This window comes from Streptomyces sp. NPDC005496 (assembly GCF_042872045.1).
Taxonomy (GTDB): domain Bacteria; phylum Actinomycetota; class Actinomycetes; order Streptomycetales; family Streptomycetaceae; genus Streptomyces.
On the sequence record NZ_JBIAJQ010000001.1, the window covers coordinates 767,796 to 825,466 of the forward strand.

The 57,671-nt window shown below is 71.3% G+C and carries 41 protein-coding genes and 1 riboswitch (2 of these 42 cut by a window edge); of the genes, 12 read left to right on the forward strand and 29 right to left on the reverse strand.

The window, feature by feature from the left end:
• From ACFYQQ_RS03535 to ngcE, 10 genes are all read right to left on the reverse strand, one after another.
• On the reverse strand, positions 1-877 hold the 5' portion of the coding sequence (locus ACFYQQ_RS03535) for a glycosyltransferase family 39 protein (protein WP_355783908.1). Its footprint begins 590 nt before the window's first position; 877 of the gene's 1,467 nt are visible here — the first part of the coding sequence; its start codon is at positions 875-877; the stop codon falls past the left edge of the window.
• 72 nt (positions 878-949) lie between these two features.
• Entirely contained in the window at positions 950-2,473 is a 1,524-nt protein-coding gene (locus ACFYQQ_RS03540; RefSeq protein WP_355783905.1) for an amino acid permease, read from the reverse strand.
• A gap of 145 nt (positions 2,474-2,618) precedes the next feature.
• Positions 2,619-4,541 carry a 1-deoxy-D-xylulose-5-phosphate synthase gene (gene dxs / locus ACFYQQ_RS03545; RefSeq protein ID WP_356241969.1) on the reverse strand — a complete coding sequence of 641 codons (1,923 nt, stop codon included), beginning with the start codon at positions 4,539-4,541 and terminating at the stop codon, positions 2,619-2,621.
• A 228-nt stretch (positions 4,542-4,769) separates the two neighbouring features.
• Entirely contained in the window at positions 4,770-6,062 is a 1,293-nt protein-coding gene (locus tag ACFYQQ_RS03550; RefSeq protein ID WP_355781765.1) for a sugar ABC transporter permease, read from the reverse strand.
• The gene (locus ACFYQQ_RS03555; protein ID WP_355781767.1) at positions 6,059-6,847 is read right to left on the reverse strand and encodes an ATP-binding cassette domain-containing protein; all 789 of its coding nucleotides are present in this window, start codon (positions 6,845-6,847) and stop codon (positions 6,059-6,061) included. Before ACFYQQ_RS03555 ends, ACFYQQ_RS03550 begins: the two co-directional genes overlap by 4 nt.
• 180 nt (positions 6,848-7,027) lie before the next feature.
• Positions 7,028-8,125 carry a sugar ABC transporter substrate-binding protein gene (locus ACFYQQ_RS03560; RefSeq protein WP_355781785.1) on the reverse strand — a complete coding sequence of 366 codons (1,098 nt, stop codon included), beginning with the start codon at positions 8,123-8,125 and terminating at the stop codon, positions 7,028-7,030.
• Between the two features lie 133 nt (positions 8,126-8,258).
• Positions 8,259-9,458: an ROK family transcriptional regulator gene (locus tag ACFYQQ_RS03565; RefSeq protein ID WP_355781770.1), complete on the reverse strand. Its 1,200-nt coding sequence runs from the start codon at positions 9,456-9,458 to the stop codon at positions 8,259-8,261.
• Between the two features lie 260 nt (positions 9,459-9,718).
• Positions 9,719-10,654, reverse strand: a complete 936-nt coding sequence (locus ACFYQQ_RS03570; protein WP_355781773.1) for a carbohydrate ABC transporter permease — start codon at positions 10,652-10,654, stop codon at positions 9,719-9,721.
• 14 nt (positions 10,655-10,668) lie between these two features.
• Positions 10,669-11,601 carry a sugar ABC transporter permease gene (locus tag ACFYQQ_RS03575; protein WP_355781775.1) on the reverse strand — a complete coding sequence of 311 codons (933 nt, stop codon included), beginning with the start codon at positions 11,599-11,601 and terminating at the stop codon, positions 10,669-10,671.
• Positions 11,602-11,635: 34 nt separating this feature from the next.
• Positions 11,636-13,081 (reverse strand): N-acetylglucosamine/diacetylchitobiose ABC transporter substrate-binding protein, encoded by a 1,446-nt coding sequence (gene ngcE, locus ACFYQQ_RS03580; RefSeq protein ID WP_355781779.1) that lies wholly within the window; start codon positions 13,079-13,081, stop codon positions 11,636-11,638.
• A gap of 442 nt (positions 13,082-13,523) precedes the next feature.
• Here ngcE and ACFYQQ_RS03585 point away from each other — a divergent pair, with 442 nt between their 5' ends.
• Positions 13,524-17,324 (forward strand): GH92 family glycosyl hydrolase, encoded by a 3,801-nt coding sequence (locus tag ACFYQQ_RS03585; protein WP_356174457.1) that lies wholly within the window; start codon positions 13,524-13,526, stop codon positions 17,322-17,324.
• Between the two features lie 137 nt (positions 17,325-17,461).
• Here ACFYQQ_RS03585 and ACFYQQ_RS03590 read toward each other — a convergent pair whose 3' ends face one another.
• Positions 17,462-20,740 (reverse strand): GH92 family glycosyl hydrolase, encoded by a 3,279-nt coding sequence (locus ACFYQQ_RS03590; RefSeq protein WP_355791564.1) that lies wholly within the window; start codon positions 20,738-20,740, stop codon positions 17,462-17,464.
• 738 nt (positions 20,741-21,478) lie between these two features.
• A complete protein-coding gene (locus tag ACFYQQ_RS03595) occupies positions 21,479-24,328 on the reverse strand; it encodes an aconitate hydratase (protein ID WP_388903206.1) in 2,850 nt (949 codons plus the stop codon).
• 623 nt (positions 24,329-24,951) lie between these two features.
• Here ACFYQQ_RS03595 and ACFYQQ_RS03600 point away from each other — a divergent pair.
• Together ACFYQQ_RS03600 and ACFYQQ_RS03605 are read left to right on the forward strand one after the other, a co-directional pair.
• Positions 24,952-25,149, forward strand: coding sequence for a DUF4236 domain-containing protein (locus ACFYQQ_RS03600; RefSeq protein ID WP_355784868.1), 198 nt, complete (start codon positions 24,952-24,954; stop codon positions 25,147-25,149).
• A gap of 110 nt (positions 25,150-25,259) precedes the next feature.
• Positions 25,260-26,789 carry a UDP-N-acetylglucosamine 1-carboxyvinyltransferase gene (locus ACFYQQ_RS03605; RefSeq protein WP_355784870.1) on the forward strand — a complete coding sequence of 510 codons (1,530 nt, stop codon included), beginning with the start codon at positions 25,260-25,262 and terminating at the stop codon, positions 26,787-26,789.
• Positions 26,790-26,837: 48 nt separating this feature from the next.
• Here ACFYQQ_RS03605 and ACFYQQ_RS03610 read toward each other — a convergent pair whose 3' ends face one another.
• Complete coding sequence (locus tag ACFYQQ_RS03610; RefSeq protein WP_356241982.1) at positions 26,838-29,222, reverse strand: excinuclease ABC subunit UvrA; 2,385 nt, start codon at positions 29,220-29,222, stop codon at positions 26,838-26,840.
• Between the two features lie 80 nt (positions 29,223-29,302).
• Here ACFYQQ_RS03610 and ACFYQQ_RS03615 point away from each other — a divergent pair, with 80 nt between their 5' ends.
• Complete coding sequence (locus ACFYQQ_RS03615; RefSeq protein ID WP_356172997.1) at positions 29,303-30,061, forward strand: TioE family transcriptional regulator; 759 nt, start codon at positions 29,303-29,305, stop codon at positions 30,059-30,061.
• A gap of 332 nt (positions 30,062-30,393) precedes the next feature.
• Here the strand turns inward: ACFYQQ_RS03615 and ACFYQQ_RS03620 are convergent, their stop codons facing one another.
• A complete protein-coding gene (locus ACFYQQ_RS03620; RefSeq protein WP_355795610.1) occupies positions 30,394-30,873 on the reverse strand; it encodes a DUF6299 family protein in 480 nt (159 codons plus the stop codon).
• Positions 30,874-31,189: 316 nt separating this feature from the next.
• Here ACFYQQ_RS03620 and ACFYQQ_RS03625 point away from each other — a divergent pair, with 316 nt between their 5' ends.
• Complete coding sequence (locus tag ACFYQQ_RS03625) at positions 31,190-31,381, forward strand: DUF5999 family protein (protein ID WP_355794812.1); 192 nt, start codon at positions 31,190-31,192, stop codon at positions 31,379-31,381.
• Positions 31,382-31,427: 46 nt separating this feature from the next.
• Here the strand turns inward: ACFYQQ_RS03625 and ACFYQQ_RS03630 are convergent, their stop codons facing one another.
• Positions 31,428-31,826 carry a RidA family protein gene (locus ACFYQQ_RS03630; protein ID WP_355794814.1) on the reverse strand — a complete coding sequence of 133 codons (399 nt, stop codon included), beginning with the start codon at positions 31,824-31,826 and terminating at the stop codon, positions 31,428-31,430.
• On the reverse strand, positions 31,823-32,986 hold the full coding sequence (locus ACFYQQ_RS03635) for an acyl-CoA dehydrogenase family protein (RefSeq protein ID WP_388903213.1): 1,164 nt from the start codon (positions 32,984-32,986) through the stop codon (positions 31,823-31,825). Before ACFYQQ_RS03635 ends, ACFYQQ_RS03630 begins: the two co-directional genes overlap by 4 nt.
• A gap of 218 nt (positions 32,987-33,204) precedes the next feature.
• On the opposite strand from ACFYQQ_RS03635, the gene ACFYQQ_RS03640 reads away from it, so the two are divergent.
• Together ACFYQQ_RS03640 and ACFYQQ_RS03645 are read left to right on the forward strand one after the other, a co-directional pair.
• Entirely contained in the window at positions 33,205-34,929 is a 1,725-nt protein-coding gene (locus tag ACFYQQ_RS03640; protein WP_388903216.1) for an AMP-binding protein, read from the forward strand.
• Between the two features lie 13 nt (positions 34,930-34,942).
• On the forward strand, positions 34,943-35,776 hold the full coding sequence (locus ACFYQQ_RS03645; RefSeq protein ID WP_355790424.1) for a PaaX family transcriptional regulator C-terminal domain-containing protein: 834 nt from the start codon (positions 34,943-34,945) through the stop codon (positions 35,774-35,776).
• Between the two features lie 208 nt (positions 35,777-35,984).
• On the opposite strand, the gene ACFYQQ_RS03650 is transcribed toward ACFYQQ_RS03645, so the two are convergent.
• Both ACFYQQ_RS03650 and ACFYQQ_RS03655 read right to left on the reverse strand, forming a co-directional pair.
• A complete protein-coding gene (locus ACFYQQ_RS03650) occupies positions 35,985-38,315 on the reverse strand; it encodes a bifunctional salicylyl-CoA 5-hydroxylase/oxidoreductase (protein ID WP_355790426.1) in 2,331 nt (776 codons plus the stop codon).
• A 2-nt stretch (positions 38,316-38,317) separates the two neighbouring features.
• Positions 38,318-39,145 carry an enoyl-CoA hydratase family protein gene (locus ACFYQQ_RS03655; RefSeq protein WP_355790421.1) on the reverse strand — a complete coding sequence of 276 codons (828 nt, stop codon included), beginning with the start codon at positions 39,143-39,145 and terminating at the stop codon, positions 38,318-38,320.
• Between the two features lie 535 nt (positions 39,146-39,680).
• Between ACFYQQ_RS03655 and ACFYQQ_RS03660 the strand changes: the two genes are divergently transcribed.
• The gene (locus ACFYQQ_RS03660; protein ID WP_355795755.1) at positions 39,681-40,139 is read left to right on the forward strand and encodes an ATP-binding protein; all 459 of its coding nucleotides are present in this window, start codon (positions 39,681-39,683) and stop codon (positions 40,137-40,139) included.
• On the opposite strand, the gene ACFYQQ_RS03665 is transcribed toward ACFYQQ_RS03660, so the two are convergent.
• The 3 genes from ACFYQQ_RS03665 to ACFYQQ_RS03675 form a co-directional block, all read right to left on the reverse strand.
• On the reverse strand, positions 40,096-41,595 hold the full coding sequence (locus ACFYQQ_RS03665; RefSeq protein WP_388903221.1) for an amino acid permease: 1,500 nt from the start codon (positions 41,593-41,595) through the stop codon (positions 40,096-40,098). The two genes, ACFYQQ_RS03660 and ACFYQQ_RS03665, sit on opposite strands and share 44 nt — an antisense overlap.
• Positions 41,596-41,986: 391 nt before the next feature.
• Positions 41,987-42,994: an ornithine carbamoyltransferase gene (argF, locus tag ACFYQQ_RS03670; protein ID WP_355792041.1), complete on the reverse strand. Its 1,008-nt coding sequence runs from the start codon at positions 42,992-42,994 to the stop codon at positions 41,987-41,989.
• Between the two features lie 122 nt (positions 42,995-43,116).
• On the reverse strand, positions 43,117-44,340 hold the full coding sequence (locus ACFYQQ_RS03675; RefSeq protein ID WP_356172980.1) for an arginine deiminase: 1,224 nt from the start codon (positions 44,338-44,340) through the stop codon (positions 43,117-43,119).
• A gap of 161 nt (positions 44,341-44,501) precedes the next feature.
• On the opposite strand from ACFYQQ_RS03675, the gene ACFYQQ_RS03680 reads away from it, so the two are divergent.
• Together ACFYQQ_RS03680 and ACFYQQ_RS03685 are read left to right on the forward strand one after the other, a co-directional pair.
• Positions 44,502-45,545 (forward strand): SPFH domain-containing protein, encoded by a 1,044-nt coding sequence (locus tag ACFYQQ_RS03680; RefSeq protein WP_356172977.1) that lies wholly within the window; start codon positions 44,502-44,504, stop codon positions 45,543-45,545.
• Complete coding sequence (locus tag ACFYQQ_RS03685; RefSeq protein ID WP_388903226.1) at positions 45,542-46,441, forward strand: hypothetical protein; 900 nt, start codon at positions 45,542-45,544, stop codon at positions 46,439-46,441. The genes ACFYQQ_RS03680 and ACFYQQ_RS03685 overlap by 4 nt, the downstream gene beginning before the upstream one ends.
• Positions 46,442-46,752: 311 nt before the next feature.
• On the opposite strand, the gene ACFYQQ_RS03690 is transcribed toward ACFYQQ_RS03685, so the two are convergent.
• The 3 genes from ACFYQQ_RS03690 to ACFYQQ_RS03700 form a co-directional block, all read right to left on the reverse strand.
• Positions 46,753-49,323 (reverse strand): polynucleotide kinase-phosphatase, encoded by a 2,571-nt coding sequence (locus ACFYQQ_RS03690; RefSeq protein WP_388903229.1) that lies wholly within the window; start codon positions 49,321-49,323, stop codon positions 46,753-46,755.
• The gene (locus ACFYQQ_RS03695) at positions 49,320-50,927 is read right to left on the reverse strand and encodes a 3' terminal RNA ribose 2'-O-methyltransferase Hen1 (RefSeq protein WP_355784416.1); all 1,608 of its coding nucleotides are present in this window, start codon (positions 50,925-50,927) and stop codon (positions 49,320-49,322) included. Before ACFYQQ_RS03695 ends, ACFYQQ_RS03690 begins: the two co-directional genes overlap by 4 nt.
• 303 nt (positions 50,928-51,230) lie before the next feature.
• Positions 51,231-52,154 (reverse strand): LLM class F420-dependent oxidoreductase, encoded by a 924-nt coding sequence (locus ACFYQQ_RS03700; RefSeq protein WP_355784419.1) that lies wholly within the window; start codon positions 52,152-52,154, stop codon positions 51,231-51,233.
• 239 nt (positions 52,155-52,393) lie between these two features.
• Here ACFYQQ_RS03700 and ACFYQQ_RS03705 point away from each other — a divergent pair, with 239 nt between their 5' ends.
• Positions 52,394-52,561 (forward strand): hypothetical protein, encoded by a 168-nt coding sequence (locus ACFYQQ_RS03705; protein WP_355784422.1) that lies wholly within the window; start codon positions 52,394-52,396, stop codon positions 52,559-52,561.
• A 36-nt stretch (positions 52,562-52,597) separates the two neighbouring features.
• Here the strand turns inward: ACFYQQ_RS03705 and ACFYQQ_RS03710 are convergent, their stop codons facing one another.
• The 5 genes from ACFYQQ_RS03710 to ACFYQQ_RS03730 form a co-directional block, all read right to left on the reverse strand.
• On the reverse strand, positions 52,598-53,074 hold the full coding sequence (locus tag ACFYQQ_RS03710; RefSeq protein WP_355784424.1) for a DUF6099 family protein: 477 nt from the start codon (positions 53,072-53,074) through the stop codon (positions 52,598-52,600).
• A 191-nt stretch (positions 53,075-53,265) separates the two neighbouring features.
• Entirely contained in the window at positions 53,266-53,598 is a 333-nt protein-coding gene (locus ACFYQQ_RS03715) for a nucleotide pyrophosphohydrolase (RefSeq protein WP_355784427.1), read from the reverse strand.
• Complete coding sequence (locus tag ACFYQQ_RS03720) at positions 53,595-54,830, reverse strand: ATP-binding protein (RefSeq protein ID WP_355784429.1); 1,236 nt, start codon at positions 54,828-54,830, stop codon at positions 53,595-53,597. The genes ACFYQQ_RS03715 and ACFYQQ_RS03720 overlap by 4 nt, the downstream gene beginning before the upstream one ends.
• A 573-nt stretch (positions 54,831-55,403) precedes the next feature.
• Positions 55,404-55,793 carry a cell division protein SepF gene (locus ACFYQQ_RS03725; RefSeq protein ID WP_355784432.1) on the reverse strand — a complete coding sequence of 130 codons (390 nt, stop codon included), beginning with the start codon at positions 55,791-55,793 and terminating at the stop codon, positions 55,404-55,406.
• A 354-nt stretch (positions 55,794-56,147) separates the two neighbouring features.
• Positions 56,148-56,507, reverse strand: a complete 360-nt coding sequence (locus tag ACFYQQ_RS03730) for a metalloregulator ArsR/SmtB family transcription factor (RefSeq protein ID WP_355784434.1) — start codon at positions 56,505-56,507, stop codon at positions 56,148-56,150.
• Positions 56,508-56,588: 81 nt separating this feature from the next.
• Positions 56,589-56,828: riboswitch (cobalamin riboswitch) on the forward strand.
• Positions 56,829-56,855: 27 nt separating this feature from the next.
• Here ACFYQQ_RS03730 and ACFYQQ_RS03735 point away from each other — a divergent pair.
• A protein-coding gene (locus ACFYQQ_RS03735) for a HoxN/HupN/NixA family nickel/cobalt transporter (RefSeq protein ID WP_355795341.1) crosses the window boundary here: on the forward strand, positions 56,856-57,671 show its 5' portion. It continues 285 nt past the right edge of the window; only the first 816 of its 1,101 coding nucleotides appear in the window; its start codon is at positions 56,856-56,858; the stop codon falls past the right edge of the window.

Below are 57,671 nucleotides of genomic sequence, written 5' to 3' on the forward strand. Positions count from 1 at the left end.
GCCACAGCCACAGGTCCGCGGGTCCCGTACGGGTGAGGCGCAGCGCGCGGACGACGGGCGGGATCAGCCCCGCGCAGGCCACGGCGAGGATCGCGGTGTTGACCGCCGCCCGGGTCAGCACGTGCGGTCCCGACCCGGTGAAGCTCGCGTAGGAGCCCGAGCCGGTGACCGTCCAGAACAGGAAGCCGGCAGGGCCGGTGAGCAGCGCGGCGCCCAGCACCGGCAGGGTGGCGCCGGCCGCCGTGCGCAGTGCGGCGGCCCGTCCCGCGCCGTCCCGGTACAGCAGCCACAGCACCGGCACGAGTACCGCGCCGCCCGTCTGCTTCACCAGGAACGCGCAGGCGACGGCGGCTCCCGCCGCGCCCCAGCGGCGCCGGTCGGCGCACCACATCGCGGCCGCCGTGCACGGCAGTATGAACACCTCGAAGGTCGCGGCCTGCGCGTCCTCGGGGTTGAGCCCGACGGAGGCCAGCAGGTACAGCGTCCCCGCCGTGCGGCCGGCTCCGGCGCCCCATCTGCGCCGTGCCAGGGAGGCCAGGAGCAGCGCGGTCAGCAGCTGGGCGACGACGGCGAGGACCCGTACGGGGGTCAGCGATCCGGAGCCGAAGACGGCGAAGGCGCCCTGGTAGAGCCAGGGCAGCAGCGGCGGCTTGCGGTCCACGACGGTCTCGTAGAGGTCTCCGCCGTCCGCGAGGAGCCGCGCCTGGACGGCGAGGAATCCCTCGTCCGGGTTCCACAGCGGCCGCAGGAAGGAGGGCACGCGGGTCGCGCAGGCCAGCAGCGCCAGCGCGGGCACCAGCCGCCCCCAGTAGGCGCGGCGCCCGAGCCGCCGGGAGCCGGGCAGGGAGCGTGCGGGGGCGAGGGGGCCGGCGAGCATACGGTGCACGCTATCCGGCCCCGCAGTCCCGCCTGAGCGGGACATACGGGGCCGGATCGGAAATCGGTCGGGTCACTCGGTGGTGCGGCCGGGCGGGGGCACGGAGCCGGCCGCCGCGGCCTGCTGGCTCCTGCCGAGGCGGCTGTGGGAGCGCCCGTACAGGAAGTACACGAGGAACCCGATCGCCATCCAGATGCCGAACCGCAGCCAGGTCTCGGCGGGCAGGTTCAGCATCAGCCACAGGGAGGCGAGCACCGACACGATCGGCAGCACCGGCACCAGCGGGGTGCGGAAGGAGCGGGGCAGTTCGGGACGCGTACGGCGCAGGATGATCACGCCGATCGCGACGACGACGAAGGCGAACAGCGTGCCGATGTTCACCAACTCCGCCAGCTCGCTCAGGCTGGTGAAGCCGGCCAGGATCGCGATGACCACGCCGAGCAGGATGGTCGGCCGGTGCGGGGTCTTGAAGCGCGGGTGGACCCGCGAGAAGAAGCGGGGCAGCAGCCCGTCGCGGCTCATCGCGAAGAAGACCCGGGTCTGGCCGAGCAGCAGGATCATGCAGACGGTGGTGAGGCCGACGGCGGCGCCGAAGCTGATGAAGCCGGCGAACCAGGGGTGCCCGGTGGCCTTGAAGGCGTCGGCGAGCGGGGCGTCCACGGACAGCTGCTTGTAGTTCTGCATGCCGGTGACGACGATCGACACCGCGACGTACAGGGCGGTGCAGATGATGAGGGAGCCGATGATGCCGCGGGGCATGTCGCGCTGCGGGTTGCGGGTCTCCTCGGCGGCGGTGGCCACGACGTCGAAGCCGATGAAGGCGAAGAAGACGACGGAGGCGGCGGTGAAGATGCCCATCACACCGAAGTTGGAGGGCGCCCAGCCGAACATCAGCTGGATCAGCGGGGAGTCGAGCCCGCTGCCCGCGTCCACGGGCTTCGCCTTCGGGATGAAGGGGTCGTAGTTCTTCCCCTCGATGAAGAACGCGCCCGCGATGATCACGACCATGACGACCGTCACCTTGATGGCGACGACGACGGCGGTGACCCGCGCGGAGAGCTTCGTGCCGATCACGAGGATGGCGGTGAGCACCAGGACGAGGGCGGCGGCCAGGATGTCGAAGCCGAAGCCGTCGGCCCCCTCACGGCCGCTGAGCGCGTCGGGCAGATGCCATCCGGCGTTGTCGAGCAGCGAGGCGATGTAGCCGGACCAGCCGACCGCGACCACCGCCGTGCCGAGCGCGAACTCCAGGACCAGGTCCCAGCCGATGATCCAGGCGGGCAGTTCGCCCAGGGAGGCGTACGAGAAGGTGTACGCCGATCCGGCCACCGGGACGGTGGACGCGAACTCGGCGTAGCAGAGCGCGGCCAGCGCGCAGACGACACCGGCGACGACGAAGGCCAGGGCCACGGCCGGACCCGCGTTGTTCTTGGCGACCGTGCCGGTGAGGACGAAGATGCCGGTGCCGATGATGACACCGACGCCGAACACGGTGAGATCCAGAGCGGACAGCGACTTCTTGAGTGCGTGCTCCGGCTCCTCAGTGTCCAAGATCGACTGTTCGACCTTCTTCGTTCTGAAGAGGGTGCTGCTCACGGGTGTACCTCCCACGCTCGTCGTCCTCGACATGATCCGAGGGGGTTTGAGCTCCGCATGCCCCGGCACGGGCCGGTTCACGCGAACGGGCCGGTCCCACCACCCGTACAGGGAGGCGGAACCGGCCCAATGGCGCAGCGGAGGGTCAGTCGCGCGCGGACTCCACGGCGTGCGCGGAGGCGCGCTCGAAGCGGCCGTCCAGCTTGGCGACGAGCCCGGTGACCTGGCGGGCGATGTCCGGGGCGGTCAGGCCGATCTCCGCCATGACCTCCTTGCGGGAGGCGTGGTCGAGGAAGCGCGGCGGGATGCCGAAGTCGCGCAGCGGCACGTCGACACCGGCGTCCCGCAGGGCCTGCGCGATCGTCGAGCCGACGCCGCCGACGCGGGAGTTGTCCTCGACGGTGACGACCACGCGGTGCTGCTCGGCGAGCGGGGCCATGGCCTCGTCGACGGGCTTGACCCAGCGCGGGTCGACGACGGTCGTGGAGATGCCCTGCTTGTCGAGGAGGGCGGCGATCTCCAGGCACATCGGGGCGAGGGCGCCGACGGAGACGAGCAGCACGTCGGGGGCGTCGGTGCCGGGGGCGCGGAGCACGTCCATGCCGCCGACGCGGCCCACGGCGGGCACCGCGGGACCGACGGCTCCCTTGGAGAAGCGGACGACGGTCGGGGCGTCGTCGACGTCCACGGCCTCGCGGAGCTGGGCGCGGACCTGGTCGGCGTCACGCGGGGCGGCCAGCCGCAGGCCCGGGACGACCTGGAGGATCGACATGTCCCACATGCCGTTGTGGGAGGCGCCGTCGGTGCCGGTGACGCCGGCGCGGTCGAGCACGAAGGTGACGCCGCAGCGGTGCAGGGCCACGTCCATCAGCACCTGGTCGAAGGCGCGGTTGAGGAAGGTGGCGTAGACGGCGAAGACGGGGTGCAGTCCGCCGGTGGCGAGGCCGGCCGCGGAGACGGCGCCGTGCTGCTCGGCGATGCCGACGTCGTACACCCGCTTCGGGAAGGCCTTGGCGAACTTGTCGAGGCCGACCGGCTGGAGCATCGCGGCGGTGATGGCGACGACGTCCTCGCGCTCCTGGCCGAGCCTGACCATCTCCTCGCCGAAGACCGAGGTCCAGTCCGCGCCGGAGGAGGCCACCGGCAGGCCCGTGTCCGGGTGGATCTTGCCGACGGCGTGGAAGCGGTCGGCCTCGTCCTGGAGGGCGGGCTGGTAGCCGCGGCCCTTCTCGGTGAGGCAGTGCACGATGACCGGGCCGCCGAAGCGCTTGGCGCGGGCGAGCGCCGACTCCAGGGCCTCGATGTCGTGTCCGTCGATCGGGCCGACGTACTTCAGGCCCAGGTCCTCGAACATGCCCTGCGGGGCGATGAAGTCCTTGAGCCCCTTCTTGGCGCCGTGCAGGGTCTCGTACAGGGGGCGGCCGACGACCGGGGTGCGCTCCAGGAGGTCCTTGCCGCGGGCCAGGAAGCGCTCGTAGCCGTCCGTGGTGCGCAGGGTCGCGAGGTGGTTGGCGAGGCCGCCGATGGTGGGCGCGTAGGAGCGCTCGTTGTCGTTGACGACGATGACCAGCGGGCGGTCCTTGGCGGCGGCGATGTTGTTCAGCGCCTCCCAGGCCATGCCGCCGGTGAGGGCTCCGTCGCCGATGACGGCCACGACGTGGTCGTCCCGCTCCAGCACCTCGTTGGCCTTGGCGAGGCCGTCGGCCCAGCCGAGGACCGTGGAGGCGTGCGAGTTCTCGATGACGTCGTGCTCGGACTCGGCCTGCGAGGGGTAGCCGGAGAGGCCGCCCTTCATCTTCAGGCGGGAGAAGTCCTGACGGCCGGTGAGCAGCTTGTGGACGTAGGACTGGTGGCCCGTGTCCCACAGGACCCTGTCCTTCGGCGACTCGAAGACGCGGTGCAGGGCGATGGTCAGCTCGACGACACCGAGGTTCGGGCCGAGGTGGCCGCCGGTCTTGGAGACCTCCTCGACCAGGAAGGTCCTGATCTCCTCGGCCAGCTGCGTCAGCTCTTCCAGGCTGAGCCGGTCCAGATCGCGCGGTCCCCTGATGCGGGTCAGCAGCGGCACCCGTGCCTCCTTGCAATAGAGCTGTTCGAGCTTTGCCGGGTCTGTCGAGTCTAATGTTCCGCCTTTGCCGACGGTGCCCGGGCCATGCGTTGTACGTCACGCGAACGGACGTAAATCTTCTCGTACGAGCATTCCACCGCGGGACGCAGGGGTACGGGGACAGGGAAGTGCCCGGCACCGCCATTGGTGCCGGGCACTTCGATCCGGGGCCGGAAGGGCCGGGAGCCGCTAGGCGCGGCCCGCCGTCTTCTGGGTCTTGCGGGTGACGGCGTCGATGACGACGGTCGCCAGCAGCACGCCACCGGTGATCATGTACTGCACCGGAGAGGCGATGCCCTCCAGGGCGAGGCCGTACTGGATCGAGACGATCACGAGGACACCGAGCAGCGCGTTCCAGGTGCGGCCGCGGCCGCCGAAGAGGCTGGTGCCACCGATGACGGCCGCCGCGATGGCGTTCATCAGCAGGTCACCGGCGCCGGCGCCCTGGTTGGCGGAGGCGATCTTCGAGGCGATGAACAGACCGCCGATCGCGGCGAAGGTGCCGGAGATCGCGAAGACCGAGATCCGGACCATCTCCACGTTGATACCGGCACGCCGGGAGGCCTCGACGCTGCCGCCGAGCGCGAAGATCTTCCGGCCGTAGGAGGTACGGCGCAGGACGAAGTCCGTGAACAGCAGCACCGCGATGAAGATCACCACGGCCAGGGGCAGGCCCTTGTACTGGTTGTAGAGGATCGCCACGGCGAACGCGAGGATCCCGAGCAGCGCGGTGCGCACGATGATCTCGCTGAGCGGCTGGGACGGCACGCCCGCGGCCTCGCGACGGCGGTTGCCGAAGAACGAGGTGAGGAAGTACACCGCGGTCACGACGATGGCGAGGACGTAGGCGGCGGCCACATCGGTGAAGTAGTAGCTGGTCAGCTTGGCGACGACGCCCTCGCTGTCCAGGTTGATGGTGCCGTTGCTGCCGAGGATCTGGAGCATGAAGCCGTTCCAGAACAGCAGACCCGCCAGGGTGACGGCGAAGGCCGGCACACCGATCCGTGCGAAGACGAAGCCGTGGATGGTGCCCGCGACGGTGCCGGTGAGGATGGCCAGCACGAAGGCCAGCCACTCGTTCATGCCGTGGGTGACGTTGAGCACCGCGAAGGCGGCGCCCGCGACACCGGAGACCGAGCCGACCGACAGGTCGATCTCGCCGAGCAGCAGCACGAAGACGATGCCGACCGCGATCATGCCCGTGCCGACCATGGCGACGGAGATGTCGGACAGGTTGCCCGCGGTGAGGAAGTTCGAGTTCAGGCTCGCGAAGATCGCCCAGATGATGATCAGGCCGATGACGACCGGGATGGAACCCAGGTCGCCGGACTTCATCTTGCGCTTGAACTCGGACACGTAGCCCGCGAGGCCCTGCTCGCGGACGAGGAGCCGGGGGTCGACCACGGTGACGGCCTTGGCGGCCGCCTCGGGGTTCGCCACCAGGTGCTCTTCAGGGGTCTCAGAGGTCTTGTCGATGCTCACTTCTGAGCCTCCCCATTGCGCGCCGCACGACGGGTCACGGCGTTGTCCGTGGCGCCCGTGATGGCGGAGATGATCTCTTCCTGGGAGGTCGACTTGACCTCGAAGACGCCGTTGTTGCGCCCGAGGCGCAGGACGGCGACCTTGTCGGCCACGGCCTTCACGTCCGCCATGTTGTGGCTGATGAGGAGGACGGCGTGGCCACGCTCGCGCAGGCGCTCGACCAGGTCGAGGACCTGCGCGGTCTGCTCGACGCCGAGAGCCGCGGTGGGCTCGTCGAGGATGACGAGCTTGGGCTCGCCGAGCATCGAACGGGCGATCGCCACGGTCTGGCGCTGACCGCCGGAGAGCGAGGCGATCGGGATGCGGACGCTGGGGATGCGGATGGACAGCGTGTCCAGCAGCTCGCGGGAGCGGCGCTCCATCTCGACCTCGTCCAGGACGCCGCGCTTCTTCAGCTCACGGCCCAGGTAGAGGTTGCCGACCACGTCGATGTTGTCGCACAGCGCGAGGTCCTGGTAGACGGTCGCCACGCCCAGGTTCTGGGCGTCGTGCGGCTTGTTGATCGAGACGGACTTGCCGTCCCACTCGATGACGCCCTCATCGATGGGATGCACGCCGGCGATCGTCTTCACCAGCGTGGACTTTCCGGCGCCGTTGTCGCCCACCAGGGCGACCACTTCACCGGCGTGGACCTCAAGCTCTACATCGGTGAGCGCCTGGACGGCACCGAATCGCTTGGAGACCCCGCGCAACGCCAGAACAGGCGTAGCGGACACGTGAACCATCTCCTTCGCCGCCTGACCCGGCGGGAGGTTGTGCAGAAGTTTGGAGGGGGGTGTTCCGTCCGGCGCCCCGCCCTAGCTTGCGGGGCTGTTGGATGCGGGGCGCCGGAGGAGCTTCAGTACGCGGGTCCCGTACGGGAACCGGAACAGGGTTCCCGTACCCGAACGGCGACTACCGGCTGACTACTCGAGGCCGACCTTCTTGCAGGCCGCCGCGTAGGCGGGGGTGCAGATGTCCTGGACCGTGTAGACGCCGTCCTTGACGACGGTGTCCTTGATGTTGTCCTGGGTCAGCGAGGTGACCGGGACGAGCACCGACGGGACCTGCTTGGTGGTGGGGCTGTCGACCTTGTCCTTGGCGACCGAGTCGAGCGACTTGCCCTGGGCGAGCGCGACGGCCATCTCCGCGGCGGCGTCGGCCTCCGGGGCGTACGGCTTGTAGACGCTCATGTACTGCGTACCGGCGACGATGCGCTGCACACCCGCGAGCTCGGCGTCCTGGCCGGTGACCGGGACCTTGATGCCGGCGGCCTTGAGGGCGGTGATGATACCGCCGGCCATGCCGTCGTTGGCGGAGTAGACGCCGATGATGTTCTTCTTGCCGAGAGCCGAGATGGCGCCCTCCATGTTGGAGTTGGCGTTCTCCGGCTTCCACTCCTTGGTGTCGTACTCCTTGCCGACGTTCACCTTGCCGTCGAGGACGGAGTGGGCGCCCTTCTTGAAGAGCGCGGCGTTCGGGTCGGTGACCGAACCGTTCATCATGACGATCTTGCCGTCCTTGGCCTTGTCGCCAAGGGCCTTGAGGAGGGCCTCGCCCTGCGTCTTGCCGACCTCTTCGTTGTCGAAGGAGGTGTAGGCCTTGATCGGGCCCTCGGCGAGGCGGTCGTAGGCGACGACCGGGATGCCGGCCTCGTCGGCCTTCTTCACCGAGCTCGCGATGGCCTTGGAGTCGACCGCGTCCACGATGAGGACGTCCACCTTGTTGGTGATCATCGTGTCGACCTGCTGGTTCTGCGTGCTGGCGTCCTGCTTGGCGTTGGCGTAGATGACCTCGCCCTTGTTGTTCGTGAGCTCCTTGACCTTCTTCTCGATCAAGGGCTTGTCGAACTTCTCGTACCGCGCGGTCTGGTTCTCCGGGAGGAGCAGACCGACCTTGATCGCGTCGCCCTTCTTGGCGGAGCTAGAGCTGTCACTTCCACCGTCGGCCTTGTCCGCACTGCCACAAGCGGCCAGCGAAACGGCCATCGCACCAGCGGCGACGGCAACGGCGGCACGACGCATACGCGTGTTCACTTCAGAAACCTCCCTGACGAGGCCGCGACGTTGCGGCCGAGGTGGCTGGAAGTCAACTCGGCCGCACGTGCGACGTCAAGAAGTAAATCCTTAACGAGATGGCAACGGTGCCATCCGTTCTCTAAGTGAAGGCAGGAGTGACGGCCGTCAGAGACCCGTCCAAAAGGGTCGAATCACCCATCTCGCTGAGTGCGAGAGCGAGTGCCCCGAGGACCTCCGCACGGCCTCCAAGAGCCCCTGGCAACACCGAGAGTTGACGCGCGGCGCTGGGGATCGCGTACCGGCCGACAGACTCCCTTATGGGCCCGAGAACCAGCTCCCCGGCCTCGGCGAGATCGCCGCCGAGGACCACCCGGCTCGGGTTCAGCAAATTGCAGAGGTTCGCGACTCCACTCCCGATGTGGCGGCCTACGTCGGCGATCACCCGACGGCAGCCCGGATCACCGTCCCGCGCCAGCCTGACGACGCCCTCCATGGTCAGATTCGTGCCGTGGCTGGACTGGAGGAGCGGCAGCACGTAGCGCGCCGCCGCGAAGGTCTCCAGGCAGCCGCGGTTCCCGCAACGGCAGACCGGGCCGGACTCATCAAGAGTAATATGCCCGATTTCTCCCGCTGTGCCACCCGGGCCACGATAGATCTTGCCGCTGATCACCAATCCGGCGCCCACACCGCTCGCGACCTTGATGTAGGCCAGGTCCCGCACACCGCGGCCGCTGCCCCACACGAGCTCGCCCAGAGCTCCCAGGTTGGCGTCGTTGTCCACGTGCACCGGCACGCCGAGCCGCCCCCGCAGCTCCTCGGCGGGCCTGGTGCCGGACCAGCCGGGCAGGATCGAGGTGGACCCCAGCGTGCCGGACTCGACGTCGATCGGGCCGGGCACGCCGAGCCCCACGCCGGCGATCTTCGACCGGTCGACTCCTGTCGCCGCGATCAGGCGGCTGACCAGCTCCTCGGCCCGGTCGAAACCCTGCGCGGCGGAGGCGTCGACGTCGAGCGGTTCGGACTCCTCGGCCAGTACCTGATGGGCGAGATTCCCGACCGCGACGCGCAAATGCGTATGCCCGAAGTCCACGCCGATGACGATGCCGGCGTCGCCGCTGAGCGAGACGCTGCGGGCCCTGCGACCCCCCGCCGACGTGGGCGTGACCTCGACCGTCCCGCCGTCCTTGAGCTCACGCACGATGTTGGAGACCGTCGCTGCGGACAGGCCCGTCGTCCTCGCGATCTCCGCCTGCGTGAGCGACCCGGCAAGGCGCACCGCACGGACGACGCGCTCCAGATTTGCTCGGTGCAGCGACGACTGCGACCCCGGAGTCTCCATCGACTCATCCACTCCTGCCCTCAGCCGGGCGGCGCCGATGCCGCCCGTGTGACCCGGGCCACATCAATGGGACCCGGGTCACTTACAAGTTGTGAACTCCAAGCTCCGCTGAACGGGTTACCGCAGTCAAGTCCTTGACGGAAATCGGGACGGGGCGATCACCGTTCCGTCTCCGTCACCGGCCGGACACACGTACGCCACCCCCGCGTCGGGAGGTGGCGTAGGCGCGTGCGCGGTCCGGACCGGTCGGATGCCCGGGGCTACTTGAGCGTGGCCGAGGTGAGGCCGGCCTGGACCTGGCGCTGGAAGGACAGGTAGACGACCAGCATCGGGATCATCGCGATCGTCACGCCGGCGAAGAGGACCGGCAGGTCGGTCGCGTACCCCTGCTGCTGCTGGAGCTGGATGAGCCCCTGGGTGAGGACGTACCGTTCCGGATCCCCGCCGCTCTGCGGCTGCATGAGGACCGACGGCAGGATGTACTGGTTCCACTGGCCGAGCACGTTGAAGATGCCCACGCTCAGCAGTCCCGGCTTGGCCATCGGCAGCATCACCTGGAAGAACGCCCGGGTGTGCGAGGCGCCGTCCAGCACCGCCGCCTCGAAGACCGCGTGCGGCAGCGTGCGGAAGAAGGCGTGCATGAAGAAGACGGTGAACGGCATCGAGTAGGCGATGTAGACCAGGATCAGACCCTGGTACGTGTTCAGCATCTCCAGCCGCTTCACCATGAAGAAGAGCGGCACGAGCGCGAGGAACACGGGGAACATCGCCCCGCCGACGAAGAAGTAGTAGATGAGCCGGTTGCCCGGGAACTCGTAGCGGGCCAGCACGTAGGCCGCCATCGAGCCCAGCAGCATGGTCAGCGGGACCGAGAAGACGAGCACGACGACCGTGTTCGTGAAGTAGTCGCCGATGCCCTTGTCCCAGGCCCTGCCGAAGACGTCGAGCTGCCAGTTGGTCGGCCAGCTGAGCGCCGAACCGCCGATCTGCGCGTCGGTCTTGAAGGACCCGAGCACCAGCCAGATCAGGGGCAGGATGATCAGCACGGCCCACAGGGCGAGGAATCCGTGCGAGAAGACGTTGAGGGTGAGTCCCTCGCTGCGCCGGTCTCCGGGGCGCGGCGGGGCCTTCTTGACCGACCGCTGGCCGGGGACGCCGGAGCCGACCGCGGTCGGCTCCTTGATGGGTGCGCTCATGTTCTCTCTCCCGCTCAGAACTCGATGCGCTCGCGGCGGGTGGCGCGCAGCGTGACCACGGACAGGATCAGGGTGAGGAGGAGCATGATGACGCCCATCGCGCAGGCGTAGCCGCTCTTCCCGTAGTACAGGAAGTTGCGCATCATCACGTTGGACATCACTTCGCTGTGGTGGTCGGGACCGCCGCCGTAACCCGTTCCCTGGGTCATGGTGGAGACCAGGACGAACATGTCCATCGCGATGATGCCGAGGTAGACCCAGGCCGTCTGCACGGTGTCCCACAGCAGCGGCAGGGTGACCCGGAAGAAGGTCTGGGCGCGCTTGGCGCCGTCGAGCAGCGCCGCCTCGTAGATGTCCCTCGGGATGGACTGCATCGCGGCCGAGAACAGCACCAGATAGAAGCCGACGCCGTGCCAGACGACCACCGCGACCAGGCACCAGAGCACCATGTTGGGCTCGTTCATCCACTCGACGGGACTGTCCGCGTCGACCAGTCCGAGTTTGATGAGGACGCCGTTGAGCAGACCGCCGCCGTCACTGCGGTAGACCGCTCCGAAGAGCACCGCGAGGATCGCCAGCGAAAGCACCTGCGGGAAGAAATAAACGATCTTGTAGAAACCCGAGCCCGTCACGCCCTGCACTCCGCCGGCACCGCCCCGCCCACCCGCGTTCACCATGAAGGCGAAGAACAGGGCGAGCAGGATGGTGACGACCGGGATGAACAGCAGGAACAGGATGTTGTGCCAGATCGCTCCGAGGAAGACGTCGTCCTGGAACAAGGTCTTGTAATTGTCCAGACCGACGAAACTGAACGTCTGCGACTGGCCCTTCCAGTCGGTGAAGGAGTAGCCGATGGTCTGTACGTACGGCCAGATCACGAAGATCAGATACAGAGCCAATGGTGCGAGGAGAAACCCCGCGACGAACCGGTACTGCCCTTTTCGCATGGCATCCTGCCCCTGGTGTTCCGGGTGAGCGTGATCAGTCGCGGTGGTTCTTCTTGGACTCCGGGTCCTTGGCCGCCTTGTCGACCGCCTGCTGGGCCCGCTTCAGCCATTCCTTGGGCTGAATTCGCTTGGACATCAGCTCGTTGGACGCGTTCTCGATGGCGGTGCCCATCTCGCTGTACCAGTTGATGTACAGGTAATTGAAGGTGTTGTCACCCGCCGCCTTCGAGGCCTCGACGGTGGACTGCGTACCGGGGCGCAGCTGAACGCCGTCGGCCACGCCGTCCTTGAGGATGGTGAGGGAGTTCGCCTTCTGGGCGAAGACCGTCGACCACTCCTTGGACAGCATGGACCGCATGAACTCCTTGGCGCCCGGCAGGTTTCCGGCCTTCTTCGGGATGATGAAGGGCTCGCCCGAGCCGGCCCGGATCGCCTCGAAGGGCAGCGCGCTGTCCGGCAGGACGGGCATCGGCAGGAACTTCATGTCGAAGTCCTCCGGCGTCTGCTTGAGCTGCTCGTTCTCCAGCCAGGAGCCGGAGGTGATGAAGGCGGCCTTGTACTGGTTCCAGCGGGTCTGCGACTCGGTGTGGGTGAGGCCGTTGGTGCCCGGCATCAGGTAGCCCTTTTCGACGATCTCGTAGATCGCCTCGACGGCCGCCTGGGCCGCGTCGCTGCCGACGAACGCCTTGGGGTCCAGGTTGTCGATCGCCTTCATGGCGTCCAGACCGCCCTTCTTGGCGATCAGGTCCATGATGGCGACGTTGATGTAGTACGGGTACTTGCCCTGGTGGGCGAGACCGCCGATGCCCTGCGACTTGGCGTCCTTGCAGATGGCGAGGAAGTCGTCCCAGGTCTTCGGAGGCTCCCAGCCCTTCTCCTTGAAGAGCTTGCCGGAGTACCACAGGCCCCACACCGTGTAGATGTAGTTGAGGGACACCACCTTGCCGCCCTGCAGGCCCGGGTCGAGCGTGCCGGGGATGAGGGTGTCGCGGACCTTCTTGGACGGGTCGTCGATGGACGGCGCGTCGAGCACCTCGGCGAGGTCGAGGAGCTGGTCGTTCTTGTAGAGCACGTCCAGCTTGATCTGCTGGGCGCCGGAGTCGTCGACGATGTCCGGCGGGGTGTTGTTGTTGAAGCGCGGCTGGAGCTTGCCGGTGATCTCCTGGGTGCCGGTGTGGGCGCTCTTGGTGCCCCATTTCTTGTCGAACGCGGCTTCCCACGCCTTCGCGTACTCGTCGCCGTAACCGCCCTTGAAGACGACGACGTCGAGCTTGCTGCCCTTTTCCACACCAAAGGGGTTCTTCTTGCTGGTCTTGCCCTTGTTCTCGTCGCCGGAGCCCTCGTCGCCCCCGCCGCTGGCACACGCGGACAGGAAGCCCATCGTGGGGACGGTGATCAAGCCGAGCGCGGCGGACCGCTTGATCAGATCGCGGCGGCCGACACCCTCGGTGTTGCTGTTCTCGGCGGAAGTGGATCCCATGCTCAAGTCCTCGCCTTCTCCAGGACTCAGGCGGTGAACCGGATCCTCCCCGGCACCGCGGTGTGGTGAAGCTGGGGTCGTGCGTGGGGGATTCAGCGGGACGGCACGGCATTGCGCGCGCTGGGCGCGGTCCGTGACATCACGATTCCCCCCGGGTCCTGCCTGTCCCCCACCATCGGAGACGGCGGAGCAGACGCCGACAGGTATAGTCCACTTCCCGCCAGGGGAGCAAGATCGAATGCAGGTTTGCCCGTGGGTCTTTTCCGAGTTGAGACCTCACGGAAATATGGGGCGCTCCGGCACTCCCTCCGAGAGAAATCCTTGACATCCGGCCCGAATGCCGCATCCAACACCCTTGACATCCCTGGCAACTTGACTCCCTACTGGTCCTTGCGCAGCGATTTTGACAACGTTGTCCGAAGCGCAGGGAGGGTACTCACGCATGCAGAGAGCTCGGCTCAGACGGGGTTCTTCGGCGGTCGTCGCGACGGCCGCCTTCGCTCTGGTGGTGGCCTCACAGGGCGCCGCCTTCGCGCGGCCGGCCGAAAAGGCGGCAGCGGACCAGGAGTTCGCCTCCTCCTTCGAAACAGGTGATCCCGCACCGGACTGGCTGAATACGGTCGATACCGCTGCGGACGGTACGAAAAACGCCTCGGGGGTGGACGGCGGCTACAGCAGCGGCATCCCGGGCAACGTCTCCGACCACGTCACGGACCTGCGCGCCAGCGGCGAGAACGCGGGCAGCGGCGAGGTGAAGGAGAACCTCGTCGACGGTGAGTCGAGCACCAAGTGGCTCACCTTCGCGTCCACCGGCTGGGTCGAGTTCGACCTGGACGCCCCCGTCAAGCTCGTCACGTACGCGCTGACGTCCGCCAACGACCACGACGAACGCGACCCCAAGGACTGGACGCTCCAGGGCTCGACGGACGGCAAGGACTGGAAGGACCTCGACAGCCGCTCGGGCGAGACGTTCTCGGCGCGGTTCCAGACCAAGTCCTACGACCTCGCGGCACCGGCCGAGTACCAGCACTTCCGGTGGCAGGTCACGAAGAACAACGGCGCCTCGGACGCAACGCAGCTCTCCGACCTCCAGTTCTCCGTCGGCGGCAGTGACGACCCGGCGCCCAAGGACATGCTCTCGCTGGTCGACCGGGGTCCCAGCGGCTCCCCGACCGCCAAGGCGGGCGCCGGCTTCACGGGCAAGCGGGCCCTGCGCTACGCGGGCACGCACAAGCCCGAGGGCCGCGCCTACTCGTACAACAAGGTCTTCGACGTGAACGTCGCGGTGGGCCGCGACACCGAGCTGTCGTACCGGATCTTCCCGTCGATGGCGGACGGCGACCGGGACTACGACGCCACGAACGTGTCGGTGGACCTGGTCTTCACCGACGGCACCCGGCTGAGCGGCCTGAACGCCACGGACCAGCACGGCTTCGCGCTCACCCCGCAAGGTCAGGGCGCCTCGAAGGTCCTGTACGTCAACCAGTGGAACGACGTACGCTCACGGATCGGGTCCGTCGCGGCGGGCCGCACCGTGGACCGGATACTCGTCGCCTACGACTCCCCCAAGGGACCGGCGAAGTTCCGCGGCTGGGTCGACGACATCGCCGTGAAGGCCGTCGCGCCCGCGAAGCCCAAGGCGCATCTGTCGGACTACGCGCTGACCACCCGCGGCACCAACTCCAGCGGCGGCTTCTCGCGCGGCAACAACTTCCCCGCGACGGCCGTGCCGCACGGCTTCAACTTCTGGACGCCGGTCACCAACGCGGGTTCGCTGAGCTGGCTCTACGACTACGCCCGCTCGAACAACGCGGACAACCTGCCCACCATCCAGGCGTTCAGCGCCAGCCACGAGCCGAGCCCGTGGATGGGCGACCGGCAGACCTTCCAGGTGATGCCGTCGGCCGCGTCCGGCGCCCCCGACACCGGCCGGGCCGCCCGCGCGCTCGCCTTCCGGCACGAGAACGAGACGGCCCGCCCGTACTACTACGGCGTCACGTTCGAGAACGGTCTGAAGGCGGAGATGGCGCCGACCGACCACGCCGCCTCGCTGCGCTTCACCTACCCCGGTGACGACGCGAGCGTCGTCTTCGACAACGTCACCGACCAGGCCGGGCTCACGCTCGACAAGGAGAGCGGGACGTTCACCGGCTACTCGGACGTGAAGTCCGGGCTGTCCACCGGCGCCACCCGGCTGTTCGTGTACGGCGTCTTCGACGCGCCGGTGACGGAGGGCACGTCGTCGGGCGTCAAGGGCTACCTGAAGTTCAAGCCGGGCGCCGACCACTCGGTCACCCTGCGGCTGGCGACCTCGCTCATCAGCATCGACCAGGCCAAGGACAACCTGCGTCAGGAGATCCCGGAGGGCACGTCGTTCCAGGACGTGAGGACGCGGGCCCAGCAGCAGTGGGACCGCATCCTCGGCAAGGTCGAGGTGCAGGGCGCGACGCCCGACCAGCTGACCACGCTGTACTCCAGCCTGTACCGGCTGTACCTGTACCCCAACTCCGGCTTCGAGAAGGTCGGTTCGAAGTACCAGTACGCCTCGCCGTTCTCGGCGATGCCGAACCCGGACACCCCGACGCACACCGGCGCGAAGATCGTCGACGGCAAGGTGTACGTCAACAACGGTTTCTGGGACACCTACCGGACCACCTGGCCGGCGTATTCGCTGCTGACCCCCGGCCAGGCGGGCGAGATGGTCGACGGCTTCGTCCAGCAGTACAAGGACGGCGGCTGGACATCGCGCTGGTCCTCGCCCGGTTACGCGGACCTGATGACCGGCACGTCCTCCGACGTGGCGTTCGCGGACGCGTACGTGAAGGGTGTCGACTTCGACGCGGAGTCGGCGTACAAGGCGGCCGTGAAGAACGCCACCGTCGTCCCGCCGTCCTCCGGCGTCGGCCGCAAGGGCATGTCGACCTCGCCCTTCCTCGGCTACACGAGCACCGACACCCACGAGGGGCTGTCGTGGGCGCTGGAGGGCTACCTCAACGACTACGGCATCGCGAAGATGGGCCAGGCCCTCTACAAGAAGACGGGCAAGAAGCAGTACAAGGAGGAGTCCGCGTACTTCCTCAACCGGGCCCAGGACTACGTCAACCTCTTCGACTCCAAGGCCGGGTTCTTCCAGGGCCGCGACGCGAAGGGCGACTGGCGGGTCGAGTCCTCCAAGTACGACCCGCGCGTGTGGGGTTACGACTACACGGAGACGAACGGCTGGGGCTACGCGTTCACCGCGCCCCAGGACAGCCGGGGTCTCGCGAACCTGTACGGCGGGCGCGGCGGCCTGGCGGACAAGCTCGACACCTACTTCGCGACGCCGGAGACGGCCTCGCCGGAGTTCGTCGGCTCGTACGGCGGGGTCATCCACGAGATGACGGAGGCCCGTGACGTCCGGATGGGCATGTACGGGCACTCCAACCAGGTGGCGCACCACGTCAACTACATGTACGACGCGGCGGGCCAGCCCTGGAAGACGCAGAAGAACGTCCGCGAGGTGCTGTCCCGCCTCTACACCGGCAGCGAGATCGGCCAGGGCTACCACGGCGACGAGGACAACGGCGAGCAGTCGGCCTGGTACCTCTTCTCCTCCCTCGGCTTCTACCCGCTGGTGATGGGAAGCGGCGAGTACGCCGTCGGCTCCCCGCTGTTCACCAAGGCCACCGTGCACCTGGAGAACGGCCGGGACCTGGTGGTCAAGGCGCCGAGGAACAGCGCGAAGAACGTGTACGTGCAGGGTCTGAAGGTCAACGGCAAGACCTGGAAGTCGACCTCCCTGCCGCACTCGCTGATCGCCAAGGGCGGGGTCCTGGAGTTCGACATGGGCTCGAAGCCGTCCGCCTGGGGCACCGGCAAGAAGGACGCGCCGGTGTCCGTCACGCAGGACGACAAGGTGCCCTCGCCGCGGGCGGACACGCTCAAGGGTGACGGCGCGCTCTTCGACAACACCTCGGCGACGAACGCGAGCGTGACGTCGGTGGAGCTGCCGGTCGCCGCGCGCACCAAGGGAGTTCAGTACACGCTGACCTCCGCGGACCACACGAAGGCACCGACCGGCTGGACCCTCCAGGGTTCCTCCGACGGTACCGAGTGGACGACGCTCGACAAGCGCTCCGGCCAGTCCTTCACGTGGGACCGGCAGACCCGGGCGTTCTCGGTGGCGACTCCGCGCTCGTACGCGCACTACCGCCTGGTCCTGACCGGCGAGGCGACGCTGGCGGAGGTGGAGCTGCTGTCCTGAGACACGTCCCGCACGGGGGCGGGGCGGGCGCGGAGATCTCCTCCGTGCCCGCCCCGCGTCATGTGGTGGGTACCCCGGGCGCCCGGGGCCGCGGTCCGGTCCTGCCCCGGCGGGGCGCGGGACCGGACCGCGGTTGTTCAGCCGACGGCGACCGTGAAGACGTGCAGGTCGCCGTTGTCCGGCAGCTTCACGCTCCGGATCGTCCGGCCGGCCGGGGCCTCGAAGGGCCTGGTGGCGAAGACGTACGTCGCCACCGGGTCCTTGTCGGCGCCCGCGACGTTGCGGTACAGCGTCTTGGCGACGATCTCGTTACCGTACTGGACGGTGCCGCCCCCGCCGCCGACGGTCCAGTCGGTGAAGGCGAGGTCGACGGTGTCCGTGCCGCCGTCGGTGTAGGTGACGGTCGCCTTGGCCTGCTGGTTCCCGTTGACCGCGCTGCCGACGAAGCTCAACTTGGCGGCCGGATCGGCCAGTTCGAGGGTCTGGCCGGACGCCGTGGCGTTGTCGGGACGGCCCGCCGGGGAGTCGGGCCAGGTGAAGGCGAGGCCGCCGGACACCGTGCCCCGCCCGCCCGGCGTGAGGCCGGCCGCGGCCAGCGCCTGGCGGGAGTAGCTCCAGCCGCCGCCGTCGTAGTCCGCCTCGTCGTGGTCACCCTCGTCGTCCGAGACGCCCGTGTTGTCGTAGGCGGCGAGGAGGGAGCCGGGCGCAGCCACCGTCAGGGCCACCGGCTGCCGGTAGGAGGAGCCGCCCGACGTCACCGTCACCTGGACGTCGTAGAAGCCCTGCCGGGCGCTGTCCGCCGCCTTCAGGGTGATGCGCTGCGCCCCGTCGCTCACGGTGCCCTCGGCGGGGGTCGCCGTGACGCCGTCCGGTACGTCCACGTGGAAGCGGACCTCCGGACCCGCGCCGCCGCTCAGGGCCAGCGCCTTGATGTCGAGCTCGGTGCTGCCGCCCGGTGCGAGCTTCGCCGTGGTAGGGCCCACGCCGATCTGGTACGGCTGCTCGCCGGTGCGGAAGGACGGCGGGGCGTCCTCCGGAGCGCTGCCCCACTCCTTGTCCGGGGTGCCGCCCAGCGTGTAGTCGAGGGTGCCGCCCGAGCGGACGAAGGAGGCGGGGACCCAAGGACGTTCGCTGGAGCGGCCGTTCACCTTCAGGGAGTGCACGTACGGGGCTTCGGAGGCCGCGCCGGCCGCGCGGATGGTGATGTCCGCGCCGCCGGGGCGGGAGATCTCGGCGCGCGGGAACAGCGGTGAGGCGAGCACGAGTTCGGCCCGCGAGGGGACCTGCGGATACATGCCGAGTGCGGAGAAGACGTACCAGGAGGACATCTCCCCCAGGTCGTCGTTGCCGGGGATGCCGCCCGGCTGGGTCGACCAGAGCTGCCGCATGGCCGCGCGGACGGTCTCCTGCGTCTTGTACGGGGCGCCCGCGTACGCGTACAGGTAGGGGACGTTGATCGAGGGCTCGTTGTCCAGCTCGGACTTGTCACCGCCGCTGCCCGTGAGGGCCCAGTCGCCGTCGGCGTCGTGGAAGAAGGTGTCGAGGCGTTCGAGGGCCTCGGCCCGGCCGCCCATCGCCGCGAAGAGTCCGGCGGGGTTGTGCTGCACCATCCAGGTGTACTGGGCGGCCGTCCCCTCGACGAAGCCGTTGCCGGTCGCCGGGGTGAAGCCGGTGACCCAGCTGCCGTCGGCCTTGCGGTTGGCGATGTAGCCGCCGCTCGGGTCGGCGGCGAGGTTGAAGTTGTTCTGCCACCACTGGGCGCGGCCGGCGAAGGTCCTGGCCGTCTTCTTCTCCCCCGCCGCGGCGGCCAGTTGGGAGGTCGCGAAGTCCGCGCCCGACATCTCCAGGGTTTCGGCCGCGCCGCCCCAGGCATTGGAGACGGACGGCATGTAGTGGTGCTCCAGGTACTTGTCGAGGGACGGCCGCTGCCCCACGGAGAGCACCGGTTTACCGGCGGACGAGAGGTCCTGCTCCGTCGGCACGGTCGCCGCCTTCACCAGCGAGTCCAGTGCCCCGCGCAGGTCGAAGCGGGTGCCCCCGAAGGCGCGGATGCCGGCGAGCGCGGCCGGTGAGGGGTCGCCGTTCATGACGTGCGTCCCGCTCGCGCCGTGCAGCCAGCGGTCCCAGATCCCGCCGTTCTGCCGGGCCAGCCGCAGCAGTGACTGCGCGATGTCGGAACCGACGCCGGGGTCGAGGAGGGTCAGCAGCTGGACCTGGGAACGGTAGACGTCCCAGCCGGAGAAGGTCCCGTACTGGGCCCGGTGGCCGCGTTCGACGGTGTGCACCTCGCCGTCGGCGCCCCGGTATCTGCGGTCGGCGTCGCTGATGACGTTCGGGTGCAGGAGGGCGTGGTAGAGCGCGGTGTAGAAGGTGGTGCGGTCGGCGTCGGCGCCGCCGCCGATCCTGATCGCGCCGAGGCGTTCCCGCCAGGCGCGCCGGGCGGCCTCCCGCACGGAGTCGAAGGAGCGGGCGGGCGGGTTCTCCGCCGCGAGGTTCGCCGCCGCGCCGGCCCGGCTGACGTACGAGATGCCGACCTTGACGTGCACGGGGTCCGAGCCGGGCGCGAACTCGACGTAGCCGCCCGCCCCCTTGCCCGCGACGGGCCGTCCGCCGTCGCCGAAGCCGCCCGTGCCGCCGCTCGCCTCGGTGGCGCCCGGGTTCAGCCGGCCGTCGTGCCAGGTGCCGGTCTCCTTGAAGTCCCGGTCGAAGCGGGCGGTGAAGTACAGGGTGTAGTAGCTGCGCCGGCCCTCCGGGTCGAGGTAGCCGCAGAAGTTCCCGGACGTGACGGACCCGGAGACCGTGCGGGTCGCGGGGTCGATGCGCACGTCCGAATCGGTCGAACCCACCTCGGAGTTGGCGGTGCGGATGAGGAGCGAGGCGGGCTTGTCCGAGGGGAAGGTGAAGCGGCCCGAGCCGGTGCGCGCGGTCGCGGTGAGGTCGGCGGTGACCCCGGAGGCGAGGGCGGCCTTGTAGTGCCCGGGCTCGGCCGTCTCGTCGGAGTGCTTGAAGTCGGCGGCGTACACCGCGTCCTTGGTGTCGCTCGCCGGGGAGGAGGTCACCTTGCCCGCGTACGGGAAGAACGGGATGTCGCCGCTGCCGCCCGCGCAACCGGTGCCGGACATGTGGGTCAGGCTGAAGCCCCGGATGCGCGTGGCGTCGTACTGGTAACCACCGGGTGCGGCGGTGCGGGTGGCGTCGCCGCGGGTGTTCTCCGGGCTCCAGGAGAGCATGCCGAAGGGGACGACGGCGCCGGGGAAGACGTTGCCGCCGTTCCTGGTGCCGATGAGGGGGTCGACGTACGCGGTCGGGTCGCGGACGAGGTCGGGCGGGCCGGCCGCGGGCGCGGCCAGGGCCGGAGTGGCACCGCCGGCCGCCAGGACGACGGCGAGCAGCACGGATGACGGACGGAAACGCATGACGCGGCCCCTCCTCCTTCGGACGGGTCGCGCACCACGGGTCGCACAAGCCGCAGGGACAGTAACGTGCGCCACGGGTACCACGGAAGACCGCGTCCGCCGCCTGTGGCACGCGGCGGAGCGCCCCGTTCCGGCCCGGCGCCCACCCCTTCGGCGCAGGGTCGTGGTCGATCTGCGGCACAACTGGCTTGACATCGTTGTCCGTTGAGGCAATAGAGTCATGTGCAGACCATCAGACAACGTTGTCGCACACCGCGGCCGTCACAAGCCACGCACCACCTCGGGCCGGCACTCCCCCCTTCGGCCGGACCGGGCTCGCGGACCGGGTGAGTCCCAAGGCCCCACCCGGTCCGCCCCGAGCCGTGGACCGCCGCCGGGCGGCACGGACGGGCGAGGTGGGAACGGCCCTTCCGGGGCGGGTTCCGGTCCGCCGTCATGGGAGCGCTCCCACCCCACTCGCAAGTTAGCGCGCACGGGCACCTCTGTAAACGGCTGTCACACGACGGCGCCAATCCGGCCCGCACACCCGGCACACCCGAGGCACGAGGACCGCGTGCGCCGGCCCGCGGCAGGCTCCCTGCCGACGGCGAGGGGCGCACGCCGGCCCGTACAGGCCCCCTGCCGACGGTGAGGACCGCGCGCCGGGCGCCCGGAGCACGGCGAGGGCCGCACCCCCGTCGTGCGGGGATGCGGCCCTCAACTGCCGTGCGGGGCCCGGTGAGAGGCCTCCTGGTCCGGCTACTTGCGGATCAGGCTGCGCAGCACGTACTGCATGATGCCGCCGTTGCGGTAGTAGTCCGCCTCGCCGGGGGTGTCGATGCGGACGACCGCGTCGAACTCCACGCCGGTGTCGGTGGTGACCTTCACCGTGCGCGGCGTGGTGCCGTTGTTGAGCTCCTCGACGCCGGTGAAGGAGAAGGTCTCCTCGCCGGTCAGGCCGAGGGACTCGGCGTTCCGGCCCTCCGGGAACTGGAGCGGCAGGACGCCCATGCCGATGAGGTTCGAGCGGTGGATGCGCTCGTAGGACTCGGCGATGACGGCCTTGACGCCGAGGAGCGCGGTGCCCTTGGCGGCCCAGTCGCGGGACGAGCCGGAGCCGTACTCCTTGCCCGCGAGCACGACGAGCGGGATGCCCTGCTCGATGTAGTTGCGCGAGGCGTCGTAGATGAACGACACCGGGGCGTCGTCCTTCGTGAAGTCGCGGGTGTAGCCGCCCTCGGTGCCCGGCGCGATCTGGTTGCGCAGGCGGATGTTGGCGAACGTGCCGCGGATCATGACCTCGTGGTTGCCGCGGCGCGAGCCGTAGCTGTTGAAGTCACGACGCTCCACACCGTGCTCGGTGAGGTACTGGCCGGCCGGGGTGTCGGCCTTGATGGCGCCGGCCGGGGAGATGTGGTCGGTGGTGACCGAGTCGCCCAGCTTGGCGAGGACGCGCGCGCCCTGGATGTCGGAGACCGGGGTGGTCTCCATCGTCATGCCCTCGAAGTACGGGGGCTTGCGCACGTAGGTGGACTGCGGGTCCCACTCGAAGGTGTTGCCGGTCGGGATCGGCAGCGCCTGCCACTGGGCGTCGCCCGCGAAGACGTCCTGGTAGGACTTGCTGAACATGTCCTCACCGATGGCGTTCGCCACGACGTCGTTGACCTCGGCCTCGGTCGGCCAGATGTCCTCGAGGAAGACCGGCTTGCCGTCCTGGTCGGTGCCGAGGGCGTCCTTGGTGACGTCCACCTTCATGGACCCGGCGAGGGCGTACGCGACGACCAGCGGCGGGGACGCGAGGTAGTTCATCTTGACGTCGGGGTTGATCCGGCCCTCGAAGTTCCGGTTGCCGGAGAGGACCGAGGTGACCGCGAGGTCGTGGTCGTTGACCGCCTGGGAGACCTCCTCCGGCAGCGGGCCGGAGTTGCCGATGCAGGTGGTGCAGCCGTAGCCGACGAGGTTGAAGCCGACCTTGTCGAGGTAGGGGGTGAGCCCCGCCTTGTCGAAGTAGTCGGTGACGACCTTGGAGCCCGGGGCGAGGGTGGTCTTGACCCACGGCTTGCGGGTCAGGCCCTTCTCGACCGCCTTCTTGGCCACCAGCGCGGCGGCGACCATGACGTACGGGTTCGAGGTGTTGGTGCAGGAGGTGATCGCGGCGACCGTGACGGCGCCGTGGTCGAGCTCGTAGGTCGAGCCGTCGGGGGCGGTCACCGTGACCGGGTTCGACGGGCCGGAGCCGGCGACGACGGCCGAGTGCTGCGGGGCACCGGAGCCGTTGTCGTCGTGGCCGTAGGCCGGGGCGTCGCTGGCCGGGAAGGACTCGTCGCTCGCCTCGTCCACCGGGGAGGACACGCCGTGCGGCTTCTCCTGCGCGGGGACGCCGGACTTGCGGTCCTCGCCACCGGTGATGCCGGCCTCGACGTAGTTGAGGACGTCGGCCTTGAACTGCTCGGCGGCGTTCGCGAGGACGATGCGGTCCTGCGGGCGCTTCGGGCCGGCGATCGAGGGCACGACGGTGGCGAGGTCGAGCTCCAGCTTCTCGGAGAAGTCGGGCTCGGCGGCCGGGTCGAGCCAGAGGCCCTGCTCCTTGGCGTACGCCTCGACGAGCGCGACCTGCTGCGCGTCGCGGCCGGTCAGGCGCAGGTACTTCAGCGTCTCGTCGTCGATCGGGAAGATCGCGGCGGTGGAGCCGAACTCCGGCGACATGTTGCCGATGGTCGCGCGGTTGGCGAGCGAGGTGGCGGCGACGCCCTCGCCGTAGAACTCGACGAACTTGCCGACGACACCGTGCTTGCGCAGCATCTCGGTGATGGTCAGCACGAGGTCGGTGGCGGTGGTGCCGGGCTTGAGCTCACCGGTGAGCTTGAAGCCGACGACGCGCGGGATGAGCATCGAGACGGGCTGGCCGAGCATCGCGGCCTCGGCCTCGATGCCGCCGACGCCCCAGCCGAGCACACCGAGGCCGTTGACCATCGTGGTGTGCGAGTCGGTGCCGACGAGCGTGTCGGGGTACGCCTGGCCGTTGCGGACCATGACGGTGCGGGCCAGGTGCTCGATGTTGACCTGGTGGACGATGCCGGTGCCCGGGGGGACGACCTTGAAGTCGTCGAACGCGGTCTGGCCCCAGCGCAGGAACTGGTAGCGCTCCTTGTTGCGGCCGTACTCCAGCTCGACGTTCTGCGCGAAGGCCTCGTGCGTGCCGAACTTGTCGGCGATGACGGAGTGGTCGATGACCAGCTCGGCCGGGGAGAGCGGGTTGACCTTCGCCGGGTCGCCGCCGAGCTCCTTGACGGCCTCGCGCATGGTGGCGAGGTCCACGACGCAGGGCACGCCGGTGAAGTCCTGCATGATCACGCGAGCCGGCGTGAACTGGATCTCCTGCGACGGCTGCGCCTGGGAGTCCCAGCCGCCGATCGCCCGGATGTGGTCGGCGGTGATGTTCGCGCCGTCCTCGGTGCGGAGGAGGTTCTCCAGCAGCACCTTCAGGCTGTACGGCAGGCGGGCCGAGCCCTCCACCTTGTCCAGCCGGAAGATCTCGTACGACTCGTCGCCCACCTGCAGCGTGCTGCGGGCGTCGAAGCTGTTCGCCGACACGACAGTCTCCTTCATATATGTGCGCGTACCCACCGCAATCCTGCCGCCATGACGACTGGCCGATCCGCTAAGGTAAGGCTAAGTTAGGTAACCCTTACCGGGCTGGCGGCTGCGGGGCGCCTCGGCAGATATCTCGATGTCGAGATAACTGTAGTACATGACCCCTGCGCGCAACCAAGCGCGTACCCCTGTCATGCCCTCTCATCGTCGTACGCGGCGCACGGGTGCACCAGCGCTACAGCGACGGCGCGCGGGCTTCAGCCCGCCGTCGTCGGCGCAGCGCAGCTCCCTCGCCATCATCAGGGAGAAGGAGTGGGCGACGGTCGCGGAGGCGCGCTGCACCTTTCGGGGGTCACCTTCGGGCTCGTGGAACACGTCCGGGTTCTCGACGGCGACGGTGATGTGGCCGGCCCCGGAGGGGGACTCGTCCCCGGCGCGGCAAGGGACCCCGCGTGCGGTGGTGCGGGTCGTCATCATCAGAGTCTCCCCACGTCCTACGTGGTCGGCGCCCGGCCGGGCCCTCAGTGCGCGGAGGCCCCGGGCAGGCTCCCGGAGTTGGCGGGTGCGGGGGCCAACTCGGCTCCGCCGGGCGGTTTTTCGCGTCGAATTATCGTGGGAGGCGCGGGTAGCCGTAGGCCATGGCTATCACTTTCCGCAAGAGCTTCCGCATCCTCCCCGGCGTCCGTCTGAACATCAACCGGCACTCCTGGTCCATCACCACGGGTGGCGCGAACGGACCCCGGCACACGCACAGCAGCACCGGTCGGCGCACGACGTCGATGGACCTGCCGGGTCCGTTCGGCTGGCGGCGTACCCGGACCGCCAAGCGACGGTAGGGCCGGGCCGACGGCACGTCACCCCTGCCGAGGGGCCCGCGGCTGAGAGCGTGTCACCTGAAGGGACCCCCCGGAAGGCGCCATCTCATATCTGAGATAACCTCGGCCTCATGGCAGACGACTACCTCGTACGCATCGGCAAGCTCATCCGTGACGCCCGGCAGCACCGGGGCTGGACACAGTCACAGCTCGCCGAGGCACTCGGCACCAGCCAGAGCGCCGTCAACCGCATCGAGCGCGGCAATCAAAACATCAGCCTTGAGATGATCGCCCGAATCGGTGAGGCGCTGGACAGCGAGATCGTCTCGCTGGGCTACGCGGGTCCCATGCATCTGCGGGTGGTCGGCGGCCGTCGCCTGTCCGGCTCCATCGACGTCAAGACCAGCAAGAACGCCTGCGTGGCGCTGCTGTGCGCCACGCTGCTCAACAAGGGCCGCACCGTGCTGCGCCGGGTCGCCCGCATCGAGGAGGTGTACCGCCTTCTGGAGGTGCTGGGCTCCATCGGCGTACGCACCCGCTGGATCAACGACGGCGTCGACCTGGAGATCGTGCCGCCGGCCGACCTCGACATGAGCACCATCGACGCGGACGCGGCCCGCCGCACCCGCTCGATCATCATGTTCCTGGGCCCGCTGCTGCACCGGGTGGACAACTTCAAGCTGCCGTACGCGGGCGGCTGCGACCTCGGTACGCGCACGATCGAGCCGCACATGATCGCGCTGCGCCGGTTCGGGCTGGACATCGCGGCCACCGAGGGGCTCTACCACGCGCAGGTCGACCGGTCGGTCTCCCCCGACCGGCCGATCGTGCTGACCGAGCGCGGCGACACGGTGACGGAGAACGCGCTGCTGGCCGCGGCCCGCCACGACGGCGTGACCGTCATCCGCAACGCCTCCTCGAACTACATGGTCCAGGACCTGTGCTTCTTCCTGGAGGCCCTGGGCGTACGGGTCGAGGGCATCGGCACCACCACGCTCACCGTGCACGGCGTGCCGAACATCGACGTCGACGTGGACTACTCGCCCTCCGAGGACCCGGTCGAGGCGATGAGCCTGCTCGCCGCCGCCGTGGTCACGGAGTCGGAGCTGAAGGTGTGTCGGGTCCCGATCGAGTTCCTGGAGATCGAGCTCGCGGTCCTGGAGGAGATGGGCCTCGACCACGACCGCACGGCCGAGTACTTCGCCGACAACGGGCGTACGCGCCTGGTGGACCTCACCGTCCGGCCCTCCAAGCTGGAGGCGCCGATCGACAAGATCCACCCGATGCCGTTCCCGGGTCTGAACATCGACAACGTCCCCTTCTTCGCGGCCATCGCGGCCTCCGCGCAGGGCAAGACGCTGATCCACGACTGGGTGTACGACAACCGCGCGATCTACCTCACGGACCTCAACCGCCTCGGCGGCAGGCTCCAGTTGCTCGACCCGCACCGCGTCCTGGTCGAGGGCCCGACCCGCTGGCGGGCCGCCGAGATGATGTGCCCGCCCGCGCTGCGGCCGGCCGTGGTCGTGCTGCTGGCGATGATGGCGGCCGAGGGCACGTCCGTCCTGCGCAACGTCTACGTCATCAACCGCGGTTACGAGGACCTGGCGGAGCGGCTGAACACGATCGGCGCGCAGATCGAGATCTTCCGGGACATCTGAGCGCTCGGGCGCCCGGGACAGGCCGACGGCCCGTGAGGGGTTAGCCCCTCACGGCGTCCGCAGGACTCCGTCCCGGGCGCCGACGTACTCCGCGAGGTGTTCGCCCGTGAGGGTCGAGCGGGCGGCGACGAGGTCGGCCGGGGTGCCTTCGAAGACGACGCGGCCGCCGTCGTGCCCGGCGCCCGGGCCGAGGTCGATGATCCAGTCCGCGTGGGCCATCACCGCCTGGTGGTGCTCGATGACGACGACCGACTTGCCGGAGTCGACCAACCGGTCGAGCAGGCCGAGGAGTTGTTCCACGTCGGCGAGGTGCAGGCCGGTGGTCGGCTCGTCGAGGACGTACACGCCGCCCTTCTCCGACATGTGGGTGGCCAGCTTGAGGCGCTGGCGTTCGCCGCCGGACAGGGTGGTGAGCGGCTGGCCCAGGCTGAGGTAGCCGAGCCCGACGTCGGCCAGCCGGGTCAGGACGGCGTGCGCGGCCGGAGTGCGCGCCGCTCCCTCGCGGAAGAACGCCTCGGCCTCGGCCACCGGCATCGCGAACACCTCGCTGATGTCCCGGCCGCCCAAGCGGTGTTCGAGCACCGACGCCTGGAACCGCTTCCCCTCGCACTCCTCGCAGGTCGTGGCGACCTCGGCCATGATCGCCAGGTCCGTGTACACGACGCCGGCACCCCGGCAAGTGGGGCAGGCGCCATCGGAGTTGGCGCTGAACAGCGCCGGCTTCACGCCGTTGGCCTTCGCGAACGCCTTGCGGATCGGGTCGAGCAGTCCGGTGTACGTCGCCGGGTTGCTGCGCCGGGATCCCTTGATGGCGCTCTGGTCGACGGTCACCACGCCGTCCCGTCCGGCGACCGAGCCGTGGATCAGCGAGCTCTTGCCCGAGCCTGCGACCCCCGTGATCACGGTGAGCACGCCGAGCGGGATGTCCACGTCGACATCGCGCAGGTTGTGCTCGCCGGCGCCTCGCACCTGGAGCGCGCCGGACGGCTCGCGCACCGCGTCCTTGAGGACCACGCGGTCGTCCAGGTGCCGTCCGGTGAGCGTGCCGGAGGTCCGCAACTCCCCCACGGTGCCCTCGAAGACCACCCGCCCGCCGTCCGTGCCGGCCCCGGGCCCGAGGTCGACGACGTGGTCGGCGATCGCGATCGTCTCCGGCTTGTGCTCCACGACCAGCACCGTGTTGCCCTTGTCGCGCAGCCGCAGCAGCAGGTCGTTCATCCGCCGGATGTCGTGCGGGTGCAGACCGATGGTGGGCTCGTCGAACACGTACGTGACGTCGGTCAGCGCCGAACCGAGGTGGCGGACCATCTTCACGCGCTGCGCCTCACCGCCCGACAGCGTTCCCACCGGCCGGTCCAGCGAGAGGTAGCCGAGCCCGATCCCGACGAACGAGTCCAGCGTCCCGGCGAGCACCTGCACGAGCGTCCGGACCGAGGGCTCCGCGAGGCCGCGGACCCAGTCGGCCAGGTCGCCGATCTGCATCGCGCACGCGTCGGCGATATTGGTCTTCCCGATCCGCGACGAGCGGGCCGTCCCACTCAGCCGGGTGCCCTCGCACTCCGGGCAGACGGAGAACGTCACCGCCCGGTCCACGAAGGCCCGGACATGCGGACGCAGCGCGTCGCGGTCCTTGGTGAGGAACGCCTTCCGCACCCGTGCGACCAGGCCCTCGTACGTCGTGGTGAGCCCGCCCACCAGGACCTTGACCGGCTCCCGGTGCAGGAAGACCTCCAGTTCGTCGCGGGTGTAGTCGCGGACCGGCCTGTGCGGGTCGAGGAGGCCGGACTCGGTGAACGACCGCACCACCCAACTGCCGGGTTTCCAGCCGGGCACGGTGATCGCGCCGTCCGCGAGCGACCTGGACGCGTCGTAGAGCCGGGCCGGGTCGATGTCGGAGACGGCGCCCAAGCCCTCACAGCGCGGGCACATGCCGCCGACGACGCTGAACCCCTTCTCGACGCTCCTGCCGTTCACCACCAGCGTGCCCGTGGCGTCGGCGGAGGCGATGTTGAAGGCGAACGCCTTCTGCGAGCCGATGTGCGGCACTGCGAGGCGGCTGAACAGGATCCGCAGCAGGGCGCCCGCGTCGGTGGCCGTGCCGACCGTGGAGCGGGGACTCGTGCCCAGCGGCTTCTGGTCGACGACGATCGCGGCCGTCAACCCTTCGAGGACGTCGACCTCGGGCCGCGCCGCCGAGGGCATGAAGCCCTGCACGAAGGTGCTGTAGGTCTCGTTGATCAACCGCTGCGACTCGGCGGCGATCGTGTCGAACACCAGGGAGCTCTTGCCCGAGCCGGACACCCCGGTGAACACGGTCAGTTGATGCTTGGGGACGGCGAGGTCGACGTTCCGGAGGTTGTTCTCCCGCGCGCCGTGCACGCGGAGGTGGTCATGACGGCCGGCGCGGCGCGGGGCCGGGAGCTGTGTGGTCATGAGGTTCGATCGTATCCCTGCAAGACCGGTTGAGACTTGGGCGGCTAACACGCAGGTCGGCCCCGCTAAAGTCTCAAACCATGGTGCAGCTGCGTCCTTCCGACCTCGCCCGCGAGCACGGCCTCTCGACCCAGGCGGTCCGCAACTACGAGCGGGACGGCTTTATCCCGCCTGCGGCGCGCACCCCGGCCGGCTACCGCTCCTACACCGAGGCGCACGCGGCGGCCCTGCGCGCCTTTCTGGCGCTCGTCTCGGCGCACGGTCACGCCGTGGGCGGGCAGGTCATGCGGGCGCTCCACGCGGGCGATGTCGACGCCGCGCTCACGGCCGTCGACCGCGGCCACGCCCAACTGCTGCGTGACCGGGAGACGCTGGACGCCGTCGGGCGGGCCGTCGAGCACCTGACCGGCGACGGGGCCGCCGTCCCGTACGCGCCCTCGGGGGCGGCGCGGCTGAGCGTCGGCGAGCTGGCCCACCGTCTCGGCGTCACCGCCGCGACCCTGCGCAACTGGGAAGCCGCAGGCATCCTCTGCCCCGGGCGCGAGCCGGTCACCGGGCACCGGGTGTACGGGGCCGACGACATCCGTGACGCGGAACTCGCCCACCTCCTGCGGCGCGGGGGCCATCCGCTGGACCACATCTCCGCCGTGGTCCGGCAGATCCGTACGGCAGGCGGTACGCAGGCGCTGTCGGCCGCTCTCGACGACTGGCGGCGCAGGCTCACGGCACGCGGGGTCGCGATGCTCGGCGCGGCGGCCCTCCTCGCCCCGTACGTGACCCACCTCGGCCTCGCCCCGGCGCCGCCGATCGCCCGGCCCGTCGGCGCCTCGGATCTGTGACGGACGCTGGGCTCGTAGGGCTGGCGGGCTCGGCGGGTTCGCGGGGCTCGACGGGCCCCGCGAACTCCGCAGGTTAGGCCGGCTCGGCAGGTCGGCACGCTCAGTGTGTCCGCCTGTCCGCCTGTCAGCGGTCAGCAGGCCGACGGGTTCAGCGCGTCGGCGGGACGGCAGGCTCGTATGCCTCCGCAGGCTTGCGTCTCCGCGAGCGGCGGGGCTGTGCCCCCGGTCCTCCGGTCTCACGCCGGGCCGCCCTCGTATCCGGATCGGAGCCGTGTTCGGGCGCGCCCGGATCCGGGCGGTGCTGTCCGGATCCGGGCGGGGTGTCCGCGGTCTCATGCCTGGGCGAGCATGACCTGCCGCTGGCTGGTCGCGTGGAAGTGCGGCAGCGGGAGGCCGAGGAACCCGGGCCGCAGCTCCATGAGCGTGGCCTCCACGTGGGCCTCGCCCGCCGCGAACGCCGTCGTGTCCAGGCGGGCCGTGTTCGCCCAGCGATGTTCGGCGCCGTCGCAGACCGCGCGGGTACCGCCGATGCCGTGCCGGACGTTGCCGTCGCCCTGCACCAGGGAGGAGCTGACGAAGACCGGGCCGGTCGCCCCGGAGCAGCGGTAGGTGCCGGAGAGGGTGATCGTGCCGTCCACGGCGAGCTTGCCGGCGGTGTCGACGGTGACCGACTCGGCCGCGGCGACGGGGGCCGCCGGGGTGGCGGGGGCGGCCGGGACGAGGGGTTCGTCGAGGGCGTGCGCGGCGGCGGGGGCGGTCAGCAGGAGCAGCGCGGCACCGGTGGCCGCGCCGACGGCCTGACGGAAGGACATGGAGTACCTCCTGGAGTGGGGGGCCCGCAAAGGGGTCTCTCAGGGGTGTTCCACGGGCACCGGGCCGCCGCGGCCCTCCGCGCCGACCGTCACCCCTTCGGCGGCGCGTCCGCCACGGCCCGCTCGCGCGGGCGCCGGGCCCCGTCTCCGGTACCGGAACCGCCCCGGGCGTCTTGGCGGCGTACCCGTGTTGTCCGCGTGTTGTCACGCTTCACGGCCGGGTGTTCCGATGAGTTCGCCGCAGGAGGATGGTCTGTTCATGCGAGACGGTGGCGGTGCCACCGGCCGTAGATCGCATCAGACGTGGAGGTGCGCCATGTGTTCCCACCAGTCTTCGGACCGTCCCGGCCGCGAGGCCGCGCACATCGTCGCCGCCCACCCCGAGCAGGGGTGGAGCCTCAGGTGCGACGGTGCGATCGTCTTCGACGACACCGGCGAGCTGCTGCCCGACGGCAGCGTCGTCGCCCCGTGCCGGGTCTCGGTGGACCTGCTGGCCGTCGCCGCCTGACCTCGCCCCGGGCAGGGCGCCCGGGGACCCGGAACGGCGGCAGCCGCTAGGGAAGCACCGCGAAGCCGTCCAGTTCGACGAGCGCCTGTTCGTCCCAGAGGCGTACGGCGCCGATGACGGCCATCGCGGGATAGTCGCGGCCCGCCAGCTCCCGCCAGACGCGGCCCAGTTCGGCGGCCCGCGCGCGGTAGTCCGCGACGTCGGTCGCGTAGACGGTGACGCGGGCCAGGTCGGCGGGGGTGCCGCCCGCCGCCCGGAGGGCGGCCAGCAGGTTGCCGAGCGCCGTCCGGAACTGCTCCGGCAGCGTCTCTCCCACCACCCGGCCGTCGGCGTCCAGCGAGGTCTGGCCCGCGAGGAAGACCACCCGGGTGCCGGTGGCGACGACCGCGTGGGAGAAGCCGGTGGGCGGCGACAGATCCGGCGGGTTGACGCGTTCGGTGGTCACCGGGCGCCGCCTTCCCCGGTCCCGCCGCGGTGCGCGGTGCCGGGCCGCTTCCGGTACAACTCCTTCGCGATGACCGCGCGTTGGACCTCGCTCGCACCCTCGTAGATGCGGGGCGCGCGGACCTCGCGGTAGAGGTGTTCCAGCAGATGGCCGCGGCGCAGAGCGCGGGCGCCGTGCAGCTGGACGGCCGCGTCGACGACGTACTGGGCGGTCTCGGTGGCCAGCAGCTTCGCCATCGCGGACCGCCGGGGCACGTCCGGGTCCCCCGCGTCGTACGCCGCCGCGGCCGCGTAGACCATGAGGCGGGCGGCCTCCGTGCGCAGGGACATCTCGGCGACCTGGTGGGCCACGGTCTGCAGGTCCCGCAGCGGTCCGCCGAACGCCTCGCGCCCGGCGGTGTGGGCGAGGGTCGCGTCCAGGGCCGCCTGCGCCATGCCGACCGCGAAGGCGCCCACGCTCGGCCGGAAGAGGTTGAGGGTGCTCATGGCCACCCGGAACCCCTCGTCCGTCTCGCCGAGGACGTCGTCGGCCGTGACCGGCACGGCGTCGAAGCCGAGGGCGCCGACGGGGTGCGGGGAGAGGAGGTCCAGCGGGGTGCCGGTGAGTCCGGGGCGGTCGGCCGGGACGAGGAACGCGGTCACGCCGCGGGCGCCCGCGTCCCGGGTGGTGCGGGCGAAGACGGTGTAGAAGTCGGCCTCGGGGGCGTTGGAGATCCAGCACTTCTCGCCGGTGAGCCGCCACCGTCCGGGGCCGTCCCGGTCGGCGCGCAGGGCCAGCGCCGCCGCGTCCGATCCCGCGCCCGGCTCGCTCAGCGCGAACGCGGCGACGGCGGTGCCCTCGCGCACGCCCGGCAGCCAGCGCTCCCGCTGGGCGGGTGTGCCGTGGGCGTGCACCGGGTGGGCGCCCAGGCCCTGGAGGGCGAGGGCCGTCTCGGCCTCGGTGCAGGTCTGTGCCAGGGACTCGCGCATCAGGCACAGGTCGAGCGCGCCCGAGGTGAAGAGCCGGGTGAGCAGGCCGAGCCGACCCAACTCCGCGACGAGCGGCCGGTTGACGTGGCCGGGGTCGGCCTTCTCCGCGAGGGGCCGCAGCCGTTGTTCGGCGAGGGTGCGCAACTCGGCGCACCAGGCGGTCTGTTCCGGGTCGAGCGCGAATGCGGTCACTGCCGGTCCTCTCCCGTGGGCCGCGCGGTTCGCGGGCGGCCGGACGCGTCGTGCGGGACCCGAGGGCGGCCGGGTCCGGCCCACGTCGTCCGGGCACGGCGGACCGGCGCGGTGCCGCCCGTGGCCGCTTCCCGCGACCGTATCGCGGACCGTTGACTGTCGTCACCAACACGATACGCTCCTCGTGCCAGCCCACCACGACAAGGGGGCGAACGGCCATGGATCCCAGACACCCCGGGGACGCCGGGACCACGACGCACGCCGAGGGCGCGTCCGGCGCCGCACGCGGACCGTCGGTCTCGGCCCACGTGGACACCTTCGCGCGCGACCACCTCCCGCCCCCGGACCAGTGGCCCGAGCTCCGGTTCGAGCTGCCCGAACTGCGGTATCCCGGCCGGCTGAACTGCGCCGTCGAGCTGCTGGACCGCACGGTGACGCGGTTCGGCGCGGAGCGGCCCGCGTTCCGCACGGACTCCGGACCGGCGTGGACGTACGGGCAGTTGCTCGACCGCGTCGACCGGATCGCCCACGTCCTCACCGGCGAGCTGGGGGTCGTGCCGGGCAACCGGGTGCTGCTGCGCGGACCCACCACGCCGTGGCTGGCCGCCTGCTGGCTGGCGGTGCTGAAGGCGGGCGCGGTGGCCGTCACGGTGCTGGCGCAGCAGCGGCCGCACGAACTGCGCACGATGTGCGGGATCGCCCGGGTGACCCACGCGCTGTGCGACGCGCGGTGCGTGGACGACCTGGTCGGGGCCGGGGTCGCCGGGCTGCGCGTGACGACGTACGGCGGGGACGCGCCCGACGACCTGCTGCCGCTGATCGCCGGCGCGCCGGACGGGCCGTACCCGGCGGCCGACACCGCCGCCGACGACGTCGCGCTCATCGCCTTCACCTCAGGCACCACCGGACGGCCCAAGGGCTGCATGCACTTCCACCGGGATGTGCTGGCGATCGCGGACACCTTCTCCGCGCACGTGCTGAGGCCACGCCCGGACGACGTCTTCGCCGGCAGTCCCCCGCTGGGCTTCACCTTCGGGCTCGGCGGGCTCGTCATCTTCCCGCTGCGGGCCGGCGCGAGTTCCCTGCTCCTCGAACAGGCGGGCCCCCGGCAGCTGTTGCCGGCGATCGCCCGGCACCGGGTGTCGGTGCTCTTCACCGCTCCGACCGCGTACCGGGCGATGCTCGACGGCGTCGACGGCCACGACGTCGGGTCGCTGCGCCGGTGCGTCTCGGCGGGCGAGAACCTGCCCGCCGCCACCTGGCACGCCTGGCACACGCGGACCGGCCTGCGGATCATCAACGGCATCGGCGCCACCGAGCTGCTGCACATCTTCATCTCCGCGGCCGACGAGCGGATCCGGCCCGGCACGACGGGGCTGCCGGTGCCGGGCTGGGAGGCACGCGTGGTCGACGGCTCGGGCGAGTCCGTGCCCGACGGCGAACCCGGGCTGCTCGCCGTGCGCGGGCCGGTCGGCTGCCGTTACCTCGCCGACGCGCGGCAGCGGGAGTACGTACGCGGCGGCTGGAACCTCACCGGCGACACCTACGTACGCGACCCGGACGGCAGCTTCCGCTACGTGGCCCGCGCCGACGACATGATCATCTCGGCCGGGTACAACATCGCGGGCCCCGAGGTCGAGGAGGCGCTGCTGCGCCATCCGGACGTGGTCGAGACGGCCGTGGTGGGGCACCCCGACGAGGAGCGCGGCCAGGTCGCGGTGGCGTACGCGGTGCTACGGCCGGACGCGCCCCGGGACGCCGAGGCGCTGCGCGCGTTCCTCAAGTCCGAGCTGGCGCCGTACAAGTGCCCGCGCCGGATCGTCTTCCTGGAAGCGCTGCCGCGCACGGCGACGGGGAAACTGCAACGGTTCCGGCTGCGCGCGGCGGCCGGTGACACCCCCGCGGACGGCACCGGCGTCCCCCGGGCCGGCCGGCCGGAATGATCTACGCTTTAGAGTGATCAACGTGTCCGAGCAACACGCCCCCCGGTCCCTCATCGTCACGTTCTACGGCGCCTACGGCCGCTTCGCGCCCGGCCCGGTGCCGGTCGCCGAACTGATCCGGCTCCTCGCCGCGGTCGGCGTCGACGCGCCCTCCGTACGGTCCTCGGTCTCGCGGCTCAAGCGGCGCGGGCTGCTCCTGCCGGAGCGCACGGCGGGCGGCGCGGCCGGGTACGCGCTGTCGCCCGCCGCGCGGCAGCTGCTGGAGGACGGCGACCGGCGCGTGTACGCGGCGGCGGCCCCGCGGGACGAGGGCTGGGTGCTCGCGGTGTTCTCCGTACCGGAGTCGGAACGGCAGAAGCGTCACGTGCTGCGCTCCCGGCTGGCCGGGCTCGGCTTCGGCGCGGCGGCCCCGGGCGTGTGGATCGCCCCCGCGCGGCTGTACGAGGAGACCCGGCACGCCCTGGCGCGGCTGCGGCTCGATCCGTACGTGGACCTCTTCCGGGGCGAGCACCTGGGCTTCGCGGCGACCACGGAGGCGGTCGCACGCTGGTGGGACCTCACCGCCATCGCCAAGCAGCACGAGGCGTTCCTCGACGCCCACGCGCCCGTGCTGCACGCCTGGGAGCGGCGCGCGGACACCCCGCCGGAGGAGGCGTACCGCGACTACCTCCTCGCCCTGGACTCCTGGCGTCATCTGCCGTACGCCGATCCCGGGCTGCCGGCCGAGCTGCTGCCCGGTGACTGGCCGGGGGCCCGGTCGGCGGCCGTCTTCCGGGACCTGCACGAGCGGCTGCGGGACGCCGGGGCGGAGTTCGCGGGCATCTCACCGGCGGAACGGGCCGGTTGACGGGACACGGCCGCGGTCACGTGCGGCACCTGGGCGGGCGAGGGGCGTCGGTGAGGTAGGCGCGCGCGGACTGAGGGCGAACCGCACTTCGGCCGCGCCTCGACGACGGTGACGCCCACGTCTTCACGGCCGGCCCGGCGGCCGGCGACGCCCTGCGCGGCCGCACGCCCACCAGTCGGGACAACCGGCCCGCCCTGCCCGGGGGCCGTCAATCACCCAGCCGCAGACGGGGTTTGGGGGCGTCCGTGCGTCCGGTCTGCGGGCGCCTGCTGCCCGCCCGGTACGGCTCGGGCCAGACGACGCCGGGGCCCGCGTACCCCTGCTCGGCCGCCGCGTGCAGCGTCCAGTGCGGGTCGTAGAGGTGCGGGCGGGCCAGCGCGCACAGGTCCGTGCGGCCGGCCAGGATCAGGGAGTTGACGTCGTCCCAGGAGGAGATCGCGCCGACGGCGATGACGGGGATCCCGGTCTCGTTGCGGATCCGGTCGGCGAAGGGCGTCTGGTACGAGCGGCCGTACCGGGGGTGTTCGTCGGCGACGACCTGGCCGGTGGAGACGTCGATCGCGTCGGCGCCGTGGGCGGCGAAGGCCCGGGCGATCCCGACCGCCTCGTCGGCCGTGGTGCCTCCCTCGGCCCAGTCGGTGGCGGAGATCCGCACCGTCATGGGCCGCTCCTGCGGCCATACGGCGCGTACGGCGTCGAACACCTCCAGCGGGAACCGCAGCCTTCCGGCGAGGGAACCGCCGTACGCGTCGGTCCTGCGGTTGGTCAGCGGCGACAGGAAGCCGGACAGCAGATAGCCGTGGGCGCAGTGCAGTTCGAGCAGGTCGAAGCCGCAGCGGGCGGCGCGTCGTGCGGCGGCCGCGAACTGTTCGCGGATGTCGGTCAGTTGGGAGCGGACAAGTTCACGCGGTGTCTGGCTGTCCGGGCGGTACGGGATCGGCGAGGCCGCCACGACGGGCCAGTTGCCCGCGTCCAGCGGTTCGTCGATGCCCTCCCACATCAGCTTCGTCGACCCCTTGCGGCCCGAGTGGCCGAGCTGGAGGCCGATGGCCGTGCCCGGTGCGGCGCGGTGCACGAAGTCGGTGATCCGGCGCCACGACTCGGCCTGTCCGGGGGTGTAGAGGCCGGCGCAGCCGGGTGTGATGCGGCCCTCGGGGCTGACGCACACCATCTCGGTCATGACCAGTCCGGCGCCGCCCAGCGCCCGCGCCCCGAGGTGGACGAGGTGGAAGTCGCCGGGCAGGCCGTCGGTGGCCGAGTACAGGTCCATGGGGGACACCACGACGCGGTTGCGCAGCCGCAGGTCGCGCAGCCGGAAGGGCGTGAACATGGGGGGCGTGTCGGGCGGGCAGCCGAACTCGCGCTCCACGCAGGCCACGAAGCGGGCGTCCCGCAGCCGCAGGTTGTCGTGCGTGACGCGGCGGCTGCGGGTGAGCAGGTTGAAGGCGAACTGCCTTGGCGGCTGCGCGAGATGGAGCCCCATGTCCTCGAACCACTCCAGACTGGCTCGCGCGGCGCGCTGCGTGGACGCGACCACCGGGCGCCGCTCCGCCTCGTAGGCGGCCAGCGCCTCCCCGAGGGACGGCTGCTCCTCCAGGCAGGCGGCGAGGGCCAGGGCGTCCTCGACCGCGAGCTTCGTACCGGAGCCGATGGAGAAGTGGGCGGTGTGCGCGGCGTCGCCGAGGAGGACGAGATTCCCGTGCGACCAGCGGTCGTTGACGACGGTGCGGAAGTTCGTCCAGGCGGAGCGGTGGGACCGCAGCGGCCGGCCGCCGAGGGCGTCCGCGAAGATCTTTGCGCACCGCTCCACCGACCCCGCCTCGTCCAGCTCCGCGAACCCGGCCGCGCGCCAGACCTCTTCGCGCATCTCGACGATGACGGTGGAGGCGTCGGCCGCGTACGGGTAGCCGTGCAGTTGCATCACGCCGTGCTCGGTCTCGGCGATCTCGAAGCGGAACGCCTCGAAGGCGAAGTCCGCGGCGAGCCAGATGTAGCGGCAGCGGTGTTCCTCGACGGAGGGGCCGAACGCCTCGGCGTACGCCCGCCGCGTGAGGCTGTGCACCCCGTCGGCGGCGACGACGAGGTCGTGGGTGGCCGCCAGCTCGGCCGCGGGCGGGGCCTCGGTGCGGAAGCGCAGCTCCACGCCGAGGCCGCGGCAGCGTTCGTGCAGGATCTCCAGGAGCCGGCGCCTGCCGAGCGCCGCGAAGCCGTGGCCGCCGGAGGTGTGGCGTACCCCGCGGTGCACGATGTCGATGTCGTCCCAGCGCACGAACTCGGACCGCAGGGCCTCGTGGACGACCGGGTCGGCGTGCTCGATGCCGCCGAGCGTCTCGTCGGAGAGCACGACGCCGAAGCCGAAGGTGTCGTCGGGCGCGTTGCGCTCCCAGACGGTGATCTCGCGCTCGGGGCGGAGCCGCTTGAGCAGTGCGGCGGCGTAGAGCCCGCCGGGTCCGCCCCCGACGACGGCGACCCGGGGCCCGCGTCCACCGGCCGCCCCGGGCCCGTCCGCGGCGGGCGGCTCCCCCTGCCCGCGCGGCACGGTCACCGCCCCCGCCACTTCGGCGGCCGTTTCTCCGTGAACGCGGCGTGGAACTCCGCGTAGTCCTCGCCGTTCATGAGCAGGGCCTGGGTGGCGGCGTCCAGCTCCACCGAGGCGGCGAGCGGCATGTCCAGCTCGGCGGTGAGCAGCGCCTTGGTCTGGGCGTACGCGAGGGCCGGGCCCTCGGCCAGGCGGTGGGCGAGCGCCCGGGCGTGCTCGTCGGCGCGGCCCTCCTCGGCGAGTTCGCTGATCAGGCCGATGCGCTCGGCCTCGGGCGCCCGCACCGGTTCCCCGAGCATCAGCAGCCGGGTGGCGTGCCCGAGGCCGACCACCCGGGGCAGGAGGTAGGCGGCGCCCATGTCGCCGCCGGACAGTCCGACGCGCGTGAAGAGGAAGGCGAAGCGGGCGGTGGGGTCGGCGACCCGGAAGTCGGCGGCGAGCGCGAGCACGGCTCCGGCGCCCGCGGCGACTCCGTGCACCGCCGCGATCACCGGGAACGGGCACTCCCGCAGGGCGCGTACGACCTGCCCGGTCATCCGGTTGAAGTCCAGCAGCTGTGCGGTGTCCATCGCCAGGGTGGCGCCGATGATCTCGTCGACGTCCCCGCCGGAGCAGAACCCGCGGCCCTCCCCGGCCAGCACCAGGGCCCGCACGGACCTCTCGCGGGACAGCTCGGCGAGCAGGTCGCGCAGGTCGGCGTAGGCGCCGAAGGTGAGCGCGTTCAGCTTGTCCGGGCGGGCCAGGGTGACCGTGGCGACCCCGTCGGCGATCCGGCATCTCACGTGCCGCCAGTCGGAGGTGCGGTCGGCGGAGCCGGTGAAGGGACTCATGGTGTGCGGCCTCCTCGGGCGGGGGCGGCGGTCGGCGGCGCCGGGCCGAGGGGACCCGCGACCGCACCCGGCTGCCTCACGAAGCTATCACCGCTCCGTGACTGTCGTCACGAGTACGCGATAACCCGATTCTCGGGCGGGCCCCGGAGGTCGACCCCGCTGTGGAGGCACGTCCCGGCAGGGGGCGACGTCGGCTGGGGGCCGAGAGGGCAGGGCCGGCACCTCGCCGGGAGGGCGCCGCCCGCGACCCGAGCGTCCGCCGCCTTCCCTGGCCGGGTGCGACAGCCACGGCTGCGCACCCGGGCCGGACAGGGCCGCTCGGCGGCCCGGGGCCCCGCCGCGGCGGGGCCCCGCGCGGCCGTCACCGAGTCACGGATCATCGATAGGCGCGTAACGGTGGGCGCGACCGTGCGCGGCGGGCCGTTCGCCTGGGTACGCCCCGGTACGCGGGACGAACGTCCCCGCCACCGCCCGCCGCCCGACTCCGTTCGGGAAAGCCGTACCATTCCTATGTTGAAAGCAGGACAGCCTGCTGATGAACGGACCCGCCTTGCACGAGCCGCCCTCCGCCCCCGCCTCCTGGCGCATCGCACTGCCGCACACGGCTGCGGCGGTGCCCGTCGCGCGTGCGCTGGTGCGGACGGCGCTGGCCGAGCTGAAGCACGCCGCCGACAGCGACACCGCCGAGCTGCTGACGGCGGAGCTGGTCGCCAACGCGGTGGAGCACACCGCCGGGAACGGTCCGATAGAGCTGGTGGTGGAGCTGCTGCCGTCGGGCTGTCAGGTCGAGGTCCACGACCCGGACCCGGCGCCGCCCGGCGATCTCACGATCCCGCAGCAGCTCGGTCCGCCCGACCCCTGGCAGGAGCACGGGCGCGGCCTCCTCCTCATCCGCACCCTCAGCTCCTCCTGCGGTCACCGCCCCACCGAGTCCGGCAAGGCGGTCTGGTTCAGGCTTCCTGTCGTACCGTCTCAGCGCCGGTACGCGCACTAGGGTCCCCGGCCGCAGGGGCCAGCCGCGAGTGGCGGCGCCCGTACCCCGCGTAGACCATGAACCCGGCCACCAGGAACGCCCCGAACTGCAGCCATGCCTCCCAGCCGGTCTCGTACATCAGGTAGAGGCAGAAGCCGACGCCGAGCAGCGGCATCACGGGGTAGAGCGGGACGCGGAAGGCGCGGGCGAGGCCCGGTTCGCGGCGCCGCAGGGCGATCAGCACGACGTTGACGACGGCCATCACGGCCAGGGTGCCGATGGTGGTGAGGTCCACGACGGCGTCGAGCGGCGCCAAGGCCGCCGGGACCGCGAAGACCACCGCGACGATGAGCGTCCCGGAGACCGGGGTCGACGTCTTCGGGGAGACGCGCTCGAAGACGCGCGGGACGAGTCCGTCTCGGGCCATGGACATGAGGACGCGGGTCTGGCCGTACATCACCGCGAGGACGACCGAGGCGATGGCGACGACCGCGCCGAAGGCGACGATGCCGCCGCCGACGGTGGAGCCGGTGACCTCGTTGACGACGTAGGACAGCGCGGCGGCCCGGCCGCCGACGCGGTCCGCGCCGACGGCGCCGATCGCGGCGAGCGCCACGGCGCAGTACAGCAGCGTGACCAGGCCGATGCAGACCAGGATCGCGATCGGGATGTCACGGCGCGGGTTCCTGGCCTCCTCACCGGCGGTGGTGATCGCGTCGAAGCCGATGTAGGAGAAGAAGGCGGCCGTGGTGCCGGCGCCGATGCCGCCGAGGCCGGCCGGCGAGAACGGGCTGAGGTTGCCGTCCTTGAAGGCGGTGAAACCGATGGCGCAGAAGGCCACGAGCACCGCGAGCTTCAGGACCGCCATGGCGGCGGTCGCGCGGGCGCTCTCGCGCACCCCGCGGACGAGCAGGACCGAGGCCAGCGCGATCACGACGACCGCCGGGAGGTTCACGACGCCGCCGTCGGCGGGACCCGCGGACACCGCGTCGGGCAGCTCCACGCCCGTCAGGCTCCGGAGCAGTTCGTTGACGTACTGGCTCCAGCCGACCGCCACGGCCGACACGGAGACGCCGTACTCCAGCAGCAGGCACCAGCCGACGAGGAAGGCCGTGCCCTCGCCGAGGCCCGCGTAGGCGAAGGAGTACGAGGATCCGGAGACCGGGATCGCGCCGCCCAGCTCCGCGAAGGAGAACGCGGTGAAGACGCAGGTGAGCGCGGCGAGGACGAACGAGACGACCACCGCGGGACCGGCCTGCCCGACGGAGTCGGAGAGACCGACGAAGATCCCGGTGCCGACGATCGCGCCGACGCCGAAGCAGACGAGCTGGAAGAGGCCCATGGTGCGCTTGAGGCCATGGCCTTCGAGGTCCGCGCCGGATTCGGCGACCAGGAGCTCGGTGGACTTGATGCGGGGAGCGCGCCTGCTGCGGGCGGCGCGCTCGATGCGTGGAGCGGGCATGCGGGTGGTGCTCATTTCGATGGTGCGGGGGCGCGACGGGGTCGGTCGCATGACGGGCGGCGGAAGGGATGGTTCCGGGGGCCCGCCGAGGATCGTACGGGGAGACGCGGCGGCAGCGTTACACGGCAGAGGCGCGACGGAGGCCGAACGGGGCGTCCGGCGCGGGCGGCCGGACGCCGGTGCCCTGTACCTGCGACGGACGGGGTGTCCGGCGCGGGCGGGCCGGACGCCGGTGCCCTATACCTGCGACGGACGGGGTGTCCGGCGCGGGCGGGCCGGACGCCGGTGCCCTATACCTGCGACGGACGGGGTGTCCGGCGCGGGCGGGCCGGACCGGATGCCCTGCGCCCGCGGGTCGGGTGGGCTCCGGCGCGTGCTGCTCTGGTGCGGGCGGGTCCGGTCCGCGTCAGGCGAGGGTGGCGACGAGGATCGCCTTGATGGTGTGCAGCCGGTTCTCCGCCTCGTCGAAGACGACCGAGTGCGCCGACTCGAAGACCTCGTCGGTCACCTCCAGCGAGTCGAGCCCGTGCGTCGCGTGGATCTCGCGGCCGACCTTGGTGCCCAGGTCGTGGAAGGCCGGCAGGCAGTGCAGGAACCTGACGTCCGGGTTGCCGGTGGCGCGGAGCACGTCCATCGTCACGGCGTACGGGGACAGCGCGCGGATGCGCTCGTCCCACACGTCCTTGGGCTCCCCCATCGAGACCCAGACGTCGGTGGCCACGAAGTCGGCGCCGCCGACCCCCTCGGCGACCTCCTCGGTGAGCGTGACGCGGCCGCCGCTGTGCTCGGCGAGCTTGTGGGCCCGGTCGACGATCTCCTGCGCCGGCCAGTACGCGCGCGGGGCGACGATCCGTACGTCCATGCCGAGCAGCGCGCCGGTCACCAGGTAGGAGTTGCCCATGTTGAAGCGGGCGTCGCCGAGGTACGCGAAGGCGATCCGGTCGAGGGGCTTGTCGCTGTGCTCGGTCATGGTGAGCACGTCGGCGAGCATCTGGGTGGGGTGCCAGTCGTCGGTCAGACCGTTGTAGACCGGCACTCCGGCGTACGCGGCGAGCTCCTCGACGCCGGCCTGGCTGTCACCGCGGTACTGGATCGCGTCGAACATCCGGCCGAGCACCCGGGCGGTGTCCTTCACGGACTCCTTGTGGCCTATCTGCGAGCCGGACGGGTCGAGATAGGTGGTCGAGGCGCCCTGGTCGGCGGCGGCGACCTCGAACGCGCAGCGGGTGCGGGTCGAGGTCTTCTCGAAGATCAGCGCGATGTTGCGCCCCTGGAGGTGGCGCGTCTCCGTGCCCGCCTTCTTGGCCGCCTTGAGCTCCGCGGCCAGCTCGATCAGGCCGCGGAACTCCTCCGCGGTGAAGTCCAGCTCCTTGAGGAAATGGCGGCCGGCGAGGGCGGTCGGGACTGTCGCCATGGGGGCGCTCCAGGGTTACGAAGACGGGGACGTCTGGAATTCTATACGACCCTCGACATTTCTATACGGAGCCGGGGTGCGTCCCGACCCCAGGGACCGGCCGCCCCTCGCCCCCTCCCCCGCTACACGGCGTCCCGCTCGACAGGGCAGCTCATGCAGCGGGGGCCACCCCTGCCCCGGCCGAGTTCGCTACCGGGGATCTCTATCACCTCGATGCCCTGCTTGCGCAGATGCGTGTTGGTCGTCGAGTTCCGCTCGTACGCGATCACGACGCCCGGCTCGACCGCGAGGACGTTGCAGCCGTCGTCCCACTGCTCGCGCTCGGCCGAGTGCACGTCCTGGGTGGCGGTGAGCACCCGGATCGCGCTGAGCCCGAGGGCGGCGGCGATCGCGCGGTGCATGTGCTCCGGCGGATGGTCGGTGACCTTGAGCTCCTTGTCGCCGGCGCCCGGTTCGATGGTGTAGCTGCGGAGCATGCCGAGTCCGGCGTACTGCGTGAAGATGTCGCCGTCCACCATCGTCATCACGGTGTCGAGGTGCATGAACGCCCGGCGCTTCGGCATGTCGAGCGCCACGATGGTGCGGGCCGAGCCGGCCGCGAACAGCTTGTGCGCGAGCATCTCGACGGCCTGGGGCGTGGTGCGCTCGCTCATCCCGATGAGGACCGCCCCGTTGCCGATCACCAGCACGTCGCCGCCCTCGATGGTGGACGGGTAGTCCGCCTGCCCCTCCGACCAGAGGCGGAAGGACTCGTCGCGGAAGAGCGGGTGGTGGCGGTAGATCGCCTCGAAGTGCACGGTCTCCCGCTGGCGGGCGGGCCAGCGCATGGCGTTGATGGACACCCCGTCGTAGATCCAGGCGGAGGTGTCCCGGGTGAAGAGGTGGTTGGGGAGCGGGCCGAGCAGGAAGTCGTCCAGGTCCATGACGTGGAAGCGCACGGAGGTCGGTTCGGCGTGCGCCTCCAGGAACTCGCGCTTGGTCATCCCGCCGACCAGCGCGGCGGCCAGGTCCGGGGCGGACATGCCCTCGAAGGCGTCCCGCAGGTGGTCGGTGGCGAGGGGGCCGTACTCCTTCTCCTCGAACACCCGGTCCAGGACGAGCGAACGGGCCGCCGGGATCTCCAGGGTCTCGGTGAGCAGGTCGCCGAAGAGGTGGACGGCGACGCCTCGGTCCCGCAGGACGTCCGCGAACCCGTCGTGCTCCGCTCGCGCCCGGCGCACCCACAGCACGTCGTCGAAGAGCAGCGCGTCCTTGTTGCTGGGGGTGAGCCTTTTGAGCTCCAGATCCGGCCGGTGCAGGATGACGCGGCGCAGCCGCCCGGCCTCGGAGTCGACGTGAAATCCCATGACTCCATCCTGACCACCCGGACGCGTTTCACCCGCACATCCGCGCGAACCCGTCCCAGTTGATTTCGTCCCCTTGACGATAAGAGCCCCACTGTTTATCGTCGTACTGACGACAACGGGCGGGTGTACGGACCCCGTCCGGCGACGAGGGGGTTGTACCGATGGCCGACATCACCCGGCGCCTGGGCTGGCGCCACCTGCGCGGGGCGCCGACCACGCATGTGCGGCACCACCGGTCGGGACGGCTCGTGCACGACGGGCCGGGGCTGAGCTTCTGGTACCGCGCGCTGAGCGCCGCCCTCTCCGAGGTCCCGGTCGACGACCGCGAGCTGGCGATGACCTTCCACGCCCGTACGTCCGACTTCCAGGACGTGGCCGTCCAGGCGACCGTCACCTACCGGATCAGCGACCCCGCGCTCGCAGCCGCCCGCCTCGACTTCTCCATCGATCCCGACACGGGCGTCTGGCGGGGCGCGCCCCTCGAACAGCTCGGGACGCTGCTCACGGAGACGGCCCAGCAGCACGCGCTGGACGTGCTGGCGCGTACGCCGCTGGCGTCGGCCCTGGTGGACGGGGTGGCCGCCGTGCGCGAGCGGGTCGCGGGCGCGCTCGCCGCGGAGCCGCGGCTGCCGGCGACCGGCATCGAGGTGGTCGCCGTGCGGGTCGTGGCCCTGCGCCCCGAACCCGAGGTGGAGCGGGCGCTGCGGACACCGGCGCGGGAGCAGATCCAGCAGGACGCGGACAAGGCGACGTACGAGCGGCGTGCCGTGGCCGTCGAGCGGGAGCGGGCGATCGCCGAGAACGAACTGGCCAGCCAGATCGAACTCGCCCGCCGCGAGGAGCAGTTGGTCGACCAGCGCGGGACGAATGCGCGGCGCGAGGCCGAGGAGCACGCCGCGGCGGACGCGGTACGGGCCACGGCGGAGGCGGCACGGACGGTGCGCCTGGCCGAGGCGGAGGCGGCACGGACCGTCCGGCTGGCCGGGGCGGAGGCGCAGGCCGCGCGGGAGGTCGGCGAGGCGCGGGCCGAGGCGCAGGCCGCGTGGCTGCGGGTGCACGGGGACGCGGACGTCGCGACGCTGCACGCCCTGACGGCCACCCGGCTGGCCGAGAACCTGCCCCGGATCGACAGCGTCACGGTGTCGCCGGACGTGCTGACGGGGCTGCTGGCCAGGCTGGGCGGCACACCGGGGGAACCGGCGTGAGCCTCGCACCCCGTGCCGTGCTCGTGCACCGCACCACGGAGTACGAGGAGTTGGTGGCCCGGCACGGTACGCACGGCCAGGCCGCCTTCTTCCTCGCGTCACGGGGCCGCGACATCGCGGAGGTCGCCGACCGGCACCGGCGTACTCGCGAGGCGCTCGCCGAGGTCGCCGCCGCTGTTCCGCTGACGTGGCGCCAGGCACGCCTGGAGAGGCAGGACTTGGACCGCTTCCTGTTCGGCCCCGAGGACGTCGTGGTCGTCGTCGGCCAGGACGGGCTGGTGGCCAACGTCGCCAAGTACCTGACGGGGCAGCCCGTGATCGGCATCGACACCGATCCGGGACGCAACCCGGCGGTGCTGGTGCGCCACCGGCCCCGGGACGCGGCCGCGTTGCTCGCCTCCGTGCCGGCCCGCGCCGGGCGGAGCGACGACCTCACGATGGTCGAGGCGGTGGCCGACGACACGCAGCGGCTGGTCGCGCTCAATGAGATCTACCTCGGAGCCGCGGGCCATCAGACGGCCCGCTACCGGCTGGGGCTCGACGGCGACAGGGGTGCCGTCGAGCCCCAGGCCTCCTCCGGGGTCCTGGTCGGCACGGGGACGGGGGCGACCGGGTGGCTGCGGTCCGTGTGGCAGGAGCGCGGCGCCGGTCTCCCGCTGCCGGGACCCACGGAGGAACGGTTGCTGTGGTTCGTCCGCGAGGCCTGGCCGTCCCCGGCCACCGGCACGTCGCTCGTCTCCGGCACCCTCACCGACGCGTCCCGCCTCCACGTCACCGCCGAGTCGGACCGCCTCATAGCCTTCGGCGACGGAATGGAGAACGACGCCCTGCAACTGACGTGGGGCCAGACGGTCCGGGTGGGCGTGGCGGATACCCGGCTACGCCTGGTGAGTTAGGGGAAGGGAAGCCCTCCAGCGCAGGGGCGGCAGGACCTTCCTCTCCGGTGGAGAGGGCGGGCGGAAAGAGACAGCCCTCAGGTGGGGAATCAGCCCCTCCGGCGTTTGAGGAGCGGGGTCTGGGGCGGAGCCCCATGGCGGGGCCGGGACCGGGGGTCAGATCCTGAGCGGGGGTCGAAGCCGGGCGACGTGAGCGGGGCCGGGGCCGGCAAGCGACCCGGGTCCCGTGGGCCCGTTGACACCGGCGGTGACGGAACACCGGCCCGGGACAGGGCAACACCCCCGCCCCGGGCCCCCGGATCACGTTCCCGTCAGAGACGGGGATCCACCGGTTCCGACTCCAACGCCAGCACCGCGAACACGGCCTCGTGCACCCGCCACAACGGCTCGCCCTCGGCCAGCCGGTCCAGCGCCTCAAGACCCAGCGCGTACTCCCGGATCGCCAGCGACCGCTTGTGGTTCAGGAACCGCCCGCGCAGCCGCGCGAGGTTCTCGGGCCGCGTGTACTCGGCGCCGTAGATGATCCGCAGGTACTCGCGTCCCCGGCACTTGATGCCGGGCTGCACCAGCCGCCCCTGCGGGGACCGCACCACGGCCTGGAGGGGTTTGACGACCATGCCCTCGCCGCCGCGCCCGGTCATCTCCAGCCACCAGTCGACGCCGGCCCGCACGGACTCCGCGTCGCCCGTGTCCACGTACAGCCGGCGGGTGGTCTGGAGCAGGCCGCTCCCGTCGTGCTCCACGAGGCGGTCGATGAGCGCGAGCTGCTCGTCGTGCGGCAGGGCGGCGAGGCTGCGGCCCTGGACGGCGAGGATCTGGAAGGGGGCGAGACGCACGCCCTCCAGACCGTCCGTGGTCCAGCAGTACCGCCGGTAGGCGTCCGTGAACGCCGCCGCGTCGGCCGCCCGTTCACGCTGCCCGGTGAGCAGGTCGTGGACGTCGACACCACGCGCCGCCGCCCCTTCGAGCGCGGCGAGCGCCCCCGGGAACACCGCCCCGGACGCGGCTCCGACGGCCGCGTACTGCGTGCGCAGCAGCCCGGACGCCTTCAGCGACCACGGCATCAACTCGGCGTCCAGCAGCAGCCAGTCGGTCTCCAGGTCCTTCCACAGTCCGGCCTCGTCGGCGGCGGTCCGCAGCCGGCCGAGGATCTCCTCGGTCACCGCGGCGTCGTCGAAGAAGGGCCGCCCGGTGCGCGTGTAGAGGGCGCCCGTGGGACCCTCGCCGCCGTCCGGGCGCGGGGCCCCGCCCACACCGAACCGCTCGCGGGCGGTCGCCGCGTCCCGGCAGACCAGCGCGACCGCCCGGGAGCCCATGTGCTTCTCCTCGCACACGACCCGCGCGACCCCGTCCTCGTGGTACTGCGCGAACGCCTCGGCGGGGTGTTCCAGGTAGCCGTCGACGCGCGAGGTCGCGGTCGGCGCCATGGTGGGCGGCAGGTACGGGAGGAGCCGCGGATCGACGGCGAAGCGGCTCATCACCTCCAGCGCCGCGGCGGCGTTCTCCTCGCGCACGGACACCCGTCCGGCGTGCCGGGTCTCCACGACCCGCCGTCCGTGCACGTCCGCGAGGTCGAGCGGCCGGCCCTCGTGCCCGCCGGGCGCCTCGGAGGCAAGCGGCTTCGTGGGCTCGTACCAGACCCGCTCGGCGGGTACGTCGACCAGTTCGCGCTCCGGCCAGCGCAGCGCGGTGAGCCTGCCGCCGAACACGGCTCCGGTGTCGAGGCAGATGGTGTTGTTGAGCCAGGTGGCCGTGGGGACGGGGGTGTGGCCGTACACCACGGCCGCGCTGCCGCGGTAGTCCTCCGCCCACGGGTAGCGCACGGGCAGGCCGAACTCGTCGGTCTCGCCGGTCGTCTCGCCGTACAGGGCGTGCGACCGCACCCGTCCCGACGTACGCCCGTGGTACTTCTCGGGCAGCCCGGCGTGGCAGACGACGAGGCGGCCACCGTCGAGGACGTAGTGGCTGACGAGTCCGTCGAGGAACTCCCGCACCTGCCGCTTGAACTCCTCGCTCTCCCCCTCCATCTGCTCGATGGTCTCGGCGAGGCCGTGCGTGTGCTGGACCTTGCGGCCCTTGAGGTGGCGTCCGTACTTGTTCTCGTGGTTGCCCGGCACGCACAGCGCGTCGCCGGACGCGACCATGGACATCACGCGGCGCAGGACGCCGGGCGTGTCCGGGCCGCGGTCGACGAGGTCGCCGACGAAGACGGCCGTACGGCCTTCCGGGTGCGAGCCGTCGACGTAACCGAGCTTGGTGAGCAGCGTCTCCAGTTCGGACGCGCAGCCGTGGATGTCGCCGATGATGTCGAACGGCCCGGTGAGATGGGTCAGGTCGTTGTACCGCTTCTCGGTGCGGACCTCGGCGTTCTCGATCTCCTCGACGCCGCGCAGGACGTGCACCTTGCGGAACCCCTCGCGCTCCAAGTGGCGCAGGGAGCGGCGGAGTTCACGGGTGTGCCGCTGGATGACGCGGCGCGGCATGCCGGCCCGGTCGCTGCGGGCCGCGTTGCGTTCGGCGCAGACGTCCTCGGGCACGTCGAGGACGATGGCGATGGGCAGCACGTCGTGCTCCTTCGCCAGGTCGATCAGCTGCCGGCGGCTCTCCTGCTGCACGCTGGTCGCGTCGACGACGGTGCGCCGGCCGCTCGCGAGGCGCTTGCCCGCGATGTAGTGGAGCACGTCGAAGGCGTCGCGGCTGGCGCTCTGGTCGTTCTCGTCGTCGGCGACGAGGCCGCGGCAGAAGTCGCTGGATATCACCTCGGTGGGCTTGAAGTGCCTGCGCGCGAAGGTGGACTTGCCAGAGCCGGACGCGCCGATCAGCACCACGAGGGAGAGGTCGGTGACGGGCAGGGTGCGTCCCGTGCTGGTCTCGTTCGTCATGCGGCCTTCTCCTCCTTCGGGACCGGGGTCTTCGCCGGCTTGTCGTGCGGGGTCCCGCTCAGGGTGAACACGGCCATCTGGGTCGGGGGGCCGACCTCCGGGTCGTCGGGGCCGACGGGCGCGAACTCCACTTCGTAGGCGTGCCGTTCGGCCACCGCCCGGGCCCAGGCGCGGAACTCCTCGCGGGTCCACTCGAAGCGGTGGTCGCCGTGCCGGGAGTGACCGGCCGGGAGGGTCTCCCAGCGGACGTTGTACTCGACGTTCGGCGTCGTCACCAGGACGGTCCGCGGGCGCGCGGAGCCGAAGACGGCGTACTCCAGGGCGGGCAGCCGGGGCAGGTCGAGGTGCTCGATCACCTCGCTCAGCACCGCGGCGTCGTAGCCCTTGAGCCGCTTGTCGGTGTACGCGAGCGAGCCCTGTACGAGCTTGACGCGTGCGGCCTGCCGCTCCCCGAGGCGGTCCAGCTTGAGGCGGCGCGCGGCGACGGTGAGCGCACGCATCGACACATCGACGCCGACGATCTCGGTGTACCGGGGGTCTTTGAGCAGGGCCTGCACCAACTGCCCCTGCCCGCAGCCGAGATCGAGGACGCGCCCGGCACCGGAGTCCCGCAGCGCGGCGAGGATGGCGTCGCGCCGCCGCACGGCGAGCGGCACGGCCTCGTCACCAGCGGGCGTCACGGCCTCGTCCCCGGCGGACGTCACGGCCTCGCCGGCGTCGCCGGTCACGGCCTCGGCGGCAGCCGTCCCGCCGTCGGTGCCCGGCTCCCCGGTCTCGGGGTCGCCCTGGTCCTCCACCGCGTTGTCGATCTCCTCGACGGCGCTGTCGTCGGCCTCGGCGAGCCGCACGAGCTCCAGCCGCTCCCGGGCCTCGCGGGTCAGGGACCAGCGGCGGGAGAGGTACCGGCTGGTGATCAGGTGCTGTTCGGGGTGGTCGGGGAGCCAGCCGTCGCCGGCCCGCAGCAGCTTGTCGACCTCGTCGGGGGCCACCCAGTAGTGCTTGGCGTCGTCGAGCACCGGGAGCAGGACGTAGAGGTGGCGCAGCGCCTCGGCGAGCGTCGGCCCCTCCTCGGATTCCAGCACGAGGCGTACGTAGCGGGAGTCGCCCCACTCGGGGAACTCGGTGTCCAGCGGCACGGCGTCCACGGTCACCGTCCAGCCGAGCGGCTCGAACAGCTGGCGCACGAGGTCGGCGCCGCCGCGGGCGGGCAGCGCGGGCACCTCGATCCGCAGGGGCAACGGCCGCTCCGGCAGGTCCGGCCTGGCGTTGCACTGGCCCTTCATCGCGCTGCTGAAGACGGTGCTGAGGGCGACGGCGAGCAGCGAGGAGGCCGCGTACGGGCGGTCGTTGACGTACTGCGCGAGCGCCGCGTCAGGTGCGCCGCCGCGTCCCTTGCCCTTGCCCCGGCGGACCAGCGCCACCGTGTCCACCTCCAGCAGCAGCGCGGCCGTGCACCGCTGGACGGACGCCTCGGGGTAGAGGACGTGCGCCCTGCCGTAGGAGGTGGAGAACGCCTGCGCCTTGTCGGGATGCTTGTGCAGCAGGTAGCCGAGGTCGGTCGCGGGGCGCTCTGGGGTGCCGGTGGTACTGATCGTCAGGAACACGGTAAGCAGGCCTCGATAGGTTTTCTGTACCGCGGTCCGCCCGTACGGACCGCGGCCGCGCACTCGGTGTGCGCACGCGCGGGCCCCGTCGAACCGCAGCGAGGGAAGAGCGCGCCGTCGGTCACGGCCCGGCGCGCCCGCTCAACTTACAGGGACCCCCCGCGGTACCCTCGGGGATTTTTCGTCACGCCTGTGCCGTCGTGTCGCGGAGGTGTCGTCAGCGGGTCACCGAGGGGCCGGCGCACGTTGGGCCGCGAGGGCGCTGCCCTGTGCCCAGTCAGCGCCCCCGAGGCAACGACAGCCCTACGACAGCTGCGACTGCACCTGCGCCGAGATGAGTTCGAGGTGGTCCAGGTCGTCGAGGTCGAGGATCTGGAGGTAGACACGCCGGGCACCGATCTCCGCGTACCGCCCGATCTTGTCGACCACCTCGTCGGGGGAACCCGCGAGACCGTTGGCCTTGAGCTCGTCGACGTCACGGCCGATCGCGGCGGCACGACGGGCCACCTCCTGGTCGTCCTTGCCTACGCAGGCCACCAGCGCGTTGGAGTACACCAGGTCGTCGGCCTTGCGGCCGGCCCGCTCCGCGGCGGCCCGCACCCGGCCGAACTGCCGCTCACTGTCCTCGACGGAGGCGAACGGGATGTTGAACTCGTCGGCGTACTGCGCGGCGAGCCGCGGAGTGCGGGTCGCGCCGTGACCGCCGATCAGGACGGGAATCTTCGCCTGCGCCGGCTTGGGGAGCGCGGGCGAGTCCGTGAGGTCGTAGTACGTGCCGTGGTGGTCGAAGGTCTCGCCGACCTCGGTCGCCCACAGACCGGTGACGATCGCGAGCTGCTCCTCCAGGCGTGCGAACTTCTCCTTCGGGAACGGGATGCCGTACGCCTTGTGCTCCTCCTCGAACCAGCCCGCGCCCAGGCCCAGTTCGACGCGGCCGCCCGACATCTGGTCCACCTGCGCGACCTGGATGGCGAGCACACCCGGCAGCCGGAAGGTACCCGCCGTCATCAGCGTGCCGAGCCGGATGCGCCGGGTCTCACGGGCGAGTCCGGCCAGGGTGATCCAGGCGTCGGTGGGCCCCGGGAGGCCGTCCGCCGCGCCCATGCGGAGGTAGTGGTCGGAGCGGAAAAAGGCATCGAAGCCGAGGTCTTCGGTGGCCTTGGCGACAGTGAGAAGGGTGTCGTAGGTGGCGCCCTGCTGGGGCTCGGTGAAGATGCGAAGATCCATACCTCCATCCTGCACGCTCGGATGCGCGTCAACGCCACCGGTCCCGCCGGTCACCCCCTTCCACGGTCGGGTGAAAACCCGTCAGCTCCGGGCACGGCGCCGATCCGCGCCAGTGACCCCGTCCACCGGTGATCGTTGCCTCGGACGGAGCCGGACCGCCCGGCGCCCGTTGCCGGCGGCCGCCGGTGCGTCACCCGCGCCGGCCCCGTCTTCAGGGGCCAAGGGCCGAGGAGGCCGTCATGTCCCAGGAAGCCGTGCCGGAGCAGGCGGTGCCCGATCCGTCGAAGGGGCTCCTGCAGCAGATGGAGGAACTGATGGCGGCACTCAACGCGGACCTGTCGCGGCTCGACGCCCACCTCCAGTCCACGGGTACGCGGCCGGAGAGCCCGGACTCGTCCGGGGCTTGAGGTCACTCCGGGGGTGCTGTGGGAGCGGGGCGCGCCTCACCCCGCCGCACGGTCCCGCTCCACCACCTCCTCCTCCCGGACCGCGAGGCGCCGCAGCATCTCCAGCACCCGGTCGCGGGACTCGTCGGCCGCGTCGATCGCCTCCATGCACTGCCAGTAGGTCCCCTCGTCGTCGGCCGCGCAGGCGATGCCGACGAGCGCGATGCCGACCTCGCCAAGCAGGCCCCCGAGGTCGAGGAGGGTCTGCCGGGCGTCACCCAGGTCCGTGAGCTGGGCGGCCCGCAGGTCGCCCACTCCGAGCGACGGCGCGTCCAGTACGCCGCAGCCTCTTCCCGCCAACTCCGTGAGCCCCAGCGCCTCGCCGCGTAATTCGGGAGGCCCGGAGACGGCCAGACGACTGCCGATCGCCTGTGCCAGGGCCTGCGCCTGCCACACCTCCCTCATGATCTCCGGCATTTCGCTGCTTCCCGCCAGGGCACGCCTGCTCGTCACGATGAGCCGCACCGCGTCCATGCGCTGCCCCCGTCTGTCCGACGCGCTTTCACACGTCCGCCCGAACTCCGCTGTCCACTACCCAGAGTGAGGGCGCGGGGGACGAAAAGCCAGAGGAAGCCCGAAATCTGTGGACAGAGAATCGACTGTGGACAACTCAACCACTACTGAGAGTGACAGAAGGAGGGCGTGCGGGGCGGGGCGGGCGTCGGTCAGGGGCTGTCCGGAGCCGGGAATCGGCGTTCGTTGCGGTCGATCTTGGCGTCCAGCGCGGCGAGCGGATCCACGTCGAGCACCGCGCACAGCTGGAGGAGATACGCGAGCACGTCCGCGACTTCGTCGGTCACCCGGTGCGCGGTGTCCGGGTCGTCCATCACGCGGGCCGACTCCTCCGGCGTCAACCACTGGAAGATCTCCAGCAGTTCGGACGCCTCCACGCTGAGCGCGGCGGCCAGGTTCTTGGGGGTGTGGTAGGGCTGCCAGTTGCGTACGGCCGCGAACTCGCCCAGTCGGCGCTGCAACCGCGCCACGTCCAGTTCCGTCACACCCCCAGGTCTACCACCGTCACTCCCTCCACCTCCGCCGCCCACGACGCGTCGCTCACGGCCCCGACCAGCCGGATGTGCCCCCGCTCGCACATCCGCGCCGCGAGCCGCAGCAGCTCCCCCGCCTGCCGGGCGTCCATGCAGCGGTCGAAGCCGTCGGCCAGTACGGTCAGCGTCTGGAGCGCCGCGGGGACCTCACCGGCGGGGTCCACCTCCAGCACTCCGGGCCCGGTGAGCAGTACCAGGGCCAGCGCGAGATACCTCAACTCACCGTCCCCCAGCAGCCCCACGTCCGTACGGCGGCCGTCGCCCCGGTCGAGCAACCCGCGGACGGTGCCGTCACGCAGGGGTTCGGCGAGCAGGTCGGCGATGGGGCCCGCGCAGCCGGCGCGGACCGCCTGGACGAGCAGCCCGTGCCGGCGGGAGCACTCGGTCCGGGTGCGCCAGAGCACGTCGGCGAGGTTGTCGCAGCCGGGCAGCAGGCGCCCGCCGCCGACCGGCACGGGTGCGCGCATGTACGGCGGGCGCGGGTCACAGGGGAAGACGGAGCGCAGCGCGATCACCATCTGCTCGGCGGCGGCGAGCACTTGGCGCTGCCCGTCGGTCTTGCCCGCGACGCGCAGGGGCAGCAGGGCGGTGCCGAGGCGGTCGTCGGGGAGTGGGCCCCGGGTCACGGGGGACGAGCCCGCCGTGTGCCAGGCGGCCTGGACGACCGGGCGGCTGGGGTCCCGCAGCGCCGTCTCCAGCAGGACGAGTCCGCCCGCGGTCAACCGTTCGCCCACGATGCGCAGTTCGGGTTCGGCCTGTACGGCGAGGTCGAGCCGGACCGGCCCTTCGGGGCCGTCGGCCGTACAGCCGATACGGAAGCCGCGCCGACGTTGGGCGTCCGGGCGGGCCCCCTCGGGTACGCAGGCGGCCGGGTCGGGGAACACCTCGCACAGCTCGGCCCCGCCACCGAGCCGCGCCAGCGCCTCGTACGCCCGTAACGCACTGGACTTGCCGCTGCCGCTGGGGCCCGCGAAGAGGGTCAGCCGTCCCAGCGTGAAGTCGGCGGCGCGGTGCCCGGCGAAGGCGGAGAGCCGCAGGTGGGTGACGCTCGGCCGTTCCGGCCGGGCCGGCTGAGGACTCGGCGCGGCGGAACCCGCCTCGGCGGCACCTGCCGGTACGGCCTGGCGCGGCTCACACTGCTCGTGGGACTCGCGCGGTTCACGCGCGTCACGCGGCTGATCCAACTGACGCAGCTCGCGCGACCGATCCGACTCACGTTCGTCGAGACCCGCGGACCCAACCCCCAGCGGCCCGGTCCGGCCGGCCACCCCGTTTCCCCGTACGGGCATCCCCGCACCCGCCGGTCGCGCCCCTGCCCCCGCCGCTCGCGGTTCGGGGACCCGCTCCTGCGCGGCCGGCTCGACCGGCACCTCCCGCCCGGTCGGCTTCGGGGCGCCGAACCGGCCCGGACGCCCCGCGGCATCCACGCGGTACCCGACGGGAGAAAGGGACTCACCGGGTCCATCGGGCTCAACGCACTGAACCGGCCGAACCGGTCGGCCAGATGAAGTGGACGGAACGGATGGAACAACCCGAAGGGACTGAACCGAACGAACGGGCTGAACAGGCTGAAGGGGAGGCAAAGGCGGCACGGTCATATCCGGACGGTAGGACTCCGCCGGGAGGCGAACCGTTCCACCCGGGCGACCTTCCTTCGTTCGAGGGATCACGCCCGTTGATCACGCGGCCCCGGCTACCGTCCGGCCGCCCCTCGTCAGGTCACCCGCGAGTGCCCGACCGCGCCGGGAACGTCCACGTCACAGCCCCGGAACCCCGACCCCCTCCATCAACCCCTGCACCTCGGTGCCCGGCGGTGTCAGCAGGAACACGTTGCGGTCGACCCGGTGCATCCCGCTCGCCAGGCCGAAGACGACGCCCGTGCTGAAGTCCAGCACCCGCTTGGCGACATCGGTCTCGGCGCCCGTCAGGTCGAGCAGGACGGGGATGCCCGCCATGAGTGTCTCGGCGACCTCGCGGGCGTCCGCGAACACATTGACCCGCAGCACGACGAAGCGCCGCCTGGTCTCGGTCGCGGCCTCGGGTATCGCCCGGTGACCGACGGCGGAAGGCCAGGCGTCCCGGCCGCGCAACGGAACGACCTGGGCGAGCCCTTCCCACTGTTCATCGGTGACGTCGTGGCTGTTCACTGGCCATCCCCGCCCTGGCTCGCCATGGTTGTCTGCACCGGGCAATTCTTACGCATGGTCACCCGTTCGGCCGAACAGCGACACGGTACGCGACGGTTCTCCTTGCCGGAGAAGGGCTCTGAACGGCCGGGAGACAGCGGACCGGGCCGCCGAACTGCCGTAACTGCCGGTAACAACCGGGCGGTCGGACCTACGGGCGGTCGGGCTACCGAGCCGTCGAGCCGTCGGTCTCTCGGACTGTCGAGCCGTCGGTCTCTCGGACTGTCGAGCCGTCGGTCTCTCGGACTGTCGAGCCGTCGGTCTCTCGGACTGTCGAGCCGTCGGGCTCGGACTGTCGGGGCTGTCGTGCCGGATTCAGGCGAGGCCCGTGCCGCAGTGTTCCAGCAGCGCGGCGGTCGGGGCGTCGACGAGCCGGTAGCGCACGACGCGGCCCTGCCTCTCGCCGACGACGACCTCCGCCGTACGCAGCAGCCGCAACGCCTGCGACACGGCCGGGTCGTTCATGCCCGTGGCGACGGCGAGGTCGGAGACGGCCAGGGGCCCGGCCCGGTGCAGCGCCAGCAGGAGAGCGAGCCGGCCAGGGTCGGCGAGCAGCGAGAAGCGGTCGGCCCACGCGCGTACCGCCGTGGGTTCGCCGATGGCGGCCACGGCGTCGCAGACCCGGTGGCCGTCGATGGTGCGCCGGCCGGCACGGTCGGCGGGGACGAGATGCATGGCGGCATTCTTCCAGGAGGCGCCGTGTGATCTTGGATACCTGCGCAACTGTGCAGGCTTGCAGCCGTTCACGGGCGGCACCTAAGGTTGGCGCGTCGTGGTGTTCGGGAAGACCGGTGACAGCCTTTCAGGGGCTCAGTCCGGAGCGGCCCTCGCCACTGTGATCGGGGAGTTCTCGTCCCGTGCCGCCCCAGGGCGGCGCCACTGGCCGGACGGCCGGGAAGGCAGGGGCGGGCGCGTCGACCCTCCACCACGCTCGGCTTCGGCTCGCGCGGGAGGTACCCGCAAGCCAGGAGACCGGCCACGGCATCTCACGAAGTGATCCACGAGGTGCTGGAGCGTGACCGCATGACCCTGCCCACCGGGCCCACGGGCCCCACCGTCTTCCAGTGGCGGCGCGAGGACACCGTCCGGACCGCCGGTCTGCTGGCGGTGATCGCCGCACTGCACGTCGTCGCGTTCGGTGTGCTGTTCCTGCTGGTCGTTCCGGCGCACTACGAGGTCGGCTCCAAGGCCTTCGGCATCGGGCTCGGCGTCACGGCGTACACCCTGGGCATGCGGCACGCCTTCGACGCCGACCACATAGCGGCCATCGACAACACCACGCGCAAGCTGATGGCGGACGGCAAGAGGCCGGTGTCCGTGGGGTTCTGGTTCGCGCTCGGTCACTCCAGCGTGGTGGTCGTCCTGGCCGCGCTGATCGCGGGCGGCACCCAGCTCGCCGGACGCATCATGAACGAGGGCTCGCGCACGCACCAGGTGCTGGGCGTCATGGGTACGACCGTCTCCGGCATGTTCCTGTACCTCATCGCGGCGCTCAACCTCGTTGCCCTGATGGGCATTCTGCGGGTCTTCCGGGCGATGCGGGAGGGGACGTACGACGAGCGGCAGCTCGAAGAGCACCTGGATTCACGGGGGTTCATGAACCGGATCCTCGGCCGTTTCACCAAGTCCATCAGCCGTCCCGGGCAGATGTTCCCGCTGGGCTTCCTGTTCGGCCTCGGCTTCGACACCGCGACCGAGGTGACGCTGATGGTGATGGCGGGCAGCGGGGCGGCGGCCGGGCTGCCCTGGTACGCGATCCTGTGCCTGCCGCTGCTGTTCGCGGCGGGCATGAGCCTCTTCGACACGCTGGACGGCACGTTCATGAACTTCGCCTACCAG

Coding starts and splice junctions, on each gene's coding strand:
- ACFYQQ_RS03600 (WP_355784868.1), top strand. CDS start 24,952: ATGGCTATCACTTTCCGCAAGAGCTTCCGCATCCTCCCCGGCGTCCGT.
- ACFYQQ_RS03575 (WP_355781775.1), bottom strand. CDS start 11,601: ATGCGAAAAGGGCAGTACCGGTTCGTCGCGGGGTTTCTCCTCGCACCA.
- ACFYQQ_RS03565 (WP_355781770.1), bottom strand. CDS start 9,458: ATGGAGACTCCGGGGTCGCAGTCGTCGCTGCACCGAGCAAATCTGGAG.
- ACFYQQ_RS03705 (WP_355784422.1), top strand. CDS start 52,394: ATGTCCCAGGAAGCCGTGCCGGAGCAGGCGGTGCCCGATCCGTCGAAG.
- ACFYQQ_RS03655 (WP_355790421.1), bottom strand. CDS start 39,145: ATGAGTCCCTTCACCGGCTCCGCCGACCGCACCTCCGACTGGCGGCAC.
- ACFYQQ_RS03680 (WP_356172977.1), top strand. CDS start 44,502: ATGGCCGACATCACCCGGCGCCTGGGCTGGCGCCACCTGCGCGGGGCG.
- ACFYQQ_RS03675 (WP_356172980.1), bottom strand. CDS start 44,340: ATGGGATTTCACGTCGACTCCGAGGCCGGGCGGCTGCGCCGCGTCATC.
- ACFYQQ_RS03570 (WP_355781773.1), bottom strand. CDS start 10,654: ATGAGCGCACCCATCAAGGAGCCGACCGCGGTCGGCTCCGGCGTCCCC.
- ACFYQQ_RS03700 (WP_355784419.1), bottom strand. CDS start 52,154: ATGGATCTTCGCATCTTCACCGAGCCCCAGCAGGGCGCCACCTACGAC.
- ACFYQQ_RS03660 (WP_355795755.1), top strand. CDS start 39,681: ATGAACGGACCCGCCTTGCACGAGCCGCCCTCCGCCCCCGCCTCCTGG.
- ACFYQQ_RS03590 (WP_355791564.1), bottom strand. CDS start 20,740: ATGCGTTTCCGTCCGTCATCCGTGCTGCTCGCCGTCGTCCTGGCGGCC.
- argF (WP_355792041.1), bottom strand. CDS start 42,994: ATGGCGACAGTCCCGACCGCCCTCGCCGGCCGCCATTTCCTCAAGGAG.
- ACFYQQ_RS03730 (WP_355784434.1), bottom strand. CDS start 56,507: ATGCATCTCGTCCCCGCCGACCGTGCCGGCCGGCGCACCATCGACGGC.
- ACFYQQ_RS03690 (WP_388903229.1), bottom strand. CDS start 49,323: ATGACGAACGAGACCAGCACGGGACGCACCCTGCCCGTCACCGACCTC.
- ACFYQQ_RS03605 (WP_355784870.1), top strand. CDS start 25,260: ATGGCAGACGACTACCTCGTACGCATCGGCAAGCTCATCCGTGACGCC.
- ACFYQQ_RS03610 (WP_356241982.1), bottom strand. CDS start 29,222: ATGACCACACAGCTCCCGGCCCCGCGCCGCGCCGGCCGTCATGACCAC.
- ACFYQQ_RS03615 (WP_356172997.1), top strand. CDS start 29,303: ATGGTGCAGCTGCGTCCTTCCGACCTCGCCCGCGAGCACGGCCTCTCG.
- ngcE (WP_355781779.1), bottom strand. CDS start 13,081: ATGGGATCCACTTCCGCCGAGAACAGCAACACCGAGGGTGTCGGCCGC.
- ACFYQQ_RS03555 (WP_355781767.1), bottom strand. CDS start 6,847: ATGGTTCACGTGTCCGCTACGCCTGTTCTGGCGTTGCGCGGGGTCTCC.
- ACFYQQ_RS03595 (WP_388903206.1), bottom strand. CDS start 24,328: ATGAAGGAGACTGTCGTGTCGGCGAACAGCTTCGACGCCCGCAGCACG.
- ACFYQQ_RS03585 (WP_356174457.1), top strand. CDS start 13,524: ATGCAGAGAGCTCGGCTCAGACGGGGTTCTTCGGCGGTCGTCGCGACG.
- ACFYQQ_RS03665 (WP_388903221.1), bottom strand. CDS start 41,595: ATGAGCACCACCCGCATGCCCGCTCCACGCATCGAGCGCGCCGCCCGC.
- ACFYQQ_RS03620 (WP_355795610.1), bottom strand. CDS start 30,873: ATGTCCTTCCGTCAGGCCGTCGGCGCGGCCACCGGTGCCGCGCTGCTC.
- ACFYQQ_RS03640 (WP_388903216.1), top strand. CDS start 33,205: ATGGATCCCAGACACCCCGGGGACGCCGGGACCACGACGCACGCCGAG.
- ACFYQQ_RS03710 (WP_355784424.1), bottom strand. CDS start 53,074: ATGGACGCGGTGCGGCTCATCGTGACGAGCAGGCGTGCCCTGGCGGGA.
- ACFYQQ_RS03560 (WP_355781785.1), bottom strand. CDS start 8,125: ATGCGTCGTGCCGCCGTTGCCGTCGCCGCTGGTGCGATGGCCGTTTCG.
- ACFYQQ_RS03625 (WP_355794812.1), top strand. CDS start 31,190: ATGTGTTCCCACCAGTCTTCGGACCGTCCCGGCCGCGAGGCCGCGCAC.